General features: G+C 61.7%; 53 protein-coding genes (2 of these 53 only partly in view). 14 read left to right on the forward strand and 39 right to left on the reverse strand.

Annotated features, from left to right (window positions below):
- From J3P79_RS23470 to J3P79_RS23500, 7 genes are all read right to left on the reverse strand, one after another.
- Positions 1-89: the 5' end (the start) of an aldehyde dehydrogenase family protein gene (locus tag J3P79_RS23470; protein ID WP_434605988.1), read on the reverse strand. It extends 1,324 nt beyond the left edge of the window; only the first 89 of its 1,413 coding nucleotides appear in the window; the start codon lies at positions 87-89; its stop codon lies off the left edge, out of view.
- A complete protein-coding gene (locus J3P79_RS23475; RefSeq protein WP_434605989.1) occupies positions 86-1,144 on the reverse strand; it encodes a homoserine dehydrogenase in 1,059 nt (352 codons plus the stop codon). The genes J3P79_RS23470 and J3P79_RS23475 overlap by 4 nt, the downstream gene beginning before the upstream one ends.
- A 217-nt stretch (positions 1,145-1,361) precedes the next feature.
- A complete protein-coding gene (locus J3P79_RS23480) occupies positions 1,362-1,799 on the reverse strand; it encodes an Lrp/AsnC family transcriptional regulator (RefSeq protein ID WP_434605991.1) in 438 nt (145 codons plus the stop codon).
- Positions 1,800-1,810: 11 nt separating this feature from the next.
- Positions 1,811-3,175, reverse strand: a complete 1,365-nt coding sequence (gene thrC / locus J3P79_RS23485; protein ID WP_434605993.1) for a threonine synthase — start codon at positions 3,173-3,175, stop codon at positions 1,811-1,813.
- Between the two features lie 30 nt (positions 3,176-3,205).
- The gene (locus tag J3P79_RS23490; protein WP_434605994.1) at positions 3,206-4,090 is read right to left on the reverse strand and encodes a LysR substrate-binding domain-containing protein; all 885 of its coding nucleotides are present in this window, start codon (positions 4,088-4,090) and stop codon (positions 3,206-3,208) included.
- Positions 4,091-4,148: 58 nt separating this feature from the next.
- Positions 4,149-5,579, reverse strand: a complete 1,431-nt coding sequence (locus J3P79_RS23495; protein WP_434605996.1) for an amino acid permease — start codon at positions 5,577-5,579, stop codon at positions 4,149-4,151.
- Between the two features lie 136 nt (positions 5,580-5,715).
- Positions 5,716-6,969, reverse strand: a complete 1,254-nt coding sequence (locus J3P79_RS23500) for a cystathionine gamma-synthase family protein (protein WP_434605998.1) — start codon at positions 6,967-6,969, stop codon at positions 5,716-5,718.
- Between the two features lie 278 nt (positions 6,970-7,247).
- Here J3P79_RS23500 and J3P79_RS23505 point away from each other — a divergent pair, with 278 nt between their 5' ends.
- Together J3P79_RS23505 and J3P79_RS23510 are read left to right on the forward strand one after the other, a co-directional pair.
- Positions 7,248-12,035, forward strand: a complete 4,788-nt coding sequence (locus J3P79_RS23505) for an RHS repeat-associated core domain-containing protein (protein ID WP_434606000.1) — start codon at positions 7,248-7,250, stop codon at positions 12,033-12,035.
- On the forward strand, positions 12,032-12,451 hold the full coding sequence (locus tag J3P79_RS23510) for a DUF6896 domain-containing protein (protein WP_434606002.1): 420 nt from the start codon (positions 12,032-12,034) through the stop codon (positions 12,449-12,451). The genes J3P79_RS23505 and J3P79_RS23510 overlap by 4 nt, the downstream gene beginning before the upstream one ends.
- A 1,083-nt stretch (positions 12,452-13,534) precedes the next feature.
- Here the strand turns inward: J3P79_RS23510 and J3P79_RS23515 are convergent.
- Positions 13,535-13,894: a DUF6124 family protein gene (locus J3P79_RS23515; RefSeq protein ID WP_434606004.1), complete on the reverse strand. Its 360-nt coding sequence runs from the start codon at positions 13,892-13,894 to the stop codon at positions 13,535-13,537.
- 532 nt (positions 13,895-14,426) lie between these two features.
- Here J3P79_RS23515 and J3P79_RS23520 point away from each other — a divergent pair.
- A complete protein-coding gene (locus J3P79_RS23520) occupies positions 14,427-14,663 on the forward strand; it encodes a hypothetical protein (protein WP_045157348.1) in 237 nt (78 codons plus the stop codon).
- Positions 14,664-14,677: 14 nt separating this feature from the next.
- Here the strand turns inward: J3P79_RS23520 and J3P79_RS23525 are convergent, their stop codons facing one another.
- Positions 14,678-15,136, reverse strand: a complete 459-nt coding sequence (locus J3P79_RS23525) for a GNAT family N-acetyltransferase (protein ID WP_434606006.1) — start codon at positions 15,134-15,136, stop codon at positions 14,678-14,680.
- 156 nt (positions 15,137-15,292) lie between these two features.
- Here J3P79_RS23525 and J3P79_RS23530 point away from each other — a divergent pair, with 156 nt between their 5' ends.
- Genes J3P79_RS23530 through J3P79_RS23555 form a run of 6 tightly spaced genes read left to right on the forward strand, consistent with a single transcriptional unit; the run spans position 15,293 to position 21,037 of the window.
- Entirely contained in the window at positions 15,293-15,916 is a 624-nt protein-coding gene (locus J3P79_RS23530; RefSeq protein ID WP_434606008.1) for a CDP-alcohol phosphatidyltransferase family protein, read from the forward strand.
- 10 nt (positions 15,917-15,926) lie between these two features.
- A complete protein-coding gene (locus J3P79_RS23535) occupies positions 15,927-17,684 on the forward strand; it encodes a bifunctional alpha/beta hydrolase/class I SAM-dependent methyltransferase (protein WP_434606010.1) in 1,758 nt (585 codons plus the stop codon).
- Complete coding sequence (locus tag J3P79_RS23540; RefSeq protein WP_434606012.1) at positions 17,684-19,021, forward strand: phosphatase PAP2/dual specificity phosphatase family protein; 1,338 nt, start codon at positions 17,684-17,686, stop codon at positions 19,019-19,021. The genes J3P79_RS23535 and J3P79_RS23540 overlap by 1 nt, the downstream gene beginning before the upstream one ends.
- A complete protein-coding gene (locus tag J3P79_RS23545; protein WP_434606014.1) occupies positions 19,018-19,473 on the forward strand; it encodes a hypothetical protein in 456 nt (151 codons plus the stop codon). The genes J3P79_RS23540 and J3P79_RS23545 overlap by 4 nt, the downstream gene beginning before the upstream one ends.
- 9 nt (positions 19,474-19,482) lie before the next feature.
- Positions 19,483-20,103 (forward strand): lysophospholipid acyltransferase family protein, encoded by a 621-nt coding sequence (locus J3P79_RS23550; RefSeq protein WP_434606016.1) that lies wholly within the window; start codon positions 19,483-19,485, stop codon positions 20,101-20,103.
- A gap of 1 nt (position 20,104) precedes the next feature.
- The gene (locus J3P79_RS23555; RefSeq protein WP_039594237.1) at positions 20,105-21,037 is read left to right on the forward strand and encodes a phosphatidate cytidylyltransferase; all 933 of its coding nucleotides are present in this window, start codon (positions 20,105-20,107) and stop codon (positions 21,035-21,037) included.
- Positions 21,038-21,174: 137 nt separating this feature from the next.
- On the opposite strand, the gene cyoD is transcribed toward J3P79_RS23555, so the two are convergent.
- The 19 genes from cyoD to J3P79_RS23650 form a co-directional block, all read right to left on the reverse strand.
- Positions 21,175-21,504, reverse strand: coding sequence for a cytochrome o ubiquinol oxidase subunit IV (gene cyoD / locus J3P79_RS23560; protein WP_434606018.1), 330 nt, complete (start codon positions 21,502-21,504; stop codon positions 21,175-21,177).
- Positions 21,504-22,118 (reverse strand): cytochrome o ubiquinol oxidase subunit III, encoded by a 615-nt coding sequence (gene cyoC, locus J3P79_RS23565; protein WP_434606019.1) that lies wholly within the window; start codon positions 22,116-22,118, stop codon positions 21,504-21,506. The genes cyoD and cyoC overlap by 1 nt, the downstream gene beginning before the upstream one ends.
- Positions 22,119-22,120: 2 nt before the next feature.
- Positions 22,121-24,094 carry a cytochrome o ubiquinol oxidase subunit I gene (cyoB, locus tag J3P79_RS23570; RefSeq protein WP_434606021.1) on the reverse strand — a complete coding sequence of 658 codons (1,974 nt, stop codon included), beginning with the start codon at positions 24,092-24,094 and terminating at the stop codon, positions 22,121-22,123.
- A 3-nt stretch (positions 24,095-24,097) separates the two neighbouring features.
- Positions 24,098-25,030 (reverse strand): ubiquinol oxidase subunit II, encoded by a 933-nt coding sequence (gene cyoA, locus J3P79_RS23575; protein WP_434606023.1) that lies wholly within the window; start codon positions 25,028-25,030, stop codon positions 24,098-24,100.
- A 14-nt stretch (positions 25,031-25,044) separates the two neighbouring features.
- Positions 25,045-25,287 carry a YdcH family protein gene (locus J3P79_RS23580; protein WP_434606025.1) on the reverse strand — a complete coding sequence of 81 codons (243 nt, stop codon included), beginning with the start codon at positions 25,285-25,287 and terminating at the stop codon, positions 25,045-25,047.
- Between the two features lie 160 nt (positions 25,288-25,447).
- Positions 25,448-26,335 carry an MBL fold metallo-hydrolase gene (locus J3P79_RS23585; protein WP_434606027.1) on the reverse strand — a complete coding sequence of 296 codons (888 nt, stop codon included), beginning with the start codon at positions 26,333-26,335 and terminating at the stop codon, positions 25,448-25,450.
- Positions 26,336-26,563: 228 nt separating this feature from the next.
- Positions 26,564-27,721 carry a glutathionylspermidine synthase family protein gene (locus J3P79_RS23590; RefSeq protein ID WP_434606029.1) on the reverse strand — a complete coding sequence of 386 codons (1,158 nt, stop codon included), beginning with the start codon at positions 27,719-27,721 and terminating at the stop codon, positions 26,564-26,566.
- 12 nt (positions 27,722-27,733) lie between these two features.
- Positions 27,734-28,435, reverse strand: coding sequence for a DUF1190 domain-containing protein (locus tag J3P79_RS23595; RefSeq protein WP_434606031.1), 702 nt, complete (start codon positions 28,433-28,435; stop codon positions 27,734-27,736).
- Positions 28,436-28,454: 19 nt separating this feature from the next.
- Positions 28,455-28,883, reverse strand: coding sequence for a DUF350 domain-containing protein (locus J3P79_RS23600; protein ID WP_039594246.1), 429 nt, complete (start codon positions 28,881-28,883; stop codon positions 28,455-28,457).
- A 15-nt stretch (positions 28,884-28,898) separates the two neighbouring features.
- Entirely contained in the window at positions 28,899-29,561 is a 663-nt protein-coding gene (locus tag J3P79_RS23605; RefSeq protein ID WP_434606033.1) for a DUF2491 family protein, read from the reverse strand.
- Positions 29,548-30,582 (reverse strand): ion channel, encoded by a 1,035-nt coding sequence (locus J3P79_RS23610; protein WP_434606035.1) that lies wholly within the window; start codon positions 30,580-30,582, stop codon positions 29,548-29,550. The genes J3P79_RS23605 and J3P79_RS23610 overlap by 14 nt, the downstream gene beginning before the upstream one ends.
- Before the next feature lie 273 nt (positions 30,583-30,855).
- Positions 30,856-31,554, reverse strand: coding sequence for a PspA/IM30 family protein (locus tag J3P79_RS23615; RefSeq protein WP_434606036.1), 699 nt, complete (start codon positions 31,552-31,554; stop codon positions 30,856-30,858).
- A 22-nt stretch (positions 31,555-31,576) separates the two neighbouring features.
- Positions 31,577-32,158, reverse strand: a complete 582-nt coding sequence (locus J3P79_RS23620; protein WP_198796680.1) for a YjfI family protein — start codon at positions 32,156-32,158, stop codon at positions 31,577-31,579.
- Positions 32,159-32,377: 219 nt separating this feature from the next.
- Positions 32,378-33,220: a YfaP family protein gene (locus J3P79_RS23625; RefSeq protein WP_434606038.1), complete on the reverse strand. Its 843-nt coding sequence runs from the start codon at positions 33,218-33,220 to the stop codon at positions 32,378-32,380.
- Between the two features lie 3 nt (positions 33,221-33,223).
- Complete coding sequence (locus J3P79_RS23630; RefSeq protein WP_434606041.1) at positions 33,224-34,843, reverse strand: DUF2300 domain-containing protein; 1,620 nt, start codon at positions 34,841-34,843, stop codon at positions 33,224-33,226.
- A gap of 1 nt (position 34,844) precedes the next feature.
- A complete protein-coding gene (locus tag J3P79_RS23635; RefSeq protein WP_434611593.1) occupies positions 34,845-39,413 on the reverse strand; it encodes an alpha-2-macroglobulin family protein in 4,569 nt (1,522 codons plus the stop codon).
- Positions 39,410-40,048, reverse strand: coding sequence for a DUF1175 domain-containing protein (locus J3P79_RS23640; RefSeq protein WP_434611595.1), 639 nt, complete (start codon positions 40,046-40,048; stop codon positions 39,410-39,412). The genes J3P79_RS23635 and J3P79_RS23640 overlap by 4 nt, the downstream gene beginning before the upstream one ends.
- 5 nt (positions 40,049-40,053) lie before the next feature.
- Complete coding sequence (locus J3P79_RS23645; protein ID WP_434606043.1) at positions 40,054-41,763, reverse strand: DUF2138 domain-containing protein; 1,710 nt, start codon at positions 41,761-41,763, stop codon at positions 40,054-40,056.
- A gap of 36 nt (positions 41,764-41,799) precedes the next feature.
- Entirely contained in the window at positions 41,800-42,588 is a 789-nt protein-coding gene (locus J3P79_RS23650) for a YfaP family protein (RefSeq protein ID WP_434606045.1), read from the reverse strand.
- Between the two features lie 269 nt (positions 42,589-42,857).
- On the opposite strand from J3P79_RS23650, the gene J3P79_RS23655 reads away from it, so the two are divergent.
- The 5 genes from J3P79_RS23655 to J3P79_RS23675 all read left to right on the forward strand — a co-directional run bounded on the left by J3P79_RS23655 (position 42,858) and on the right by J3P79_RS23675 (position 49,303).
- Positions 42,858-43,994, forward strand: coding sequence for a Fic family protein (locus J3P79_RS23655; protein WP_434606048.1), 1,137 nt, complete (start codon positions 42,858-42,860; stop codon positions 43,992-43,994).
- Between the two features lie 145 nt (positions 43,995-44,139).
- Positions 44,140-44,382, forward strand: a complete 243-nt coding sequence (locus tag J3P79_RS23660; protein WP_039594256.1) for an exodeoxyribonuclease VII small subunit — start codon at positions 44,140-44,142, stop codon at positions 44,380-44,382.
- On the forward strand, positions 44,379-45,266 hold the full coding sequence (ispA, locus tag J3P79_RS23665; protein ID WP_434606050.1) for a (2E,6E)-farnesyl diphosphate synthase: 888 nt from the start codon (positions 44,379-44,381) through the stop codon (positions 45,264-45,266). Before J3P79_RS23660 ends, ispA begins: the two co-directional genes overlap by 4 nt.
- 112 nt (positions 45,267-45,378) lie before the next feature.
- On the forward strand, positions 45,379-47,277 hold the full coding sequence (dxs, locus tag J3P79_RS23670; RefSeq protein WP_434606052.1) for a 1-deoxy-D-xylulose-5-phosphate synthase: 1,899 nt from the start codon (positions 45,379-45,381) through the stop codon (positions 47,275-47,277).
- A 145-nt stretch (positions 47,278-47,422) separates the two neighbouring features.
- Positions 47,423-49,303, forward strand: a complete 1,881-nt coding sequence (locus tag J3P79_RS23675; RefSeq protein WP_434606053.1) for a TonB-dependent receptor domain-containing protein — start codon at positions 47,423-47,425, stop codon at positions 49,301-49,303.
- Between the two features lie 38 nt (positions 49,304-49,341).
- Here J3P79_RS23675 and J3P79_RS23680 read toward each other — a convergent pair whose 3' ends face one another.
- The 11 genes from J3P79_RS23680 to ribD form a co-directional block, all read right to left on the reverse strand.
- Positions 49,342-50,127 carry a cobalamin-binding protein gene (locus J3P79_RS23680; RefSeq protein ID WP_434606055.1) on the reverse strand — a complete coding sequence of 262 codons (786 nt, stop codon included), beginning with the start codon at positions 50,125-50,127 and terminating at the stop codon, positions 49,342-49,344.
- A complete protein-coding gene (locus J3P79_RS23685; protein WP_434606057.1) occupies positions 50,127-50,546 on the reverse strand; it encodes an MFS transporter in 420 nt (139 codons plus the stop codon). The genes J3P79_RS23680 and J3P79_RS23685 overlap by 1 nt, the downstream gene beginning before the upstream one ends.
- A complete protein-coding gene (gene ribA / locus J3P79_RS23690; RefSeq protein WP_030140454.1) occupies positions 50,543-51,160 on the reverse strand; it encodes a GTP cyclohydrolase II in 618 nt (205 codons plus the stop codon). The genes J3P79_RS23685 and ribA overlap by 4 nt, the downstream gene beginning before the upstream one ends.
- A 109-nt stretch (positions 51,161-51,269) precedes the next feature.
- Complete coding sequence (locus tag J3P79_RS23695; protein WP_434606060.1) at positions 51,270-52,028, reverse strand: substrate-binding periplasmic protein; 759 nt, start codon at positions 52,026-52,028, stop codon at positions 51,270-51,272.
- Between the two features lie 11 nt (positions 52,029-52,039).
- Complete coding sequence (locus J3P79_RS23700; protein ID WP_434606062.1) at positions 52,040-52,543, reverse strand: phosphatidylglycerophosphatase A family protein; 504 nt, start codon at positions 52,541-52,543, stop codon at positions 52,040-52,042.
- Positions 52,540-53,505 carry a thiamine-phosphate kinase gene (gene thiL, locus J3P79_RS23705; RefSeq protein WP_434606064.1) on the reverse strand — a complete coding sequence of 322 codons (966 nt, stop codon included), beginning with the start codon at positions 53,503-53,505 and terminating at the stop codon, positions 52,540-52,542. The genes J3P79_RS23700 and thiL overlap by 4 nt, the downstream gene beginning before the upstream one ends.
- Before the next feature lie 22 nt (positions 53,506-53,527).
- Entirely contained in the window at positions 53,528-54,028 is a 501-nt protein-coding gene (gene nusB, locus J3P79_RS23710) for a transcription antitermination factor NusB (RefSeq protein WP_434606066.1), read from the reverse strand.
- Complete coding sequence (ribH, locus tag J3P79_RS23715; RefSeq protein ID WP_072395576.1) at positions 54,025-54,501, reverse strand: 6,7-dimethyl-8-ribityllumazine synthase; 477 nt, start codon at positions 54,499-54,501, stop codon at positions 54,025-54,027. The genes nusB and ribH overlap by 4 nt, the downstream gene beginning before the upstream one ends.
- Before the next feature lie 91 nt (positions 54,502-54,592).
- A complete protein-coding gene (gene ribBA / locus J3P79_RS23720; protein WP_434606069.1) occupies positions 54,593-55,684 on the reverse strand; it encodes a bifunctional 3,4-dihydroxy-2-butanone-4-phosphate synthase/GTP cyclohydrolase II in 1,092 nt (363 codons plus the stop codon).
- 16 nt (positions 55,685-55,700) lie between these two features.
- Positions 55,701-56,375, reverse strand: coding sequence for a riboflavin synthase (locus J3P79_RS23725; protein ID WP_039594268.1), 675 nt, complete (start codon positions 56,373-56,375; stop codon positions 55,701-55,703).
- A 46-nt stretch (positions 56,376-56,421) separates the two neighbouring features.
- Positions 56,422-57,346, reverse strand: the 3' portion of a protein-coding gene (gene ribD / locus J3P79_RS23730) for a bifunctional diaminohydroxyphosphoribosylaminopyrimidine deaminase/5-amino-6-(5-phosphoribosylamino)uracil reductase RibD (RefSeq protein ID WP_434606071.1). 209 nt of this gene lie beyond the right edge of the window; the window shows 925 of its 1,134 coding nt (coding positions 210-1,134); its start codon lies off the right edge, out of view; its stop codon occupies positions 56,422-56,424.

The following is a 57,346-nucleotide window of genomic DNA, read 5'->3' on the forward strand; positions in this document are numbered from 1 at the left end:
GCGACGGTGCCGACGATGCTGCCATCAAATGGGTTGAGGACTTCGATGTGCGGTTCGACGACCGCCAGGGCCAGGCGCGAGACGTTCACAGGGTGCGCTCCTGTTTGCGGGTTGCCGATTGGTGGATGTGGATGATGTCCGACAGCAGCGCGAAGGCGGTTTCGATGCGGCCTGCGCCGGGGCCGGAAACGGTGACGGCGCCGAGCAGTTCGCTGGTGAAGGAGACGGCGTTGGTGGCACCGCTGATGCTCGCCAGTGGGTGGTCGTTGCTGAGCAGGCGCGGTTCGACGCTGGCGCTGATGGAGCCGTCGACATTGCGGGTGGCGGCGCCGATGAGTTTCCAGCGGGCGTTGTCGCGGCGGGCTTTTTCGATGTCGTCGAGGCTGAGGGCGGAGATGCCTTTGCAGCTGACGTCGCTGACGGTGAGTTTGGCGTCGAGCAGTTCGTTGGCGAGGATGACGACTTTGAGACGGACGTCATGGCCTTCGACATCGGCGGTTGGGTCGGCTTCGGCGTAGCCCAGGGCTTGGGCCTGGCTGACGGCTTCGGCGAATCCGAGGCCGCTTTCCATGGCGGTGAGGACGAAGTTGGAGGTGCCGTTGAGGATGCCTTCGAAACCGGTGATCGAGCTGCCGGCCAGGGCTTGTTTGGCGAGGCGAATGACCGGGGTGCCGCTCATGACCGAGCCTTCGTATTCGAAGGCGACGTTGTTGCGTTGGGCCAGAGCCTTGAGTTCGGCGCCGTGCAGGGCGATGGGGCCTTTGTTGGTGGTGACCACGTGTTTGCCGCGCTCCAGGGCCCAGCGGCAGAAGGAGGTGGCGGGCTCGCCGTCCACCGGGTTGGTGAAGGTGGCTTCGGCGATGATGTCGGCGCCGCAGTCTTTGATCACGGCTTCGTTGAGGGCATCGACGGTGCCGCCGGGGAGTTGGGCCATGGCGCCTTTTGTGGCAGGCAGCCGGGCGAGCGAGGCGGCGTCGAGGCCGTGGCGGTTCATCACCGAACCGAGGAACAGGTCGGTCACGCCGACGATTTTCAGGGTAAAGCCGAGCTCGGTTTTCCATTGCTGGTTGCGTTCGGCAATCAGTTGGGCCAGTGCCCGGTTTACACCGCCGAAGCCGACTAGAGCCAGTTTGTATTCAGTCATTTTTGTTGTGTCCCTTGATCCGGGTGATGAGGTTGTTGGGATCTAGGTTAGGACGGGGGGCTGGGCAGTTAAATATGCCAATTTGCTCTATTTCTTGGGCGTTTTGACCAGGGGGTGGGCGAAGCGGTGGGTAGGGAAAAACCCGACTCATATCTCAGATTTGTGAGGTCCATTTGTGGCGAGGGGATTTCTGCGCCTAGGGTCCAGAGGTGAGGCTTCAGACCACCGACGACAACACAAACGACGTCACGGTGTTCTCCACTCCCGCCAACGCCGAGATCTCTTTCCACACCTTGTGCACCCGCTCCGGGTTAGCCGCGCCGACCCGCAGCATCAAATCAAACTCGCCACTCATCACATCACATTGCAGCACTTCCGGCATCGCCTGCAACGCCTTCAGGACCTCGGCGCCGCGCATGCGGTCGTAGCGATAGACGAAGATCACGGCGTTGATGTTCGACGACGCTTGCGCGCCCTCGCCGGTGCGCACCGTGTAGCCCTGGATCGCGCCGTCGCGTTCGAGGCGTTCGATGCGTTGGCGGACGGCGTTGCGCGAGAGGTTGACCTTGGCCGCCAGCTCGGCATGGGCGGCGCGGGCGTTGAGGCGAAGTTCGGCGATGATGCGTTCGTCGAGAGGGTCGAGAATTCGCTTCATGGGGCCTCCGGTTACAGCGTGCCGAGCAGTTGATGGAGGGCTGCGAGGTCGTCCGGCTGGATGCGATGGATCTGCGCCGGGCCCTGCTCGAACATCGGACGTGGTTGCACCGCCACGGGGATCCCCAACTCACCGAGCAACACCGCCGATTTAATCGGCGAGATCTCGCCCAACGTCACCATCGGCGCCACCAGACTGCGGCGGTACAAGCGCGCCGCGAGCACGCCGGTGGCGGTGTGCGGGTCGATGACATAACCGGTGTCGCGATACAGCGAAGTGATCTCCTCCAGCGTCTGCTCATCACTGACCGCGTATGAATCGATGATCATCCGCGCCTTTAGCCAGAACTCGTTGCCAATGGTCATTTCGCCATCGGTTTCGAAGGTGTGCATCAGCGCGCTCACGGCTTCATCGTCGTGCCCATAGAGCTCCCAGAGAAGCCGTTCCAGGTTGGAAAAGATCGACAAATCCATGGCCGGCGACAGGGTCTTGCTGGCGCGCAGCCGCGAGTAGTGATTCTTCAAAAAGAATTGGTGCAGCGCATCGTTCTGGTTGGTGGCGACGATCATTTGCGTGATCGGCAAACCCATCTTCTGGGCGATGTAGCCGGCATAGACTTCGGCAAAACTCGCCGCCGGCACGCTGAAACCGATGGGCCGTTGCCCACCGCCCAACTGCAGCACCGCGTGAAAATAAAACACCAACTGCGCCATGACGCTGACCCAGTTGCTGGAGTTGAAACTGATCGCCTCATGCTCTCGGAACAGTTGCGTGACGAGGGTCTGGCATTCATCGAAACTGCCCTCCACGGCGACTTGATGCACCCGCGGGTGCGCCGTCGCTTGCAGGTCTTGAAGCTGGTCTTGCGGTACGCCGGCCTCGGGGTAGATCACCACCACGTCAGTCTCGTCGCAGTGCTTGAACGCCTCGATGGCGGCCAGGCCGGTGTGACCGTTAGTGACGCCGATCACCACGGCGCGACGCCCGCGTTTGCGCAGGAAGTACTGCACCAGGCGCGCCTGCAATTGCGCGGCAAAATCCTTCGAAGAACGAGTCGGGCCATGGAACAATTCCAGGATCCATTCGTTGCGATCCACCTGATGCAGTGGCGCCAGGGAGCGATGGCTGAACTGGCTGCCGGCTTCCTTGAGCAAGCGCTTGAGGTCGGCCTCGGGGATCGCTTCACCCACGAACTGACGCATCACTCGGTAGGCCAATTCGTCGTAGGACAATGTCGACCAGTTGGCGATGTCCTGGGGTTCGAACAGCGGCAGTTCGACGGGGACAAACAGCCCACCATCTTCGGCGATGGCCGACAGCACGACTTTTTCGAAATCGACCTGCACGGCGGAATTTCGGGTACTCACGTAGCGCATGGTCAACTCCGCAAACTCAGATAAAACAGCTCATTTGTAGCGATGCGCCTGCTCCACCAGCCAGGTGGAAAACCGCGCCGCGTCCGGGTGTTGCTCGGCCCCGGAACTGCGCACCAGGTAGAACGATTCGCTGGCTTCGATGCGCTGGGCGAAGGGTTCGACGAGGCTTCCGTCTTTCAGCAATTCGCTGACCATCGATGACCGCGCCAGGGCGATGCCCTGCCCCAGCTCGGCCATGCGCAAGGTGCAGACCAGTGTGTCGAATTGCATGCCGGTCGAGGAATCCACCGAGTCGGCACCGACCATTTTCAGCCAGTAACCCCAGCCTTCTTCATAACCCAACACATGCAGCAGCGGGTGCTTGGCTACGTCCGCTGGTTCCTTCAGCGTTGTCACCAAGGCGGGCGCGCACACCGGAAACAAGGTGTCCCAGGTCAGCCGTTGCGACACCAGGCCGGGCCATTGACCGTGGCCCCAGCGGATTTCCATGTCGTCTTCGCCATCGAGTTCCTTGACCCAGATGTTGCTGATGTAGCGGATGTCGACGTGCGGGTGCGCCTGGCGAAAATCCACCAGCTTCGGCGCCAGCCAGTGCACGAAGAACGCCAGGCTGCCGCGCACCTTGATCGGCCGGCGCTTGTGCTGGCCGAAGATTTCGTTGGTGCCCACCGCCAGTCGCGTGATCGCGTCCTGCACCACCGGCAGGTAGGCCTGGCCCTCTTCGGTCAGGCCCAGGCCACGGGGCAAGCGCTTGAACAGCGCCACCCCCAGGTGACTTTCCAACTGGCGGATCTGCTGGCTGACCGCGCCCTGGGTCAAAAACAATTCATCGGCGGCGTGGGTGAAGTTCAGGCAACGGGCCGACACTTCGAATGCCCGCAACCAGTTCAACGGGGGCAACGTTTTTTGCTTCATGGTCTTACCTCGCTGACCCCCACGCACCGGGCCCGTTTGCCCGCCCCGTCGACGCGGTTTAGAACGCGTCGGACGGTTGTGCCACGAGGGCGACCGACAAGCGTCGCTCGCGGCTTTTGCGGGTAATGTAATACACGAAGTAACACCAGGCGATGAACGGCAAGCCGAAGTACAGCGCCACTCGTTGCTCCGGATCAAACGCGATGCCGACGCACGCCAGGCTGCAGCACACCAGCGCCCCCAGCGGCACCCACGGATAACCGCGCACGCGGAACTTGAGGTCGCGAATGTCGCCGCCGTTGGCGACGTAGTGGCGGCGGAAGCCGATCTGGCTCGCCGCGATGCTCATCCACACCACCACCACGGCGAGGCCGGAAATCGATACCAGCGCCAGGTAGATGGTGTCGGCGGCAAACACGCTGCTGAGCAACGACGCGGCACCGCCGGCCATGCTGACGATGATCGCGTTGAGCGGCGTGCCCATGCGGGTCAGGGCTGAGAATTGCTTGGGCAAATGGCCTTGGTCACTGAGCGTCCAAAGCATCCGCGAAGCGGCGTACAGCCCGGAGTTGGCCGCCGACAACAGGGCGGTGATGATCACGAAGTTCATGATGTCGGCGGAGTACGGAATGCCGATGTAAGTGAAGACCGTGACGAACGGACTCTCCACCAGACCGGCCTGCTCGCGGGGCAACAGCGTCGCGAGGACAAAAATGGTCCCGACAAAGAACACCGCCAGGCGCAGCACCGTGGTGCGGATAGCGCGGGGTACGTTGCGTTGCGGATCCTTGGTTTCCCCGGCGGCGATGCCGATCAGCTCAGTGCCGGAAAACGCGAAGGACACCGCCAGCAATGTCATCGCAATCGGCATGAAGCCTGTAGGAAAAAGCCCTTCGCGGGTGAAGTTGCTTAACCCGATGCTGTGGGCCTGGTCGATGTTCAGCAAACCGAGAATCGCGCCGCCGCCGATCAACAGGAACACCACCACGGTCAGCACTTTGATCAACGACAGCCAGAACTCGGTTTCAGCGAACAAACGCACCGACACCACGTTGGTGAGGAACACCACGCCGGCGAACAGCGCACTCCAGATCCACACCGGCGTGTCGGGAAACCATCGGGTCATTAGGATGCCGGCGGCGGTGAACTCGGAACCGATCGCTACCGTCCACGTCAGCCAGTACAGCCAGGCCACGGTGTAGCCGGTGCCGGGGCCGAGGAAACGGGTGGCGTAGGTGCTGAACGAACCGGTTTCCGGCATCTGCACCGCCAGTTCGCCGAGGCACATCATCACCATGTACACCATGAGTGCGCCGATGATGTACGCGATCACCGCGCCCATGGGGCCGGCCTGGTTGACGGTGTAGCCGGAAGTCAGGAACAGCCCGGTGCCGATCACGCCACCCAAGGCGAGCATGACGATATGGCGCGTCTGCATTTCCTGCTTGAAGCCGGCCCGCGTACTGCGTTGTTGTTCTGTTATGGACATGGGTTGTTCTCATGAAATGTCAGGGCGCGCATCGACGTCTACGCGAGTCAGACAAGCGCCGCTGAGCTTTTATTATTATTCCTATTCATGAACGCCCCGCTGACAGCCTTGTCGCGGGGTTATCAACTTGCTGACTTCAGCTTGCGGTCTCGGTGAGCACTTCATTGAGTTGCGGGTTGAGGGTTTTCCTGGCGAAGGCGAAGGCCTGTTTCAGGTCATCCAACAAGTCGTCGGTGTCTTCGATGCCAACGGACACGCGCACCAGTCCTTCGGAAATCCCCAGGGCCTGGCGTTCTTCCAAGGTGTTTTCGACGTGGCTGGTGGTGCGGGCCGGGCCGTAGATGGTTTCGACCGCGCCGAGATTGCCCGCGCAATGGGCAAAGCGCAGGCGCGGCAACAGCACCTTGACCGTGTCCATCCCACCCTTGAGCACAAAACTGACGATGGCGCCGAAGCCGGACATTTGCGCACAGGCCACGGCGTGGTTCGGATGGCTCGGCAAGCCGGGATAGTTGACCGATTCCACCAGCGGTTCCGTGCACAGGAACTCTGCCAGGGCACGGGCGCTCGCCTGTTGCTGGCGCATGCGCAGGGCGAGCGTCTTCATGCCACGGATGATCATGTAGGCCGAAAACGGGTCGAGCGTGGCGCCGTTGATTTCGCGGTAATGACGCACCTTCGCCATCAGGGCTTCGCTGCCGCACACCAGGCCGCCGAGCACATCGCCGTGGCCGCTGAGGAATTTGGTCGCGCTGTGGATCACCACGTCGACGCCCAGTGCCAACGGGTTCTGGTTCAGCGGCGTGGCGAAGGTGTTGTCCGCCACCACCAGCGCGCCAACGCGTTTAGCTGCGGCGACCAGGCGTGGGATGTCGAGGATTTTCAGGGTCGGGTTGGTCGGCGTTTCCAGGTACAGGACCTGGCAGCCCTTGGCGATTTCCCGCTCGATTTCTTCATGGTCGAAGGTTTCGCACAAGGTCACGGCGACGCCGGTGCGTGGCAGGAACTCTTCAAAGATTTTGTTGGTGCCGCCGTAGCTGTCCTTGGTCGACACCACGCGATCGCCATTGGCGAGGAAGGTGTAGAGCACGCTGCTGATCGCCGCCATGCCGCTGCTGAAGGCCACGGCGGATTCGGCCATTTCCAGTTCGCGGATTTTCGCTTCGACGGTCTCGACGGTCGGGTTGCTCATGCGGCTGTAGATAAATCCGGGGGCCTTGCCCAACGCAACGTCGTACCAGACGTCGATGTCGTCATAACCGTACGCGGCGCTGACGACGATGGGGGTCTGGGTGGCGTTGTAGGGATGCCTGACTTGCTCCCCGCCCCACACCGCCCGGGTGCCCGCTCCTGCGTTGATAAGCCCTGCGCTGTCAGGTTTTTTGTTCATTGTGACTACTCGCACTGAGGGGATGGACGTTGAGCCATCCGCCGGAATCTGAGGGCCAATATAGGGAAAAGCCGCGCCCCCGAGAAACGATGTTATCGGTGCCAAAGGGGTGGTTTTTTTAATGGCTGGACGCCTTGGTAACTTGCCACGTGTGAGCTTCTTGCCTGCGCAGGGTCAATTACAGATTTGCCCTACAGACACTGCCTCCTTCCCTGACTTATTTCTCCGGCCATCCCCGGCAAAGTCTCGCGCCCACTACACCGCTGCGAGACGCCTACATGTCCATCAACGACAAAATCCTTGCGCAGGGCAACGTCATTGGTTCGTTGGTGATGGCGCTCATGGACTCGGACCAGCCGGATGTCGAGGCGGTGTTGCAGGACTTTCGCCACTGCCTGAACGATTACGACAGTTGGGCGGAACGTTTCTGGACGGGGCGGGCGTTGGACATCGAGCAGATGTTCAAGGTGGGCAACGAGGTGTCGCTCGCACCAGCGAAAAATGGCGGCAGGCAGGTCAGCGCCGTAGTGGCGGCATGCCCCGTCCAAGGCCCGCTGACGCTGGTGCACATGTTTCAGTCCTCACGCTTCGTGCCGATTGGCGATACGCCGGTGATGCTGGAGCCGATCGTCGGGGGCGAGCCGGGAAAAGAAATATTTGGCGAGCCAGTCCGTCACGTCATCGGCCCCAGCGGCATCCTGGAGATCCCCGAATGCGATCGCGGCCAGCGTTACCGCATCACCTTTTTCCCTGATGTCACGACCGATCATGTGAAGGCGCTGTACGCCTCCTACCACCTTGTGATCGGCGAACTCGAAGGTTGGCTGAAAGCCGAGTGGAACGAGTTTCAACCGCTGTGGGAAGCGTTCTCCGAAAGCGGATTCGTGAAGCGTTTTAACGTGTTGCAAGAAGCCGAGCAGCGCGGATTTGAAAGAGTCGTCTATGGGCTCTGGGACAACGTCAAACAGATTTTCAATCTGTTGGCGGACCTGCAGGCCAACAGTGAAAAGTTGCTGGAGTACCTCACCGAGGTCGAACTCGAGCAATTGGTGGGCGCTTCATCGCAGGCGATCGCCAAGGTCATGATGATCTTGAGCGACGAGCCCTTACTCTTTGTCTACACGGCGGCCTTCACCAGTTGGCTGCAGATGTTGCCGCCGCAGTATGTCGCCGAAGTCATGGGCGAAATGCGCGCCTCGGTGCTGATCAATTTCATTCTGACGGTTGCCACCGGCGGTCTGGGCATAGGTCTGCGCTTGAGCGGCAAGGCGCTGCGCTTGATTCGCTCGGAACGAGCGCGAGAGTGGTTGCAGGCGTCGAGCCAACGCCTGGGGCAACTGGGTAGCGACAGCCTCGACAAACATGCCGACGCACTGAAACCGCTAGTAGTCAGCGGTCGGGGACCGTCCGTGGGCCCCGCTCCCGTCACACCGTTGCACATCACCACAGGGGATTCCCCACCACTGTCGGTCAGCAACCCGGCCGCCATCGTGCGGGAAAAATCCCAGCCCTCTACTCGGCTGAGCAAACAAGAACACCACGACGACGCCTCCACCCAATCGACAAACCCCAATGGCGACCCCGCGGACAATGCCGCCCAGACCCGCACCAACGGCTGCCCGGTGTCGATGGTCACCGGCGAAGAACTGCTGAGCCTGGAAGACGGCACCCTCGACGGACGCCTGCCGTTTACCTTCACCCGCCTCTATCGCAGCAGCGCCGCCGAGTTGGACATCGGCCTCGGTCGCGGTTGGAGCCATGCCCTGGCCCATCGCCTGGTGATCGAAGGCGAGCAGGTCATCTGGCTCGACCAGGAAAACCGTCGCACCACTTTCCCCCGGCCCAGCCTGCAACGCCCGGCGATCCACAACAGCCTGGCCCGCGCGGCGATCTACCTGAGCGACGAGCCGGACGAACTGATCATCGCCCAGCCCGGCGAAGAGGCGCCTTTCCTACACTTTCGCGACGGTTGTCTGATCGGCCTGAGCGATCGGTACGACAACCGCCTGACCGTCCAGCGCAACATCTACGGTGACATCAGCCGCCTGCACAACGGCGCCGGACGGTGCCTGCGCTTGCGCTACGAACACCGCCACCTGGTCGCCATCGACTACCAGAGTTTTCACCCGGCACCGACCCGCGACGAAAGCTGGCGCACTGAACAAACTCTGGTTTCCTACCGCTACGACGGCCGTTTCCGACTCATCGAAGCGACCAACGCCGCAGGCGAAAGCGAGCGCTACGACTACGACGACCAGCACGTCATCCTCCAGCGGCAACTGGCCGGCGGGGCGAGTTTTTACTGGGAGTGGCAAGGCCTCGGTCCGGCGGCCCGCTGCGTGCGGCACTGGGCGTCGTTCGCGCAGATGGACAGCCGCTACACCTGGGGCGAGGACGGCAGCGTCACCGTCCATAACCTCGATGGCAGCGAGGAAGTCTACGTCCACGACGACCGCGCGCGACTGGTGCGCCAGGTCGATCCCGCCGGCGGTGAACACCTCAAGGCTTATGACGAACAGGGCCGGCTGATCGCCGAGCAAGACCCGCTCGGCGCCGTCACTGAATACCGCTACGACGAAGTCGGACGGCTGGTGGCGCTGATTCCGCCTGAAGACGAGCCCACGTCCTACGAGTACCGCAACGGCTTCCTGCACGCTCGGCAACGCGGCAAAGCCGTGTGGACCTACCGCCGCAATGACCAGGGCGACGTCATCGAGGCCATCGACCCGGACGGCCAAAGCACCTGGTATCACTACGACGGCCAAGGGCAACTGAAAACCATCAGCTACCCGGACGCCAGCGCCCATTATTTTGTGCGCAACCCCCTGGGCCAGTTGACGGAAGAAACCCTGCCCGACGGTAGCCAGCGGTGTTTTTCCTACGACGCCCTCGGGCGTTTGCTGACCCGCCAGGACGAACACGGCGCCATTACCCGTTACCAATGGGACGCCGTGGGCCGCTTGCTGCAAACCACCTTGCCCGGTGGCGCCACCCGCGCCTGGCGCTACAACGCCTACGGCAAGGTCATCGCCGAGCAGGACGAACTGGGGCGCACCACCCGCTACGAATACGCCGACGACCTGCACCTGATCAGCCGCCGCCTCAACCCCGACGGCAGCGAAGTCAAATATCGCTACGACTCGGCGCGGCTGTTGCTGACCGACATCGAGAACGAATCCGGCGAACACTATCGGCTGGACTACACGCCCAACGGACTGATCCGACAGGAAACCGGCTTCGACGGCCAGCGCACCGGCTACGCCTACGACCTCAACGGCCACCTGCTGGAAAAAACCGAGTTTGGCGCCGATGGCAGCCAACTGATCACCGCCTACCAACGCGACAGCGCCGGCCGCCTGCTGCGCAAGACCTTGCCGGACGGCGAGGCTGTCGATTACCGCTACGACGCCCTCGGACGTTTGGTCAGCGTCGACGACGGCCATTGGCCGCTGGCCTACGAATACGACAACCAAGATCGTTTAATCGCCGAACACCAAGGCTGGGCGACCCTGCGTTATCGCTACGACAGCGTTGGCCGGCTGATCCACTGCCGACTGCCCGACCGCAGCACCCTCGACTACCGCCACGCCCACGGCGGCGCGCTGATCGCCATCGACCTCAACGGCACCTGCCTGACCGAACACCGCTTCAAGGGCGACCGCGAAACCCAACGCCAGCAGGGGCTGCTGCTCAGCGACTACCGCTACGACGAACAGGGTCGCCTCAAGGCCCAAACCGTCTGGCAGACCCAGCAACATCAGTTGTTATGGCGCGATTATTCCTACAGCGCCAACGGCAACCTCGCCGCGCTTTCCGACAATCGAAACCGCCGCAGCTACCAGTACGACACGCAAGATCGACTGCTCCGCATCGACTATGCCCACAGCCAAGGCCCCGAACGCTTCGCCCACGACCCGGCCGGCAACCTGCTGCTGCAAGACCGCCCCGGCCCGACCACCCTCAAGGGCAACCGCCTGCTCATGGAGGGTGACCGCCACTACGACTACGACGCCTACGGCAACCTCATCCGCGAACGCCGCGGCAAGGCCCAATGCCTCGTCACGCACTACCGCTACGACAGCCAACACCGCCTCATCGGCGTCACCAGCCCGGACGGCAGCGAAACGTCCTACCGCTACGACGCCTTCGGCCGACGCATCGAAAAGACCGTGGCCGGCCACACCACGGAATTTATCTGGCAAGGCGATCAAGTCATCGCCGAAAGCAGCGATCGCCACTACCAAAGCTACATCTACGAACCCGGCACCTTCCGCCCATTGGCCCTACTCGAAGGCGAAGGCCCGGACAACGCCACGCCGTTCCACTACCACAATGACCACCTCGGCACGCCCCAAGAACTGACCAGCCACCAAGGCGAAATCGTCTGGTCCGCGCGCTACAACGGTTACGGCAAACTCACCGAACTGCGCCACGGCGACGGCAAGCGCCTGGAACAACCGCTGCGTTTCCAAGGCCAATACCACGACCGGGAAAGCGGCCTGCACTACAACCGGCACCGGTACTACAATCCGGAGACGGGGCGGTATTTGACGCTCGATCCGAGCAAGCTCAAGGGCGGGCTCAACGGGTACCGGTACACCCTGAACCCGACGGGGTGGGTTGATCCGTTGGGGTTGGACGACTGCCCTGGGGGGGACGGGTGTAAGAGGCCGGCGGTTGGTGAGCAGGATCCGACGGCTAAGGTTGGGGTGGATGAGGGGGAGACTTCGCCTCCTGTTATTCGAAATGTTGACCCAACATTGCTGAACCGAACACATGCAATATCAGGCAAGACGTCGAGAAAAATAGTAGAGACTCTCTCTAACAATATGCGCAAGAGTGGTTACGATGACAGTTTCCCTGTTGAGGTCGCCGAGCATAACGGCAATCTATATATTTTGGATGGTCATCATCGAGCCGCCGCTGCAAGACAAACAGGAACCAAGGTCACCTTGATGCTTATCAAAGACATTGCTGGCCACAAAACCACATCAAATAGCATTGATGACGTTATCGACTCGGCAAGAAGTGTTGGTTTTGATCGACTGGAGCAGCGTAGAAGATGAAAGATAAAGAAAACCTAGGGGAGCTAGCTCTTGACTTCCTCTCAAGCGTCGATGAAGCCACTTCTTTGCTCGAAGAGAAGTTTGGCTCACGGTCTATTTTACGGCTATGGCGCAGCGGAAAAATAAAACGCTGCGGGATTGTAAAGGAAAAAATAACCTACGAACTTCACGGTGCAGGGTGTGCTGTGAATCTACCGCATGTACTCGTAAATTTCGATTACGGCCCAGGCGGCAGAATAGATGGTTTTGATGTATGGCGCCTTTATCTTTATGCCACCGAGCTGCCAAAAAAATACCCTAGGTATCAAAGCCAAGAAGTTCTGGAGCTGGATTTTCGGGAATATGTCGCATCAGGTCGATTTGAACCAATGCCCGAGGACCGAAGCGGCCTCTATTGCTTATCGAAAAACAATTGAAGGATCACACAACGATAGCTGGAGAAGTTCATTCCAAAAGACTTTGCCAAGCAAGGCACTTCTCCACCCAATAATATGCAGGTGATACCGAGCATCTGAACGCGTGGCCGCGCTATCAATATCGAACCCTCAGCGATGCAAAAACCAATTCTGAGAAAAGTTTAAAAGACAGGCTTTAAATAAATGGGCGAAAGCCTCCTAGAGGAATTGCCAGCCCGCCGCGATCGTAGGAGGAGCGTAGCTAGGTTGCATCGATATCGAAGATGTGCCCACCAACGACCTACCGACACTCGGTACCAAAAATCGATTAATCAAAGCGCCCCACATGACCATATATATAAAAGAAAAACCAGACACCTGCCAGCCAATGTTTACCAGAACAAAACCAAGCTTTTACATAGTCTCCACAAACAAATTAACCGTAATGTACTGGCTCACGTTCGAGCTCTATTTTTTTTACTGGGTATACAAAAATTGGAAAACATACCAAGCCGCGACCAACACAATAATTTTCCCTCTGACTCGCACTTTCTTGGGAATATTTTTCATGCACTCCTTATTCAGAAAAATTGATCAGCAGCTAAAAAGGCACGAAAAACCATACAAATGGAGCCCGCGACTACTCGCAAGCGGACTGATATTTTCGTGGACCTTAACGGTTTATTCCTTCCTGGCCCCCTATGGCGCCGGCGCACAATATTTATTTCCGCTAATAACTGCCATCTTAAATTTTTATTGCTTATTAAAGGCACAAGCAGCAATAAACTATCTAGAGCATGATCCAGAGGGACTGCAAAACTCCAACATAACCATACCCAATTGCGTATGGATTGCGTCATTAGGGTTCGGACTATTGCTCCTGGTAATTATAAAATACTATTTTTTTTGGTGGTATTTCCCACGCATCCTTTTTATGAGCAGATGGGCGTTCCTACAACTTAGCTTCTAAAGCTGATATCGGCTGCTTTTATCGTTACTGCCAGCCAGCGCCACTTTACATTCCTTAATGGGCATGAGACGGACGAAAAAAAGGCCTTGCCAAGCAAGACCTTTTTTCATTTGAAGGGTAGGTACGTCCCCACCCTACCTCACCTCAACAATATCCAACGCCCGATTCGCCAACAGTTCACTCACCTCAATCACCTGCAAAATCCCCAACGCAACATGCCGCCTTGACCCATCCAGGTCAAACGCCAAATCGCTGATCATTGCATTAGCCGAAGCCAAGTTCTCACTCAGATTCGCAAGCAAACACTCAGAATTAACGTCGGGATCAATCCGAAAAATGGAGTCAGTCTTGTCAGACGTTGCGCCCTTAGGCTTGGGCTTCAGGTAGTAATCCAACGCCCGCGTCGCTGCGTCGTCGATTTTCTTGTTGCGAGCGGACTGGGCGCGGGAGACGTGCTCGTCTGCGTCCGGAGGATTCGGAGTAACTTTTGCCATTATCTTGCTTCCTGTTTTGGAGCTATCACCCACTCGCTGCTAAACGAGGGAGGCAGCTGTACGCAGGTTAGCAGACCGGGGAAACAAGAAACCGGCGCGTCCGGGGACGCCCTGCGCACAGCCACCATCAAGTACAGGATGAAGAATTCCTGACTGGATGACGCCTTGCACAACCTGTTTCACCACGAGCTGCTAAACCCGATCACTGATGAGCAGTGACGGGATTCAAGCTACCGGCGTGGGCCCAGGCGCACAAGCCGGCGGATTCTGGCGTAGTTGTAGGCAAAGGCGCAAGGCGGTGTCGGCAAGCTGTCACCTCTGTGGATTATCGAGATAGGGTCTGTCAGGTCAGTCGGGTCACTCTCGACTGACACACCGCCATCGCGAGCAAGCTCGCTCCCACAAGGGATCACCTAAAGGCCGAAGCCGTGCTTCGAGCCGGCCATTACGCCGATAACCAAAAAAACGGAACCCAATCCCAACGCTCCCTCTCAACTTTAGAGAAACCAACCCCGAGACGGAGCCCGCCGCCATGAACCACCCGACCCTCACCTTCGCCCAACTCCACCCCGGCGATCGCTTCACCCTGCCCGCCGATCACCGTCTGTTTACCAAGCTCACCGACAGCACTGCCCGTGAGCACAGCGTGCATTCGATCAATCTGAAGGAGGAAGGCTACGGTTACGCCGAAGACCCTATAAAAAATCTGCCCGGGGAAGCACCGGTCGAGTACGTCCCGGTGGGCGGTCCATTGCGCGCAGGGGGTTAAGCTTCATACCGTGACTATAAACGCCGCGACATGAGCCACTGCTCCCTGCCCCACGCCTCGAAGCGCTCCAGCACTTCCCAGTCAAGCTTGGCGTAGTAATCCCGTTCACTGTGGGTGTGCAGGTACAACGTCGCGAAGCCAGATTCCTTGGCATGGTTGCAGATACCTTCGATCAATTGCGCGGCGAGGCCTCGGCGTCGGGCGCCCGGGTGGACGAATACGCAGGCGAGCCAGGGGCCGAGGTCGGGGCGGTCGGGCAGGTCGTCATGCGCCAGCGAGGCGCCGCCCAGCAATTGGTCGTGTTCCAGGGCGACCAGGCACTTCCAGCGGCCATCGCGCTGCCCGGCCGAGAACTCCTCCTGCCAGTGGCCGAGTGATTGGTGGGCGAATTCGTAGGTGAATTCCCGATAAAGCCATTCGGCCATCAGGTTGCATTTATCCATGTGATTGAGGAGCCAATCCACTCGCAGCATTTTTACCGTCCTTCTGTAGTCCTTTTTCACCGCGTATACGGCGCAGATGCCTACCCACGCGCATTCCCAGCAAATACCCACCAGCAAAGCCTCAACCTATCGTAATCTCGCATCTGCACAAGCCCTGCCCCGAATCCGGCCGAGATCCCAGTCCATATGCCTTCCATCTATCAGCTCAAGCCCGCCTTCCAGAATCTGCTTCGCCCCACCGTACAGCGCCTTTACAACAACGGCGTCACCGCCAACCAGGTGACCTTGCTCGCGGGCGTCGTTTCCGTGCTGGTGGGGGCGGTGATCGCGTGGTTCGCCAGTCATCCGTGGGTGTTCATCCTGGTGCCGGTGTGGATGTTCCTGCGCATGGCGTTGAATGCGGTAGATGGCATGCTGGCGCGGGAGTTCGGCCAGCAATCGAATCTGGGCGCCTACCTCAACGAGCTATGCGATATCATCGCCGACGCTGCCTTGATCCTTCCTTTTGCCCTGTTTCCCGATACCAGCCTGTTGCTCGTGTTGTTGGTCACGCTGTTGGCGTTGTTCAGCGAATACGCCGGTGTGCTGGGGGCGATGGTCGGGGCTTCGCGGCGCTATGACGGGCCGATGGGCAAGAGTGATCGCGCCTTTGTCTTGGGCGTGCTGGCGACCGGTATTGCCCTGGGTTGGCTCGGGGCGCTGTGGGTTGATGGTGTGATGGCGGTGGTTGCCGCCCTGCTGGTTTATACCTTGGTCAATCGGGTCCGCCATGGCCTGAGCCAAGTGACGGAAAACGCTCCCTCAGCATAAGGAAATTGCAATGCGCGAAGCCCAGGAACTGACGTTCACCACCCATGACGGCGTGGAGTTGTTCTACCGGCACTGGCCGGCTGTCGAGGCCACGGCGGGTGAACCCCGTCAGGCCGTGTTGTTGTTTCACCGAGGCCATGAGCACTCCGGGCGCATCGCGCACTTGGTGGATGAGCTGGATTTGCCCGGGTTCGAGTTTTTCGCCTGGGACGCACGCGGCCATGGCCAGTCGCCTGGCGAGCGGGGCGACAGCCCGAGTTTCGCCACCAGCGCCCGTGACGTGCAGACCTTCTGCGATCACATCGGCGCGGCACACCAGATCGACGAACAGAACATCGCCGTAATCGCACAAAGCGTCGGCGCGGTGATCGCCTCCACTTGGGTCCACGACTACGCGCCGCGCATTAGCTCGCTGGTGCTGGCGTCGCCGGCCTTCAAGGTCAAGCTCTACGTGCCGTTTGCCCGTCCGGGCCTGGCGCTGATGCGCAAGTTCCGTGGCAACTTCTTCGTCAACAGTTACGTCAAGGCCAAGTTCCTCAGCCATGACCCGGAGCGCGTCGCGTCCTACGACAGCGATCCACTGATCACCAAGGCGATTTCGGTGAATGTGCTGCTGGGCCTGTACGAAGCCGCCGACCGGGTTGTAGCCGATGCCCAGGCGATCCAGGTGCCGACGCAGTTGCTGATTTCCGGTTCCGACTTCGTGGTGCATCGCAAACCCCAAGAGCAGTTCTTCGAGCGGCTGGGCAGCCTGCACAAGGAGAAGCACATCCTGCCGGGCTTCTTCCACGACACCCTCGGCGAGAAAAACCGTGCGCCAGCCATCGCCAGCGCGCGCCGCTTCATCCTGCAGAATTTCGCCCGTCCGCTGGAGCGCCCTTCCCTGCTGGACGCCGATCGCCTCGGCGTGACCTGCGCCGAAGCCGAAACCCTGGCGACGCCGCTGCCGCACAACTCGTTGCGCGATCTCTACTGGCGCATGACCCGCGCCAGCATGCGTTTCGGCAGCAAACTGTCGGCCGGGGTGAAGCTGGGCTTCGACACCGGCTTCGACTCCGGCAGCACCCTGGATTACGTCTACCGCAATCGCCCCACCGGCACCTCGGCCCTGGGCAAGATGATCGACCAGAACTACTTGAACTCCATCGGCTGGCGCGGCATTCGCCAGCGCAAGGTGCACGTCGAAGAGTTGCTGCGCCTGGCGATGGCCGAGTTGCGCGCTCAGGACCGCGAGGTACGCATCGTCGACATCGCCGCCGGTCATGGCCGCTACATTCTGGAAGCGCTGCAAGGCGTCAGCCCGTTGCCGGAGTCGATCCTGTTGCGCGACTACAGCGACATCAACGTGCGCGACGGCAGTGCGCTGATCCTTGAGAAAGGCCTCGGCGACATCGCACGATTCGTCAAAGGTGATGCGTTCGACCGTCAGGACCTGGCGGCGCTCGAACCGAAACCAACCCTCGCCGTGGTCTCCGGCCTGTATGAATTGTTTGCCGACAACCAGATGGTCGGTGGCTCCCTCGCCGGCCTGGCCGAAGCGGTGGAGCCCGGCGGCTTCCTGGTCTACACCGGCCAGCCATGGCACCCGCAACTGGAACTGATCGCCCGCGCCCTGACCAGCCACCGCGCCGGCCAGGCCTGGGTGATGCGTCGGCGCACCCAGGCGGAAATGGACCAATTGGTCGAGGCGGCAGGTTTCCGCAAGATCACCCTGCGGGTCGATGAGTGGGGCATTTTCAGCGTTTCGCTGGCACAGCGGGTTCAGTAATGAGCGCCGTCATCGCTCCGGCCCGCGAACCCGCGTTGCTGAAACCGGCGTTGCTGTGGCTGCTGTTGCTGGCGCCGCTGTTTTTCACCACGTACGGCTTCGCCACCTGGGTCACGGCCCAGCGTGACGACGTCGGCAGCCTGGTGTTCGACTGGGAAAGCCACATGCCGTTCATGGCCTGGACCATCGTGCCGTACTGGTCGATCGACTTGTTGTACGGCCTGTCCCTGCTGCTGCCCAACAGCCGCGACGAACTCAAGCGCCATGCCTTGCGCCTGCTCACGGCCCAGGCGATCGCGGTCAGTTGTTTCCTGCTCTGGCCGCTGACGTTCACTTTCCCCCGACCGGAGATGGATGGGGTGTTCGGTTGGATGTTCGATGTGCTGGCCGGCTTCGACAAGCCGTTCAACCAGGCGCCGTCGCTGCACATCGCGCTGCTGGTGGTGCTCTGGGTTTGTTATGAGCGCCACCTGCAAGGCGTCTGGCGTTGGTTGATGCACGGCTGGTTCGCGTTGATTGGCGTGTCGGTGCTGACTACGTATCAACATCATTTTGTCGACGTGCCGACTGGCGCGCTGGCCGGGTGGTTGTGTGTCTGGTTGTGGCCGCTGGACCGGCCGAGTCCGCTGTTCAGTGCGCGACTGACGGCAGATCCGGCCCGTCGGCGCTTGGCCTTGCGTTATGGCTTGGGCGCCGCGGCGATGTTTATCCCGGCGTTTGCCTTCGGTGGCGCGTGGCTCTGGCTGATCTGGCCAGCAGTGGCGGTGCTGATGGTGGCGCTGAATTATCTTCTGTTCGGCGCGAGCGGGTTCCAGAAACGCGAAGACGGTCGGCTGAGCCCGGCGGTGCGCTGGATCCTGGCGCCTTATCTGGCGGCGGCATGGATCAATTCCCGCCTGTGGACGCACAAGCACCCGCAGCCGGATCAGATCATGGATGATGTCTGGCTCGGGCGGATTCCTACATCGGCTGCACTGAAGGACAGTCCGGTCAGGGCGGTACTCGACCTGTGCGCCGAGTTGTCCATGGACAGCACGGCAATCGCCTATCGCACCGTGCCGGTACTCGACCTGACCGCACCGACCGCCGAGCAATGCCTGGAAGCCGCGCAGAAAATCGAGCAACTGCGCCAGCACGGACCGGTGCTGGTCTGCTGCGCCTTGGGTTATTCGCGCAGCGCCACCGCTGTGGCGGCATGGTTGCTAAGCACTGGCCGTGCTGACAGCGTCGACGCAGCCATTGCGCAGATCCAGCGTGTGCGCCCACGTGTCGTGCTGCATCCGGCTCATCGCCAGGCATTGGAGCAAATATCCGCAGGGTACGGGCAATGGTCATGAGCAGTGACATCGAGCTCCACACCGTGGCGAGCTTGTTGCGCCGTGGTCATTCGCTGGACCAGCTCTCTACCGGCCTGACCCTGCTGGCGGCGTTGATCGGCCTGGGCCAATGGCTCGTGGGCAGCATCGATCCGTGGCTGCTTATGCTGAGCTTCGGCGTATTCGTCCTCGGCATGCAGGAGAAATACCTGGCGTTTCGCGTGGCCTTTGATGCCGATCTGTTTCATATCGTCGCGGATGCCGGCAAGCCGCTGACCGAACGCACCCAGGCCCTGGACGCGGCCCTCGCCAATCTCGGCCTGCAACCAGCCGAGCGTGGCGGGCGGTCATGGCCCGAGCGCAGTCACGGCTCCATGCGCCTGCTTCGCCGCCAAGCCTTGCTGGTGACTGCGCAAGCGCTGTTGACGGTGGGCTTCATCCTGGCCAGTCCCTGGCTAGCCTATTCAGGATAAGGAATCCTCATGTTCGAACCCGTGGTCGCCAACCTCATCACCTCCGCCGCGCGCATGGTCACCGGCGCTCGCAGCCTGTGGCTCGGCTGCGCGCCGACGCCGGTGCAGCGGATCTACTTCGCCAATCACAGCAGCCACGGTGACTTCGTGTTGCTCTGGGCCTCGCTGCCGCCGGCGCTGCGCAAGCTCACCCGCCCGGTCGCCGGGGCCGATTATTGGCAAACCAGCCCGATGCGTCGCTACATCATCAACCGGGTGTTCAACGGCGTGCTGGTGGATCGCGAGCGCAAGGATCCTTCCTACAATCCATTGCAGCCAATGCTCGACGCGCTGGAAAACGGCGACTCGCTGATCATCTTCCCCGAGGGCACCCGCAACCCGGACGAAGGCCTGCTGCCGTTCAAGAGCGGGATCTACCACTTGATGAAAAGCCATCCCGAGGTGGAGGTGATCCCGGTGTGGATCGCCAACCTCAACCGCGTCATGCCCAAGGGCCGCGTATTGCCCTTGCCGCTGCTGTGCACCACCAGTTTCGGCGCGCCGCTGTGCATCGAAGAAGGCGAAAACAAAGAGCAATTTCTAGAACGCAGCCGCGCCGCGTTGCTGGCACTGGCCCCGGAGCACGTCTGACATGGATCGATATACCTTGATGTTGTTTGGCGGGATCGGCGCGATTCTGCTGCTGGCTTCGTTGATCGGTTTCATTCTTAAACTGCGGACCAAAGGCGCGCCGAACTCGGTCATCGAGAACCTCAACGCGCGGATCAACGCCTGGTGGATCATGGTGCTGGTGATCGGCATCGCGTTCTGGCTCGGCAACGCGGCGGTGATCCTGCTGTTCTATGCCGTGTCGTTCTACGCCTTGCGCGAATTCCTGACCCTGACGCCGACCCGGCGCAGTGACTACCCTGCCCTCGTGGCGGCGTTCTACCTGGCGTTGCCGCTGCAATACCTGTTGATCTACTACGACTGGTACGGCCTGTTCTCGATCTTCATTCCGGTGTACGTGTTCCTGCTGCTGCCGATCCTGGCGTCGCTGGGCGGCGACAGCACGCACTTCCTGGAGCGTGCTTCGAAAGTGCAATGGGGCTTGATGATCGCGGTGTTCTGCATCTCCTTCGTGCCCGCCCTGCTAACGCTGGACATCGCTGGTTTTGAAGGCCGCAACCTGTTGCTGATCGCCTACCTGGTGATCGTGGTGCAACTCTCGGATGTGCTGCAGTACGTCTGCGGCAAGCTGTTCGGCAAGCACAAGATCGCGCCGAACCTGTCACCTTCGAAGACTGTGGAAGGTTTTGTCGGCGGCATTTTCCTGGCCTCGCTGATCGGCGGCGCGCTGTGGTGGATCACGCCGTTCAATCCGTGGCAGTCGTTCCTCATCGCCTTGCTGATCAACCTGTTGGGGTTTGCTGGTGGCATCGTCATGTCGGCCATCAAGCGCGACCGCGGCGTCAAGGATTGGGGCCACATGATCGAAGGCCACGGCGGCATGCTCGACCGCCTGGACTCGGTGTGCTTCGCCGCGCCAATCTTCTTTCACCTGGTTCGGTATTGGTGGACTTGAAGTAACTGACATACCGCTTACCTGTGGCGAGGGAGCTTGCTCCCGCTGGGGTGCGCAGCAGCCCCAAGATTCTAGGGCCGCTCCGCGCCCCAGCGGGAGCAAGCTCCCTCGCCACAAGAGCGGTCTGCGGTGCATATTCAATGCGCCAACATATTGTGGTGCACGCTGTACATGATCCACAGCGACAGCCCCACCAGCAGCGCAATCACCACCGCCGAGAACGCCAGCGCCGTCACGTTCCAGCGCTGCTGCGGCGAGAAGTCCAGGTGCAGGAAGTAGACCAGGTGCACGACGATCTGGATTACCGCGAAGATCGCCACGATTGCCGCCGTCATTGGCTTGGGCAGTGTGGGATACATCACCAGGGCGAAGGGAATGACGGTGAGGATGACCGACAGAACGAACCCGGTGAGGTAGGATTTTGCGCTGCCGTGGCCGGCATCGACGCCGCTCTGATGACTGCTCATTACATCACTCCAAACAGATAGACCACGGTAAACACGCAGATCCACACCACGTCGAGGAAGTGCCAGAACAGGCTCAGGCAGCCCATGCGGGTGGCGTTGACGGTGGTCAGGCCTTTGCGTTGGACCTGGAACATCACGACCGCCATCCACAGCAGGCCGGTGGCGACGTGCAGGCCGTGAGTGCCCACCAACGTGAAGAACCCCGTGAGAAAGGCGCTGCGGTTCGGGCCGTAGCCTTCGGCGATGAGCTTCTGGAACTCATGGATTTCCATGCCGATAAACGCCAGGCCGAGGACGAACGTCAGGCCGAGCCAAGCCAGCACCTTCTGCTTCTGGCCGGCACTCAGCGCGAGCATGGCGAAACCGTAGGTAATGCTGCTGAACAACAGGATGAAGGTTTCCGTGAGTACGTAGGGCAGCTCGAAAATGTCGGCGGCGCCAGGGCCTCCGGCAACGCTTTGCCCGAGCACCGCATAGGTCGCGAACAGCGTTGCGAACAAAATGCAGTCGGTCATCAAGTAGATCCAGAACCCGAACAGGGTCATGGAGCTGGCGTCCGAGTGCCCGTGTTCGGATTCCGGCGCGGTGGCGTTTGGCTGGACGAGATTGGACATGATCAAGCCTCCGCCAACATCTTGATGCGTTGATTTTCGATGCGCGCCACCTCTTCGGCGGGGACGTAGTAATCGATGTCGTCATCGGCGCTGCGCCAGATCACGCCGCCGATGGTCGCGACCAGCCCGACGATCGCCAGCCACCAGATATGCCACACCAGGGCAAAGCACATGATCAGGCTGAACAGGCTGATGACCATCCCCATCGCGGTGTTGCGCGGCATGTGGATGGCTTGGAAGTCAGCTTCGACGGCGGTCTCCTGGCCACGCTCCTTCATGCCCCAATAGGCGTCGATGCCCTCCACCACCGGTTGTTGCGCAAAGTTGTAGAACGGCGGCGGTGAGGCAGTTGACCACTCCAGCGTGCGGCCATCCCAAGGGTCGCCCGTCAGGTCGCGGTTCTGGTGACGCTGGCGGATGCTGAAGTAGATCTGCAGGATCTGGCAGACCACACCGCAGAGAATGATGCCCACGCCCAGCAACTCCGCCAGCAGCCACGGCTCCCATTCGGGAACGTTGAAATGGTTCAAACGCCGGGTCATGCCCATGAAGCCAAGAAAGTACGACGGCATGAAGGCGAAGTAGAAGCCGATGATCCAGCACCAGAACGCCGCCCGGCCCAAGCGGTCGTGAAGCTTGAAGCCGAAGGCCTTGGGGAACCAGTAGGTCAGGCCGCACAGGTAGCCGAACACGGCGCCGCCGATGATCACGTTATGGAAGTGGGCGATCAGGAACAGGCTGTTGTGCAATAGGAAATCCGCCCCGGGGACCGCCAGCAGGACGCCGGTCATGCCCCCGATGCTGAACGTGACGATAAAGCCCACCGTCCACAGCATTGGCGTTTCAAAGCGCACCCGCCCGCGGTACATGGTGAACAGCCAAGTGAATATCTTCACCCCGGTGGGCACGGCGATGATCATGGTCATGATGCCGAAGAACGCGTTGACGTTCGCCCCCGAGCCCATGGTGAAGAAGTGGTGCACCCAGACGATGAACGACAGGATGGTAATGACGATCGTCGCCCACACCAGCGAGTGATAGCCGAACAGGCGCTTGCGGCTGAAGGTCGACGCCACCTCGGAGAAGATGCCGAACGCCGGCAGGATCAGGATGTACACCTCCGGGTGGCCCCACGCCCAGATGAGGTTGACGTACATCATCGGGTTGCCGCCGAGTTCGTTAGTAAAGAAGTGCATGTCCAGGTAACGGTCGAGGCTGAGCATGAACAGCGTCGCGGTAAGGATCGGGAACGACGCCAGGATCAGCACCGCCGTGCACAGCACCGTCCAGGTGAACACCGGCATGCGGAAAAGCGTCATGCCGGGTGTACGCATTTTCAGGATCGTGACGAAGAAATTCACCCCGGTGAGCAGCGTCCCGACCCCGGATATCTGCAATGACCAGATGTAATAGTCCACCCCGACCCCGGGGCTATAGGAAAGCCCCGATAACGGCGGATAAGCGACCCAACCGGTACGGGCGAACTCACCGACCGCCAGGGAAATGTTCACCAACATCGCCCCGGCGACGAACAGCCAGAAACTCAATGCATTGAGGAACGGAAACGCCACGTCCCGGGCACCAATCTGCAAGGGCACGACGATGTTCATCAGCCCCACCACCAATGGCATCGCCATGAAGAAGATCATGATGACGCCATGGGCGGTGAAGATCTGATCGTAGTGTTCCGGTGGCAGGTAGCCGGGCGAACCGTCGGACGCCATCGCCTGTTGCGTGCGCATCATGATCGCGTCGGAAAAGCCGCGCAGCAGCATCACCAGGCCGACGGCGATGTACATCACGCCGATGCGCTTGTGGTCCACCGAGGTAAACCATTCTTTCCACAGATACGTCCATTTGCGGTAGTAGGTGATGGCGCCCATGCCAGCCAGGGCGATCAGCCCCACCACCGCAAGGGTCCACATGATGATCGGCTCATCCGTCGGGATCGCCTCTAGCGTCAGTTTTCCAAACATGCCTTACTCCTGCGCTTTCCGATGAGCCCCGACGGGTGATTCGATGCTGCTCTGCATGTGCTCCATGCGATGCTCGACTTCACGGGAACGGTTCATGCCTTCGTATTTATCGATGATGCTCTGGAACAAGTCCGGCTGGACCGAGGCGTAATGCTCCACCGGGTGCTTGACCGTGGGCCGGGCGAGTCGGGCGTAGCTGTCCTTATCCAACCGCCCTTGTCCTGCGCGCACGTTGGCAACCCACTTGTCGAAGCCCGCCACATCGGTGGCCAGGGTTTGGAAATGCATGTCGGAGAACCCCGGGCCGTTGTAGTTGGCGGCGATGCCCCGGTATTCCCCGGCCTCGTTGGCGATCAGGTGCAGTTGGGTCTGCATGCCGGCCATGGCATAGATCTGCCCGCCCAGCGCCGGAATGAAAAACGAGGTCATCGCACCATCGGACGTCACGCGAAAGTTCACTGGAGTGTCCAGCGGCATCGCCAACTCATTGACCGAGGCGATGCCCAGTTCCGGGTAGATGAAGACCCATTTCCAATCCGCCGCAATGACCTGCACCACCAGCGGCTTCACGTCGGAATCCAGCGGCCGGTAAGGGTCCAGCGCATGGGTCGACTTCCAAGTGACCACGCCGAGAATGATGATGATCACCAGCGGCACGCCCCAGACCACCGCTTCGATCTTGCGCGAATGCGCCCACTCCGGCGTGTACTTCGCCTTTGTATTGGAGGCGCGGTACTTCACGGAAAAGACGAACGCCATGACGATGACCGGCACGACTACCAGCAACATCAACAGCGTCGAGAGAATGATCAAGTTGCGTTGATCGACGCCGACCTGTCCCTTGGGATTGAACAACACCATGTCGCAACCGCCGAGCAACAGCATCCCGCCGACCAGCAACAACCTTGATAAGTAACAAGGCAGTCGAGTTCGCATGTCTTGTGCTTCGCTTATGGGTTGCTTGCCAGTTGCCGAGTGATCTTGTCTTTGATCGACAGGCGCTGCTCCTTGAGTTTGCGCAGGTCGTCATCCTCGACATTGCCCGCTGAAATGGATTCGGCGGCCAACACTTGGTTATCCAGATCCATGTACTCATCGAGCAGGCGATCAAGTTCCGGATCCTGCTGGCGACGTTGTTGGACCGTTTCTTTACTGCAATTCAAATCCTGATAAAGATCATGAGAAGCAGGCATGGCCTTCTCCTTTACAGTGTGGTTGGGGTACACGATTTTTAGAATTAGCCCCCTCGGCTAAGTTGAGAGAAACATCTGGAAACGGTGACGAACGGCATCGCGAACAAAAAAAAGCCCACGAGACGTGGGCAAAGGGAAAACGGTTATGTAGCAGGCCGAATCAGGAGGATTGCTTACCTGCGGCCGAAGGCATCGCCGAGGAATCAACCCGGACCGTGCGTGACTGAAGCATTGCCTTTTCCCACTCCGTGGCATCGTGGCTGCAGAAGATTTCGACGTGCCCGTTTTGAACCCGCGCCAGTTCCCGCAGGCGATCTTGATTGCGCATCCGCGCCGAACGGTAGGTGTCCATCATGTATTGATAGAACTTCAGCCCCGGCGGACAGTGGCGCTCGGTTTGATGGACTTCATCGTGGAAGAAATACGCGTCGCCGGCATGCAGCAGCCAACCGTCGGACGTGCGCACGGCAATGCCGGCATGCCCAGCCGTATGGCCTTGGAGCGGCACCAGGAAAATGTCCTCTTCTTCGGCCCCGATCAGCGCCCGCACCGAATCGAAACCGAACCAGGTGTCGCCGTCCGGCGCATAAAACTCCCAATTGTCGACGCCCTGCCACTGGCGTGCCTGGAACCGCCGGCGGCTGATCCAACTGTCGGCGGAGCGCGCCGCCGCCATTTCGTCGCGCATCACGTGAACCCGGGCCTGGGGAAAATCCTGGAGCCCACCGGCGTGATCGAAATCCAGATGGGTCAGGAGAATATGCCGAACGTCATTGGCATCGAAGCCTAGCCGCCGCACTTGTTCCAATGCAGTAAGGCGATGTTCGAACTTGATGTTATTGAACGCCCGGAAAAATCGACTCAACCGCTCGGGGGTCTGCACATCGCGCTGACCAAAACCGGTGTCCACCAGGACCAGGCCGTTGCTGTCGGTTTCAATCAACAGGCAATGACACACCAGGCACGCCGTCAGTCCCCGACTGTAGCCATCGAACAACTTCCCGCCCACCGGGCACATGCAACCGCAGTTCAGGTGGTGGATATGCATGTGGGCCTCCTGTCACGAATGGCGCGTCGATTTCCAGACTCTAAGAAATCGACAGGAACGCGACAGGCGCAATTCCGCGAAGGCGACAGGCGGTGGCTATGCCCGGGAAAAGATACCCTGTGGGAGCGAGCTTGCTCGCGATGGCGGCCGGTCAGTCACATGGATATCGACTGGTCCACCGCTATCGCGAGCAAGCTCGCTCCCACAAGGGGTTCGGTGTTAGAGGGATCAATCGAGGATCAAGTGCGGCAGGAACCGGCTCGAATCCTTGGTGATCAGGCTATTGTCTTCCCGCACCCCGATACCGGCGGCCTGGTCGCCAATGACCCAGGAACCGATCAGGGTGTAACTGTCGCCAAAGCGAGGCAGTGGCGCGAACTCCTGCAGGATGAACGGCGCATCGGTATAGGGGCCGTCCTCTTTGACGATCAAACCATCAGCGGTCTGCAGCTCTATATTGGCGCCTTCCCGGGAAAAGAACGGCTTGCGCACCCAGCCCTTGGGCACCGCTTTGCTGGTGTCGGTGTCGAGGTGAGCGGCGAGCAGGTTCGGGTGGCCTTTGTTGAATTCCCACAACAGCGGCAGAATGCCTTTGTTGGAGATGATCGACTTCCACGCCGGTTCGAAAAACTGCGTATCGCATTGGGCTATCGCAGCGCCAAACGGCTCGTGGAAGATGAATTCCCAGGCATGCAGCTTGAACAGGTGCGGAATCCAGCGCTCTTCCAGATCGACAAAACGCCCGTCACTGTTGAGGCCGATGTCTTCGACATCGATGTGCCGCGATTCGATGCCGACCTTTTCCGCGATCAGCCGCAAGTAATCCGTGGTGCCCTTGTCTTCCACCGAGCCTTTCATCGAGGCGAAGTAGAACGGTTCCTTGAGCTGCAACTGGGCAAAGGCCTGGTGCAGCTTGGTGTCGATGCTGTTGAACTGATCGGCATGGGCCGGCAGCACACCACGCTCGATGCATTGCTCCAGCCAGCCCCACTGGAACGCCGCCGCCTCATAGAGGCTGGTCGGCGTGTCGTAGTTGAGCTCCAACAGTTTGGCGGGACCGCTGCCGTTGTAGGAGAAATCCATGCGCCCATACAGGTGCGGGTGGCCTTCCAGCCATGACGTGCGAACCAGGTCGAAGAACGGCGCCGGAATACTCAGGCGCTCCAGCAATTCTTCGCTCTGGACCACGCGGGCCACGAGGTCCATGCACATCTCATGGATCTCGGTGGTCGGGTCTTCCAGGTCATCCTCGATTTGCTTGAGGGTGAATTGGTAGTACGCGCTTTCGTCCCAATAGGGCTCGTCGTCGATGGTGTGGAACAGAAAGCCGAGCTGCTCGGCGGTCTGCTTCCAGTCAGGACGCTCTGCGCACTGGATCTTCTTCATGACGCTGGTTCCTCAACCGCCGGAGCTGCTCGAACCGCCCCATCCGCTGCGGGCGCTGGACTTGCTGCCGAAGCCACCGCGAGACGTGGAGGACGCGACGGACATTGGCTTGCTGGTCTTGATGGACTCGGTGTAGCTGCCGTACCGCGCCTGGTTGGACTTGTTGAAGGTCGAGCCCCTCGATACCCGCTGGCTGAGCGTCGAGGAGCCGAAGTTGCCCCGATCGTCGCGGTAGCGGTAGACCGGCTCGGAGTAATAGCTGTTGCGGTTGCCGCTCAGCATGTTGCCGATCAGCATGCCGGTCAGCAGGTTGCCGAAGCCTGAACCACCGACGTTCGCTTCCGACGCCGGCAATTGGGCCCGGGCGGCATCGACCTGGGACTGCGTGACTTCGCCATCGGCGCTGAGCTCGAAACCACCCAGCTTGGGGATGAACTGGCCGCTCGAGTCCTGCTGGCACCAGTCCGGGACAAAGTCGGCATCGCAATCCGCCTGGCTGGCGTACGTCGGCGCGATGCGACGGTGCTCGGCCATGGCGGTCATGTAGGCGTCGGCGCAAATGTCCACCGGAAGCTTTTCATCGACACATTGCTGGACGGACTGGAAGTTGTACTTTTTCTGCAACTTGTAGGTTTTTTCCGTTGGCCCGCAGCCAGATATCGCCAGGGCGACCGACGCAGCCAGCGAAAGCTGGACGTACTTGCTTCGTTTCATCGGGATCTCCGTGGCGCGATCAGTTCGTGGAAGGCGTCATGCACGCGGCGTTCAACATGCCGACGCTGATGGCCACGGCAGCGATATAGATACCTGCGGCGATTTCACCGTTCTTGATGCGCGCCGAAGCCCCCTTGAGGACCAGGCTGGTCATCAGGAACGCCAGCAACTGAACGACCGCGGCGATCACCGCCCAGACGATGAAGTCCAGCATGTTGATCGAGTAGGCAATCACATTGCTGGCCGGAATGGCGAAACCGATGACGGCGCCGCCCAGGGCGATGGCCGCCGCCACGTTGCCCGAACGAATCAGTTCGAATTCCCGGTGCGGTGTGACGCGGGTGTAGATGAACTGGAACAGCGCGAACAACACGGCGGCGCCGAGGATGTACATGACAAAGCCAAGCACGGCGGCTTTGTTCAGGGAAATGGAGAGCGCTTCAAGCATGGACTTCTTCCTTATTCAAAGAGTGTTCAGGTCTGTGGTGTACAGGGAAATACCCAGCGAAGTGCTCAGGCTGACGCTGCCCTCGGCGTCTTCTTCGACGGAGAACAGCAGGAACTCCCGGCGATCCGTCAGGCCGGTGTCGCGGGCGTACAGCATCGAACGGTGTTCGACGTTGTAGGACTCGTCCGGATTGCTCACGCGCTCGCTCAACGCCACCAGTTCTGTCTGGCCCGCCTCGGTGCCCCATTCGCGGGTGTACTCGACGCCGTCGTGGGTGTAGGTCGGCAGGCCGATCAGGCTTTCGGGGCCGGCGAGGCGACGCAACTCCGCTTCACTGTTGATCGTGACGTAGCTGAGGTAGTTGAACAGGATCACCGACTCGACCTGCCCGGCAACATCACCGCTGGTGTGCACTTGCAGCCAGTAGTCTTCGTCGTTCATGTAGCAGCGCGACAGCCAGTTCGACTGCCCGAGGTCGACGATGCCCAGGCTCCAGATCTGCTGGTTGCCCGGGATGACCACGCTGCTGTTGCCGTCGAGCAGCAACTTGAGCGTGGTGTCGAACATGACTTGCTTGCCGGAGGCCAGGCCCAGCGGCCCGGTGACAGGCACGTTGTTGCTGGCTGTCCTGTTCGCATTCGGGGCCTCGAGCCCCATCAACTGCTTAAACCACCCCATGGGAAATTTCCTTGAGACGCGCCGAGGCGATGTAGAAGAGTTCGCCGCCCACCACCCGGGTGGCGCCGGGCGGGTTGATCGACGGCTGGCGCGCGCCCTGGGCGCGGTAGCCGATCAGCGTGGCGTTGTGCTGTTCTTTCATCCGGGTGTAGAGGTCGCCGAAAGTCGCTTCAAACGCCTCGGGCAATTTCATCAGGTACTGGGTGGCACCTTCGCCGACACAGAGCAACTCATTGATGACCACTGACGAGCCCGGATCCTGGGAGGCACGCACCAGCATCTCGATCGCCATGCTGGAGGTGCATTCCAGGCTCGGCGCATAGGCGCTGGCGAGGGCGGCCACTTCGCTGTCATTGAAATGGGCGACTACATGCCCGACAGGCCCCAGTCGATTGACCGCCAGCACGGTGGCCAGGGTCAGGTCGTCGGAGTGAGTGCGCACGAGCACCCGTTCGGCGCCAGGCACGCCGGCACGCTGCAGCAGCGCGACGGAGGACAGGCTGTCGCCCTTGATGTACGTGGCCTTGCCGGGCATGGGGTTTTCTTCGAGATCGCAATCGCAGATGACGATCAGGTTGTCATTGGACGTTTCGTCCTGTAGCAGCAATTCGATGACTCGCTCGCTGGAGGCGCCCTCCCAGCCGATGAGCACCGTGTGGCCGACCTTGCCGGTGAAATCGCCTTTGCCCTTCATGCCTTTTCTCCATACATCGATGACGCTGCTGGTGGTTTTACCGATGACCGTCGTCAACAGGGCAATGCCCCCGAGCATGATCCAGGTCGCCACGAAGATTCGCCCGGCGGATGTCTGTGGCAACAGATCGCCATAGCCGACGGTGAGCGTGGTGGTGAGATAGAAGTAGATAAACGTGGCGGCGGTGATGAGGTGCTGCTCGCCCAGCAGCACCAGGCCGATCCAGGCGATGGACAGGTGCACCCCCAACGCAATGGCCAGTCCTGCCCAACCGAAGCGATGGAAGAAGGACGACGCGTATGTGCGCAACAGAAGGAAAATCGACATTTCGTCCCTGACTCCGTGGGGCTTGGTTCCTGGCGGGATAATCGCTCTGGCATTTGAGTGCCCGAGCGTAGTGGCCGGACAGCATTAAACCTGTTGCGGGGCTTGGATAAAAGTACCTGCCTCACAATTAAATCCATGGCGTGCCGAACACTATTGTGGCGAGGGAGCTTGCTCCCGCTGGGCTGCGCAGCAGGCCCCGTTTTTGGAGCCGCTTCGCGCCTCAGCGGGAGCAAGCTCCCTCGCCACGGGTTCACTCAGGACAACGTGTACCGATCACTCAGCCGATTTTTTCTTCAAGCGTTCCAGGATCGCATTGGCGCTGCCTTCGTTCGGCGTGATGCCGGCATCGCGCAGCTTGCGCTCCAGGTCGGAGCCGGTCGAAGCGTCGGCCAGCTCGTCCTGGGCCTGGAGTTCAGCGGCACGTTGCTGCTGCTTGGCTTGCAGGCGGTTGAGGGTACCAACGGCGGTTTCCAGCTTGCCATTGGCGCCGCCGCTGGCGATCGAGGCGCTGACCTGCGCCTTCTGCACGCTTTCCCGGGCCTTGGCCATGTCCACCTGTTGGCGCAGGCTCTTGATGCGGCTTTCGGCCTTGGTGATGTCCTTGCGCATGTTGTCCGCGTAACCGCCGAATTCGGTCGCGTGCTTCTGCTCGGCGTCCAATTCGTTGGTCAGAGTCGAAATGGCTTCGGCCACTTCCAGCGCCAGGTCTTCGCGGTTGGCCTGGATCGCGGCCAGGGCCTTGGCTTCCAGGTCCTTGATCTTGGCGTTGTATTCAGCGACGCGATCGGTCGCCAGCTTGTGCTTGGCCATGATGGTGACCAGCTCGCGCTTGGCATTGGCCAGCGCTGTGTCGGCGTCGCGGATTTCCTGGTCGAGGATGCGCAGGGCCTGTTGGTCGACGATCGATTCGCCGACTTCGTTGGCACCGCCACGCAGTGCGGTGAACAACTTGCTCCAGATGGACTGAGTCATTGGATGGTTCCTATTCGGCGAATTAGATGAAGAAGCGTTCGAAGGCTTCGCTGGCGCGCTGGACGTTGTCGACGAGGGTTTTGACCTCGGTGACGACGTTGGTCAGGCTGGAACCTGCGCTCAGGGAGCCGAACATGTTGTAGACGACCTGTCCGTTGGGCATGGACTCGATGCCGATGGACGACAGCGGGAACATTTCCCGACTGCGCAATACGGCATCGTTGAATGCCGCGACATCGTTGATCGACTCGACGTCCACCAGCACGGTATCAACGATGATCTGGTCGCCGACCACGGCGATGTAGATTGGCAAGCCACCGAAGTCATTCATTTCCAGCTTGATGCTGGACTCGGCCCCTTGGACGAGGGAGAGGGTGATGTCGTTCGCGACCACTTCGTCCAGCGCCTGAAGGGCGCTGTAGAGGCGATCGATGTTCCAGTTGTTACCTGCGCTCATGTAATCCTCCGACATGAATGGGCCAGCCAGAATCGGTTGGCGTAGCTGTTTCTCCATTTGCTTGAGCAGGCTTCGGTTTTCAGGAAGCACCCAAGTCTCGTGTTTCACATACCCGGCGGCACTCAGGCCCGCGCGCATCTGCTTCATGTAGAAGCTCGACGGCTTTTTCGCGGCGGGTTTGGCGCGCTCTCCCGTGCGGCTCGCTGAATCGGTCTCAGACCCGTCACGCGGATCTGATGGAGAGCTGGTTGGCATGGCACTGACCCCACTGTGAAAAACTCACGCGTGAGAAACACTACAGGCAACTTCTCGACCTCACAATAGCTCACGCGTGAGATCTTTTTGTTACAAATGCTGATCCCCTGTTTACGGATAGCTGAAACTCTTGACCAACGTCAGCTCGCCCACCGCCCGCATCGGCACCACGAAGGTTTCCATCTTCTCGCTGGGCGTGCCCTCTTCGGTGATGACCGTGACTTTCGCCGTGGTCAGGGCTTGTTGCGCCTGCGCCACTGATCCGCCCTCTTCGCCGTCTTCTTCACTGCCGTACCCGCCGCCGTAGTAGTTGACATACACCAGGTACTGCCCTTTGATCGGTGCCGGCATGGCAACGATTTCCGGGCCGTAGCCGGTGGTGACGTCGACATCGAGGGCAGCGCCGTTGGCGACGGCGCGGTCGCCGTACCAGATGTGCGCGCCATCGGGGGTGACCAGATGCAGATCCAGGTCGGTGCCGTCGCTGTCCCAGGTCAGCAACACCCGTAACTTGGCCGGGGTGGCGCCGCCGCTGGTGTTGAGAAATTGCGTGCGGTGGCGTTGCTGGCCGTCGGCGCTGCGTACTTCAACGCTGTTGCTGCCATTGGGAAACGAGAATGGCCGGTCGAAGCGCCCTTCCTCGTCGAGCTTCAATGGCAAGCTCACGCCGTTGACGATGAGCTGGCCCGGCTCATTGCTTTTCGGCGTGCCTTTGATCTGGCCGGTGATGCGGGCGGTATTGGCCTGCCCCTGGGGCGTGTTGACCGAGGAGGCCGGGTAGTTGACGGTCTGGCTGAAGCGTTCGCCCTCGCCCCCCGGCGCGCCGCTGCGCCAGCCGCCGACAGGAGTCTCCAGCTTGAGAGTATCGAGCTTGATGGGGTCGGCGGCCACGGCGGATGGCAACGCGGTCAGGGCGCAAAGCAACAGCAAGACCTGTGGATAACGGAGTGTCATGGTCTATTCCAGCAAGAGGTGACGGGCGAGCCCTTCGATATAGTTTTCGTCCTGGCCATTGGGGTGAGCTTCAAAGGCCAGGTGCAGGTATTCATGGGTCAGGTCGAGGCGGTCTTGCAGCGACAGCACGCCGCGCACGTAGATGCGTTGGCGCTCGCGGTCGACATACGGCCGGCCGAAGGCGACGCGGCACACCGCGAACGCACTGATTTCGTTGTAGCCCACTTCGCTTTCCAGGCGTTGGCGCCAGCCACGTCGCTGCTTCAACAGCCAATCCTGGGCGGCGGGCAATGCTTCGCAGGACGCCACGGGATTGTCCCAACGACTGAGACTTGCGCGCGGGTACGCATGCAGCAGGATCGCGTCGTAGCGTTGGCCGCTCTTGGCTTGCTCCACGGCATGGGCCCAGGACAATTTGTCCGGGCCGGGTTGATCGGAGTGGTAGGTGACATCGGTGCCAGCCAGGACCAGGTCGCTGGTCCACGCCGCGATGGCACGGTTTTCAGGCGCCGCCGGACGTGGCGCGACGCGCTGGCGATGGCTGCTGTCGTCGATGCTCAGGCAATCACCATTGCGCTGGGCGTTCTGCAGCAGGTAGGTGCGAATTGCCACCGCCAATGCCTTGGCCGCTTCGGCGGGTTCGGCCTTGGCTTCGCGTTGCAGGACCCGGGCGACGTATTCCTCCCGGTCCAACCGCGCCACCAGCTTGCCGGGCAACAGGAACAGTTCGCCGTCGCTGTGGATGTCCAGTTGGTTGCCGTTGGTGAATTCGACGCGGTAGTCCCCGCGCAGTTGCCCCGGCGTGGCTGGGTGCTCGCCGGACATCACCCGCTGCAACGGATAGCGGGCAAACAGGTCGACCTCCACGCAACGTCCGATTTCCGCCGGCCAGCGGGACGGCAACGCCGTGGCCAGGCCATCGCCATATTTCTTCAGGACCTGCTGACTGGTGCCTCGCCCTCCGGCCCACACCGGCGTGCCGTCAGCCAGCCAACCGGCAAAACCTCCCTGGCGCGACGAAGGCCCCTGATCACCCAGCCAGCTCCAGGTCTTGACCCGCAGGCGACTGCCCAACTGGCCGACCAACCGGCCATCCGCCGCGCCAAGCACCACGTCGAGCAAAACCCGTCGGGCCTGCTCCTGGGCCGGCAGCGTCGCCAGCGCCTTGAGCAGGTCGGCCACCGGCACCTGGGTTTGCGGCTGCAAGGTCGGCAGGTCCGACAACCATTTCGGCGCCTGGCGCGCCTGCCAGTAATCCCGCCAGTTCGAGGCCGACAGCCCGAGCCGCTGCGGTTCGAAATACAAACCACAGGACTTCACCAATGCCTGGTCGCGGCCAATGCTCTGCCCGGCGTTGCAGCAATAGACTTCTTCTTTCGACTCGCCGCGACATTCATAGACCGGTTCACGAGCGTGTGTGTCCACCAGCCAGGCGTAGACAAACAGCTTCCACAGGCTGCCCAACGGAGCCTGCAAGGAATCGGGCAACGGCTGGCGATCCAGCACCTGCGTCTGGCTCACGCGCAACAATTGACCATCGAAAGCCAGGCGCAACGGCTCCTCCTGCGCTGTCGCCAGCGCAGGAATCAAGCACAACAACCACCAGCCCCAAGGCCTGCGCATGTCAGTTGACCGTCACTTGACCCAGCGCCGGTTTCTGTTCGCGCGCCTGGTTCTGTGGCGCGTAGACCTGAGTGAAACGCACCGGCGGCAAGGTGAACTGACCCTTCTGGGAGAAGCGCACCAAGTGCCGCAGGCGCAGCTCGCCACTGAGGGCGTCCACGGGCACTGCGTAAGCCATCTGGCCCGGCTCGAAGCGCGCCTTTTCCAGGGACGTCGGCTCGCTGTCGGCCTTGCCCATCAACTGGATGCCCCACGTGGTGCGCTCCACATCGGCGCCCGGCGGCAGCGGTACTTCGAGCATGCCGTAGCGCAGCGGCGTCGCAGCCTTGCTGTTGATGATCACCTCATCCAGATAGAGAGCGTCGCTGGACAACGGCTTGTTGCCCACGGCTTCGAGCTTGAAGGTGAAAGCCTCGTCGCCCGGTACCAGGCGCGACAGGCGACGGGTAATGGACACGGCCATCGGCGCCGCGGGTGCTTGCTGGCTCTGGAAGCTCAGTGCCGCTTGCAACGGACGCTCCTGGGCGCCGGTCAGGGTCAGCTGCGTTGGAAGCTGCGCGCCCTGCCATTGCCAATAGGTTTCACCGGTCGCACCTTGCTTGGCGGCCCAGCCTTCGCCTGGCGCCAGGGCCACGGCCGGCGCGGCCTGTTCGATGCTGCGTTGCAGCCAGGTCAGGGCCAGGGCGCGCTCCAAGGTGGACTGTTGCGGCAGCACGCGCTCCAACAGAGCCGTGGCGCGGACCTGATCGAAGCTCTGCAGCGACAGCAGCAATGCCTCGACGAACGGCTGCGAGCTCAGTTCCAGTTGCTGTTGCGCGGCGTCGGCCTGACGGCTGAAAGCTGCGGGCAACGGCACCTTCGCCTGCTTGGCGAGGGACGCGGTCAGCACTCGCGCGCTGGCCAGGCCAAGGGCCGAGTCCGGCGCGTACATGACCAGGCTGTCTTCACCGCTGTCCAGCACGCTTTCGGTGCTGTCTTCACTGGCTTTCGCCAGATCATCCATCAGCCCGCTGAGCAAGGTATTCACCGGCAACTGCATCTGCTTGGCGAACGACAGGATCAATGCCCGCTGCAGCAGTGGTGTATCGCCCGCCTGCTTGGCATAGACCTCCAGCACCCGCTGCCAATGTTCCGGCGGCAGGTTCAGGTCCAGGGCCTTGCTGGCGTGCCAGTCGGCGTAATAGGCGTAGGCGGTGAGGAACGCGTCCGGCTCACCGTCCTGGCCCCACCAGGTGAAACTCGCCGAAGGCCCGGCCATTTGCACCAGGCGCAAGCGGCTGTTTTGCATGATCAAGCGCAAGCGGTCGCGGATCTGCGGGTTCGACGCCAGGGTCGGATACGCGATGCTCAACGGCAGCAGGCGGCTGGCGGTCTGCTCGACGCCGCCATAGGGATAACTCAGCAGCTCATCCAGGGCCGAACGGAACAGCGCTTGCGGGCTGTCATCCAGGCGCAGGCGGATATCGCTGGCGTCCGCCGGCAGGTTCAGCGGCGTATCGCCGCTGGCCACGTCGAGGCGCTGGCTCTGGGTGACTTGCCAGCCGTTGCCGCTGGCATTGAGGTGCATGGCCAGGCTGTCCTGGGTTTCACCGTTCAATTGCAATTGGACGCTCAAGTCGCCGCTGCTCAGTTCCAGCGCCGGCAACGCCACGTAGTTGATGCCGTTTTTCAGCTCCGCCACCACACGCTGTTCAGCGCCGGCGTAGCGGATCAGCAACTCGGCTTTCAACGGTTTCTCGGACTGGCTGAAAGCGAACAGGCCCAGTTGCGGCTTGTCGCCAACGCGGAAGCGGGTCGGGCCGCTCCACTTCAGGTACAGCGGCTTTTCCGAGGCGATGAACTGCTTCTTCTGGCCCACTTGGCCGTCGTCCGCGATCGCTTTTGCGGTGATGCGCCAGCGGGTCAGCGAGTCCGGCATCTTGAAGGTAAAGCGCGCCTTGCCGTTGGCGTCGGTCACCAGCTCCGGCTGCCAGGCGGCAGTGTCGACGTCTTCACGACGCGGCCGCTCCAGCACCTTGACCCCGCGCTCGCTGCGGTTGGCCTTGCCCGGCGCGCCAGGGCTGCCTGGCAACGCCACGTCGTAGCTGATGAAAGACAGGCTGGCGCTGGTGCGCACGTTGTTGCGGCGCGGGTGGTAGAAGAACTGGTCGATGGTCGGCGCGACTTCCGGTTGCAGGGCGTAGACCATTTCATCGACGACGCTGACCGTCAGGTGCGCCGGTATCGCCTTGCCGGCGAACTGGGTGCCCAGGTCGACGGTCACCGTGTCGCCGGGACGATAGGTCGCTTTGTCGGTGGTGATCGCTACGTCGATCTGCGGCGCAACGACCTTGATGCCCGCGTTCTGGAAGCTGTATTGGCCGCCCTTGGTGTACAGCACGGAGAAGGTCAGGTTCGGTGCGAAGTTATCTTTCACGGCAATGCGTGCGCGGTACTGCGTATCGCTGAGCTTTTCCATCTTCAGCCAGTCAGCGCCTTTGGAGAGCATCGCGGTGGCCTCGACCTTGTCCCGCTCCAGGGACAACAGTGCATCGTTGACCGGTTCCGGGAAGGTGATCAATGCCAAGGCTTCGTCACCGGTCTTGTATTCGGTTTTATCGAGGACGATTTCGACCGTTCCCGGAACAGCCTTGATGCCTTCGCCCGTCACGGCGTGGCTGGCCGCGCCGATGACCCGGCCATGATCGTCCTTGAGCGTCAGGTTATACGTGCCGGGGCGGTCGAAGGTCAGGCTGAAGCCCTTGTCCTTGGCGGCGAGCTTGCCTTCGCCAGTGGTCTGGTCTTCCAGGCGCACCCAGGCATAGCTGCCCGGCGTCACGGCTTTGCTTTGTTCGTTGCCGCCTTCGTTGGCGTAGCTGAACGCGACTTTCTCACCGGCTGCGCTGAAACGCCGAGGTGCGCCCAGGCGGAAATTGGCCGCGCCGCGGTCGATGAGGATTTCCTTGGTGGTCTTGACCCGGTACGCCGCACCATCGCTGGCGAATACGGTGAGGGTGTAGCGGCTCGGCTTGTCGGCGGCCGGCAGATCGAGCGTGGCGTTGCCCTTGTCATCGGTGGTCACTTCGCTGCTGGTCAGCTCCACCGGGAATTGCCCGAGGTATTGCAGCTCGTTATCCACCATGGACAATTGCTGGGCACGCAGGCTCAGGCTCACCGTGGCATTCACCACTGGCTTGCCGTCCGGGTAGAGCAGCACCAGGTTGCCCTTGACCGGCTCGCCGGTGCGGTAATCCTGCTTGGCCAGGTTCAGGGCGATCTCGAAGTGCGGCTTGATGTATTCGGCCACGCGGAAGGCGCTGCTGTAGAGCTGGTCCTTGTAGCCAAGGCGCAGCTCATAGCCACCGGCCACGGCGTTTTCCGGCAGCTGGAAACGACCTTGGGTGCCGGCCTTGGAGTCGAGCTTCAGGGCCAGGGTTTGCAGCGCGGTGCCGGTTGCGTCCAGCACGCTGACGTTGACGTCGGCGGCGGTCGGTTGCACCGAGTCGCGGGCGTTCTTGAATTCTCGACCGACGATTTTCAACGAGACCCAATCCCCCGGCCGATATAGCGGGCGGTCGGTGAAGGCATAGAGCTTGGTGTCGTAGATTTCGCTGTCGTAATAGAAGTTCTCGGAGACGAATACCCCGCCCTCCTCGTCTTCACCGATGACGAAAGAACGCTCCGGGCTGACGTGCTTGAGGCGCAGCAGGCCGTCTTCATCGGTGGCCCCGCTGCTCATCACGCCCAGGCCGTCGGTCCACAGCACGTTGACCTTGGGCACCGAACGCCCTTCATGCTTGCGCGCGGCCCAGACCAGCAATTCGTCACCGGTAATCTTGCTCACGGCCACGGTGTTGGAGACGAACACCATGGTGGTCGCGCGGTATTTGCCGATCAGCGCTTCCACCAGGTACAGACCCGGCTTCAACTGGCCCAGCGGCACATAGACGTTGCCCGGCGCGACGCTGACAAACTGACTGGACGAACCGGCCAGGTTAACCCCGGCCGGCGGCTGGATCGGCTTGGCCTGCCACAGCGGATAGCGGAACTGGCTGACCACCGGCAAGCCCGGGATCAAGGCGAACTGCGCGGGTGCGTCGTACGGTGTCGGCGCGACCAGTGCGTTGCCGATCTTCAGTTCCGGCACTTCTTCGGTGACCTGCTGGCGCGACTCGTAGGAAAACGCCCGCTGCATCACCCGACGGGACTTGCGGTACCAGTTGTCCCACAGGTACGCGAGGGTGTTCGACAGGCCTTCGCCCTTGAACTGGCCGTCGCTGACCACGCGGTGCAGGTTCTTCTGGCGCTTGAGGAATTCCAGCGGTTTTTCGATGCGATAGACGCGGATATCGGCACCGCCGTAGGGCTCCATCCGGAACCGGCGATAATCTCGACCCGGCGCTTCAAGGCGGACCATGGCCTGCTCGTCGCTGGCGAAGCTGCTGTCGGCCAACAGGAAAAAGCTTTCACCGGACACCGGCGTGTAGCCGCTGGGCTCCACGGTGTCTTCGGCATTCACCAGGGGCGCCAGCAACAGAGCGAACAGCAGGGGCAGTTTCGAACACAAGCGCAGCATGCGGGCACCGGTCATTGGGTGAGAAAGTTGAGTCGATAGACGCCGATGAAGTTGGGGTTGGCTGCGTCGGGTATCCATCGGGTGTCCTTCCAGTTCATGAGTTGTTGCAGGCTTGCGGAGCGCATGCCGTTGTCGGTTGGGGTGGTGGTGCCGGTGTGATAGGCGATGTAGCGGCCCATCCAGATCATCAGGTGCTGGTCATCGCCCTGGTCGAAGAACATCAGGTCGCCGGGGCGGGCCTGGGTGACATCCCGGCCCACCAGGCGGCTGTTGAACTGGATCAGCTTGATCGCGTTGACATAGGGGCCGACCTTGCCGCCGCCCTGCTGCCATTGCTGGGCGAGACGCCGTTGCCCATCGCTGAGCGGCAGCTCCGGCGGCAGGTAGCGGTTGGACAGGCCATTGCTGCGCAGCCATTTTTCGTCATGGACCTTCAGCGCTTCGTTGGCCGCGAAACGCACCAGCCCGGCACAGTCCTGCTGGTACCAGCGGGGGCTCGGGCCTTTGGTCAGTTGTTCCTGGGCGATGCGCACGAACCAGGCACGAAAGACCTGGGATTGCTGTGCATCCAGCGCCGGCGCCTCGACGGCAAGCGCCGGCCCGCCGAGCAGCAGCGCCACCAGCACCCCATACGCGCAGTTGCGGATCAGTCCTGTCACAGCGCTTTCCATTCCAGCGGCAACCACTGCCAGTGGCCGTCCGGCTCGCTGCCTTCCGGCAACGTCAGGGCGTATTTGCCATAGCCGCCGAGAGTGCGCAGCTTAGGGATCAGGTAGGTTTGCGCGGCGTTGTAGAAGACCGGCTCCATGTCCTGGGGCAGGCTGTCGAGGGTTTCGCGCTGCATCAATTGCGCCATGGAATCCGGGCCGAAGTAGACCGGCATCAGCAGGTCCTTGGGCACCACGTCGGCCATGGGCGGGAAACGTTTGTCGAGGGTGCCGAGGGCCTTGTCCACCAACTTGTCGTCGAGGGAGAACAGCAAGGTCGAACCGTGGCGCGCCAGGCTGACACGCATGAACGCCTTGCCAGTGATCGCGTCGGGTTGCTCGGCTTCCTTGGCCGAATACGGACCGAAGTTGGAGCTGACCTGGCGTTGCCACTGGTGCGTCGAACCTTCTTGCTTCTCCACTACCGGGAAGGCGTGTTCGGCAACGTTGTTTTCATAGGCGCCGACCATCGAACCGAACAGGTTGCCCAGGTCGGCGTCGAGCTTGCCGTCGTCTTCGTTCAGGCTCGCTACCAACAGCGGCGTATACAGCCGCGATTCAGCGTACCAGCACAGGCCCGCCGCGCCCGCCACATGATCGACCATGGCCTGGGCGGCTTTTTCCTCGGCGCCCAGTTTGACCAGCAACGGTTTCTGCTGTTCAGCGGCCAGGGGCAACGCGACGCAGGCGCTGGCGCCCATGGGCATGGCTTGCCAGATGGGCTTGAAGTCGAAGTCAGGCTGGTTTTCCACTTCGTCCATGGCCAGGAAGCTGTGCCAGCCCTTGTCGTCCATGTCGAAGCGCAAGCCGGCGAAATTCGGGATGAACCGCTGGTACCCCATGGCAAGCACGCTGGCGTTGACCGATATGCGTTGCTTGACCTCTGGCGCCCTGGCCGTCAGGCCGAACGCTTCGGGAAACAGTTTTTCCCCGGCCAGCAGTGCTTCCAGGGCTTGGGTCGAAACCATGCCACGTTCGTCGGTAGGACCATGGCCTTGGTCGTAGAGCTTGGTCGGGTTGGACAGCACGACCAGCTTGTCGCCATGGGAGGCGAAGACCAGGGATCTGCTGGCGTTATAGCTGAGCTGGTAGAGCGCAACTTCATCGCCGCTCACCTTCAAGTCACCCAGCTTGCTCAACTGGGTGTCATCCAGTGCGACTTTGGCCAACGGCTCCAGCACCTTCGCCAATCCGCCGCGATCCATCACCAGCAAAAAATCCTTGAGACGACCGTCCGCCCCGCGCCACAACGCCACGTCCGCCGGCTGGTCGAAAAGCTGCTCGATCAGGCTGTCCTGCAGCTTGAGGTCATGCTCGTAGATGATCCGGCGCAGGCTGCCGATCAGACCCAGGCGGTCGGCGTGGGCTTCGTAATAGAAGACGAAGTCTTCGGTGAGCGTGGCCTTGAGGAACGGCACCGCCAACAGATCCTTCGGCAACTGGCTCAGGGAATGGGCCTCGATCAAGCCGTCGGGACGGCTCACGCCGAGTTTTTCCAACGCCAGCGCCATGGGCGGCGCCTTGGGCTTGGTCATGAACCAGCCCAACCCGCCGGCCGCGCCGGCCACCAGGCACAGCCCGAGCAGAATCACCGGCCAGCGGCGTGCAGGTTTGGCGACAGGTGTCGGCGTGGTCGGGGAAGCAGTGTTGTCGCTCATATTCACAAGGGCCTATTCATCCGTGGAGCGGAGTACTTAATAGTTGAACGTCTTGACCAGCAGCAGATCGCCAATGGCGCGCAGGGGCACGACAAAGGTCTCGCGTTTTTCATTGACGGTGTTTTCGTTGAGCACCAGGTTGATCTGCGAGGTGATCACCTCGTTCTGGTTGCTGGTTTCATCGAAGTTGTAGCCGCCGCTGCCGTAGTTGCCCCAATAGTTCACGTAGACCAGGTAGGTGCCATGCATCGGCGCGGTCATGGTGAACATCTCGGGGCCGGGACCATCGACGCCGTCCGGGTCGAGGCCACCGCCGTTACTCAGGGCAGGCTGGCCGAAAAAGGCATGTTGGCCGTCGGGTGTGACGATATGCAGGTCGAGTTCGGCCTTGGGGTCGTCCCAGCCCAGCACCACGCGGATCTGAGCCGGGGTGCGCAGGTTGTTGGCTTCGTAGAATTGCACGCGCTTGAGGGATTGGCCTTCGGAGCTGCGCACCTCGACGCTGTTGGACCCGGCGCCAAATGCATACGGCCGGGCGAAACGCCCCTCGTCATCGGTGTAGAGATTCAGCGGGTTGCCGTTGACCGCCAGGCTGTGGGGCTGGCGCGCCGTGCCCATGGCCTTGAGCCGGCCTTCGATCATGGTGCGGTTGCGCTGGATGCCGCGATCGATGGGCGGCGTCGGGTAGGCGACCTGAGGGTTTTCCGTGCGATCGAGCAAGCCGTGGTAACGCCAGCCGCCGACCGGCTCCGACATTTCAGCGGAAGGCCCGGCCCACGCCTGCGGCGCGCCGAGCAGCACGATCAGTAAAGAAAGAAAACGCACGTATGCCTCCTGCCATGCACGACGCAACCCGACACCCTTCCCGGGGCGCTGTTTGTCATTATTCGGGTTTCGTCTGAAGGCCCCGTTACAAGGGGCCGAAGATGGCGCGAAGAGTAGCCATTTGACGGATTTTTCACAATCGTGGAACGCGCGATTCTGTGTGGGAAATCACGGACTGAGGGGGGCGTGAGCCGAATAGAGGAATTATTCGGCTCACAAAATGAGCCGAATAACGCTATTATTCGGCTCATTCATCTCTGGACTGGCTTATGGCAACTCATTGGATCTGGCAACGGCCCGACTGGCCCGACTTCCACTGGCAAGCTGAAGCATTGGCACCGCTGCTGCGAGAATGTGTGCAGGCCCAAGGTCAATTGCTCGGAATGACGGGCGCGGTCACGGCTTCGCTCAGCGCCCAGAACGAACTGAATGCCTTGCTGCAAAACATCGTGACCTCCTCGGCCATCGAAGGAGAACAACTGAATGTCGGCTCGGTGCGCTCGTCCCTGGCCCGCCGACTGGGTCTGGAGCCCGTCGACGATAATCCCGCCAGCCCACGCAGCGAGGGCTTGGCGAACCTGTTGCTGGACGCAACCCGGCATTTCAACCAGCCGCTGACCGTCGAGCGCCTGCTGGATTGGCACGAGTGGCTGTTTCCTGATCAAACCAGCGGTCTGGTTCATCGGCAGGTCCGCGTCGGCACGCTACGCGGCGATGAACCGATGCAAGTGGTCTCGGGCAGGCTGGACCGACCTACCGTTCACTTCGAGGCCCCTCCGCGCCAGGGTCTTGAAGAGCAGTTGCAGCGGGTTGTCGACTGGTTCGAGGCGAGCCGTCATCAGGTCGACCTCGACCCGTTGCTGCGAGCCGGCCTCACTCATTTCTGGTTTGTCACCCTGCACCCATTCGACGATGGCAATGGTCGCCTGACCCGCACCCTGACCGACCTGGCATTGGCTCAGGGCGAGGCCCAGGCGATCCGCTTCTACGCCATGTCCGTAAGCATCCTGGATGACCGCGCCGGTTATTACCGAATTCTTGAACACAGCCAGAAGGCCACGCTGGATATCACCGCCTGGCTGACTTGGTTTCTGCAAACGCTGTTGCGCAGCCTGCACACAGCGATGGCGCAAATCGAAAGCGTGCTGGGCAAGACACGGTTCTGGCAGGCCCATCGCGCCTCAGCGCTCACCCCTGAACAGACCAAAGTGCTTAACCGGCTACTCGATGGAGGTGAAAAAGGGTTCGAACAGGGGATCAGTGCCGCTCAATACCAGGCCGTGGCCAAGGTCTCAAAGGCGACGGCGACGCGACACCTGGCGGAACTGCTGGAAAAAGGTTGTCTTCAGAGGATGCCCGGCGGGGGACGCAGTACCCGTTACCAGATCAGCTATCCCGCTGACTGAGATCATTTGTGGCGAGGAGATTTATCCCCTCGCCACAGGTTTATCATCCCTGCCGATACGGGTGCAGCCTGGCGCCCTTGATTTGCCCGAAAACCCCATGTCTGCTAGTGTCGCGCCGGTTTAACAGTCAACCGGAATAGCCGCCATGGCCCGCAAAAAAGCTGCAATGGATTTCGAACAATCTCTGGCCGACCTGCAAACGCTGGTTGAGCGCCTGGAGAACGGCGAATTGTCGCTGGAAGACTCGCTGACCGCTTTCGAGCAAGGTATCGGCTTGACTCGCGATTGCCAGGCAGCGCTGGCCCAGGCCGAACAGAAGGTGCAGTTGTTGCTCGAACGCGACGGCGAGCTGACCGAAGAGCCTTTCGATGCGGAACAGCCTGAATGATCGGCGCGTATCAGGCCAGCAGCCAGGCCCGGGTCAATGCTGCCCTGGAGACTTTGTTCAGCGCCCCGAGCCCGGAACTGGCGCGCCTGTACGAAGCCATGCGCTACAGCGTGATGAACGGCGGCAAACGCGTGCGCCCGCTGCTGGCCTATGCCGCGTGCGAAGCCTTGGGCGGCGAGGCCGAACAGGCCAACGGCGCAGCCTGCGCGGTCGAGCTGATCCATGCTTACTCTTTGGTGCATGACGATCTGCCGGCCATGGATGACGACGACCTGCGTCGCGGCCAGCCAACGACCCACAAGAAATTCGACGAAGCCTGCGCCATCCTGGCCGGCGACGGCTTGCAGAGCCTGGCCTTCAGCGCCCTGCTGGACCCGACCCTGAGCGATTGCCCGGCGCAGGTTCGCCTGGACATGGTCAACGCCCTGGCATTGGCGGCAGGCCCCGCCGGAATGGTCGGCGGCCAGGCCATCGACCTCGGCTCGGTGGGGTTGAAGCTTGATCAGGATGCACTGGAATACATGCACCGGCACAAGACGGGCGCCTTGATCGAAGCCAGCGTCCGGCTCGGCGCCCTCGCCAGCGGCCGGGCCACGCCCGCACAACTCCAAGCCTTGCAGACCTACGCCCGGGCCATCGGCCTGGCATTCCAGGTGCAGGACGACATCCTCGACGTCGAAAGCGATACCCAGACCCTGGGCAAGCGCCAGGGCGCCGACATCGCCCGCGACAAGCCGACCTATCCGGCCCTGCTGGGTCTTGACGCCGCCAAGGCCTACGCCTTGGAATTGCGCGACCAGGCGCTGGACGCGCTGCGACCGTTTGACGCGGCAGCCGAGCCGTTGCGCGACCTGGCGCGGTACATCGTCGAACGACGCAGCTGATACACGGTCAACCCATTTAAGTGCGTATCGGCCAACTTCCGGCCGACGCGTGGGCAGCTTGCGATGCATAAGGTAAACTGCCGCCTCTTTTATACCTATAACGATTCGCCTGATGCCCACGACGTTCCAAGAGATTCCCCGCACACGCCCGGCCACGCCCCTGCTGGACCGCGCCAACACGCCGGACGGCCTGCGTCGCCTGGGTGAAGCCGAGCTGGAGACCCTGGCCGATGAGTTGCGCCTGGAACTGCTCTACACGGTCGGCCAGACCGGTGGGCATTTCGGCGCGGGCCTGGGCGTCATCGAGCTGACCATCGCGCTGCATTATGTGTTCGACACCCCGGACGACCGGCTGGTGTGGGACGTCGGCCACCAGGCGTATCCGCATAAAATCCTCACCGGTCGTCGCGACCGCATGGGCACGTTGCGCCAGAAGGACGGCATCGCTGCCTTCCCGCGTCGTTCCGAGAGCGAATACGACACCTTTGGCGTCGGCCACTCCAGCACCTCCATCAGCGCCGCGCTGGGCATGGCGATTGCCGCCCGCCTGCAAGACAGCGAGCGCAAGGCGATTGCCGTGATCGGCGACGGCGCACTGACCGCTGGCATGGCCTTCGAGGCGCTCAATCACGCGCCGGAAGTCGATGCCAACATGCTGGTGATCCTCAACGACAACGACATGTCGATCTCGCGCAACGTCGGCGGGCTGTCCAACTACCTGGCGAAGATCCTCTCCAGTCGCACCTACGCCAGCATGCGCGAAGGCAGCAAGAAGGTCCTGTCACGCCTGCCCGGCGCCTGGGAAATCGCCCGCCGTACCGAAGAATATGCCAAGGGCATGCTGGTCCCCGGCACGCTGTTCGAAGAACTGGGTTGGAACTACATCGGCCCTATCGACGGCCATGACCTGCCCACGCTGATCGCCACCCTGCGCAACATGCGCGACCTCAAGGGCCCGCAGTTCCTGCATGTGGTCACGAAGAAGGGCAAAGGCTTCGCCCCGGCGGAAGTCGACCCGATCGGCTACCACGCCATCACCAAGCTCGAACCCCTGGACGCCCCGGCCGCCGCGCCGAAAAAGGCCGGCGGACCGAAGTATTCCGGCGTGTTCGGCCAATGGCTGTGCGATATGGCCGCCGCCGACCCGCGCCTCGTGGGCATCACCCCGGCGATGAAGGAAGGCTCGGACCTGGTGGCGTTCAGTGAACGCTATCCGCAGCGCTATTTCGACGTGGCGATTGCCGAACAACATGCCGTGACCCTTGCGGCCGGCATGGCCTGCGAAGGCGCCAAGCCCGTGGTGGCGATCTATTCGACGTTCCTGCAGCGCGCCTATGACCAGCTTGTCCATGACGTGGCGGTGCAGAACCTCGATGTGCTGTTCGCCATCGACCGTGCCGGGCTGGTGGGCGAAGATGGCCCGACCCACGCTGGCAGCTTCGATTTGTCCTACCTGCGTTGCATTCCCGGCATGCTGGTGATGACGCCAAGCGATGAAAACGAGCTGCGCAAGATGCTCACCACCGGCCACCTGTTCGATGGCCCGGCGGCGGTGCGCTATCCGCGCGGCACCGGCCCGAACGCGACGATCGAGGCTGGACTCGAACCCATCGAGATCGGCAAGGGCGTGGTCCGCCGACAAGGCAAGCAAACCGCCTTGCTGGTGTTCGGCGTGCAACTGGCCGAAGCGCTGAAAGTCGCCGAGAAGCTTGATGCCACCGTGGTCGACATGCGCTTCGTCAAACCCCTGGACGAAGCCCTGGTGCGCGAGATCGCCAGCAGCCACGAACTGCTGGTGACCGTCGAAGAAAACGCCATCATGGGCGGCGCCGGCGCTGCGGTCAGCGAATTCCTGGCGCGGGAGAACATCCTCAAGTCAGTGCTGCACCTTGGGCTGCCGGATATCTACGTCGAACACGCCAAGCCTGCGCAAATGCTGGCTGAATGCGGGCTGGACGAAGTGGGGATAGAAGCGGCGGTGCGTCAGCGGTTGCATCTGTTGGGCCTGTAAGTTCAGCCCACACAAGCCCCTGTGGGAGCGAGCTTGCTCGCGATAGCGGAAGATCAGTCAGTTAACCCATTGGCTGACATACCGCTATCGCGAGCAAGCTCGCTCCCACATTGGTTTTGTGTGAATCAAGCATGATTGGAACCCCATGAAACTCCGCCTCGTCCTCACTCTATCCCTACTCCCCACCCCCGACCTGTTGGCCGACACCTTCGAACGCGACCAGGCCCTGAAGCTGCCCGACATCCTGATCAGCGCCAACCGCCAGGTCGAGGCTCGCAACGACAGCAGCGCCGCCAATACAATCTTCACCCGCGACGACATCGACCGCCTGCAACCGGCCAGTGTCACCGACCTGCTCAGCCGCGTGCCGGGCGTGCAAGTGGCACCGCTGGGAGGGCGTGGCAGCCTGCCGGGGATCTACATCCGCGGCACCAAATCGGCCCAGAGCCTGGTGCTGGTGGACGGCCAGCGCATCGGCAACGCCACCTCCGGCGACAGCAACCTGCAACGCCTGAACATCAACCAGATCGAACGCGTGGAGGTGCTGCGCGGTTCGCGCTCGGTGATCTACGGCGCCGATGCGGTGGGCGGTGTGATCCAGATTTTTACCCGACGCGGCAATGATCAGGGTCTGCAACCGCGCCTGCACCTGGGCGTTGGCAGCCACCAGGCCTGGGAGCGCAGCGTGGGCTTGTCCGGAGGCGACGAGCACACCCGTTTCAACCTGGGCGCCAGCCTGGACGAAACCGAGGGCACCAACCGGACCCATGAGTCCTACGCCAGCGACCGAGACGACGACGCCAACCGCAACCAGTCCTTCAGCCTGAGCTTGAGCCACGCCGCCAGCGACGATCTGGAAGTCGGCCTAAACCTGCTGGATAACCGCGGCAAAAGTGAATACGACAACCCGTTCGGCCGCTTCGACCCCAACACCTTCGAATCCTTGTCCCAGCAACCCTATAGCGAATTCGCCGTCAGCAGCTTCAGCAGTTATGTGGATGGTCGGGTCAACGACGCCTGGAGGTCCCGCCTCGAACTGAGCCACAGCGAGAACCGCGAGAAGACCTTCGACAAGCTCAGTGAAGCTCGCGAAGTCTTCAACACTTACCGTGATTCGGTGACCTGGCAGAACGATGTGACGCTCGACGAGCGCAACAGCCTGATCCTGGGCGGCGACTGGTATCAGGATCGGGTCAACAGCAGCACCCCCTTCGACGAAGACAGCCGCTGGAACCGAGCGGCGTTTGTCCAGCATCGTTTCCAGGCCGATACCTTTTCGACAGAGCTGGGCCTGCGCCGCGACCAGAACCAGCAGTTCGGTGGCCAGAACAGTTGGAGCGGCACCCTGACCCTGCCGGTCAACCCGGACAACGATGTGTTGCTGACCTACAGCGAAAGCTTCCGCGCGCCCACGTTCAACGACCTGTACTACCCGGACTACAGCAACCCGGGCCTGAAACCCGAAACGGCCAAGAGCTACGAACTGCAATGGCGCAGCCAACTGAGCGACAGCGCCCGCCTGGAGGCGTCCCTCTACCGCACGGACCTGGAAGACGCGATCATTTTCGGCAGCAATTCCCGCCCGCAGAACGTCGCGTCGGCGCGGATCGACGGTTTTGAAGCGGCCCTGCGGCAGCAATTGTTCGGCTGGCAGGGCAACCTGGGCCTGGCCATCATCGACCCACGCGACCGCGACAGCGGCCACACCCTGGCCCGCCGCGCCCGCCGCACGTTGAGCCTGGACCTGGACCGACAATTCGATCGCCTGGGCCTCGGTGCCACCTGGCAAGCGGTGAGCAGCAGCTATGACGATGAGAACAACCGCAATGCGTTGGGCGGCTATGCCTTGCTCGGATTGCGTGGCAGCTGGGCGCTAAGCCGGGAAGTGAAGCTGGAGATGAAGGTGGATAACCTGCTGGACAAGGGCTATAGCCGGGCGCTGTATAGCCATGACGGTGGCCAGTATGGGTATCGGGAAGAGGGTCGGGCCTGGTTGTTTGGGGTGACTTGGACGCCTTCCCTCTGATCCGGGACTGTAGTGCTCGCGAAGGAAGCACCGCGGTTTTACCTGTCCGGTGCAATCAACCCACACAACCGGGCCGTCGCCTCGATCATCTGCCCGCTCGGCCGCTCCAGCCCTTTGTCATCGACCAGCAAAAGTCGCCCCTGCGCCACCGGCCAGGCTTTCCAGGCGTCGAGCTGTGCCTGATCCGTGGCCAGGATCATCTGCGGTTGACGCTGTAACACCGATTCCACGCTCACCTGCGGCGCCGGAACGCCCAGGTCAGCAAACACGTTGCGCGCGCCGCATACCGCCAAGGCGTCACTGATGATCTGCCTGCCGCCGACGGTATACAGCGGCCGATCCCAGACCTGATAGAACACCGGCACTGGCGTCTCCCTTCGATAGCGTTGGCGCAGTGCCTCAAGGCGCAGGCGCAACTGCGCCGCGCGTTGCACGCCCCGCTCCGGGCGGCCGAGTTGGGTGCCGATGTCTTGAATTTGCGTGATGAGCTGATCGAGGCCGCGAGGTTCGGCGACGTAGATCGGGATGCCGAGCCCCTTGAGCTGCTCACGCTGGGCCGGTCCAACACTGCCGGGCCAGAGCAGGAGCAGATCGGGTTTCAGGCTCAGCAGGCGCTCGATATCCAGTTGGCCGTAACGGCCAACGGAAGGCAGGTCTTTGAGGACAGGCGGACGCTCACCGCCATCCAACACGCCCACCAGCAAGTCAGCGGAGTCCAGCTCGACGACGATTTCAGAGAGCGAGGGCGCCAGGCTGACGACGCGGGAAGCGGCCACCGTCGAGGCGCTGGCGGCCAGCAGCAGGACCGCCAGCCAAAGACGCATCAACCGAGCTGACGCGGAATGCGATACAGATAGAACAGCACAGCGGTGGACAGTGCCAACAGCATCAGCGGCACCGCCTCGAGGCCGACGAACACCGCCAACGTACCAATCCAGGCCGGCAGGCCGGCTACCAGGAAGGCTGCGCGGCGTCGCGCCGCCAAGGTAATCCAGGCCTCCGGCTCTTCAGGTGTATCGAGGGATTTTTGCGTGGCAATCAGGGCGTTTTTATAGCCGCCGAAAAACCGCAGGCTGACAAACATCGACGCCACGCCGGCGATAAACAACGGCATCGCCAGCATCGGCAGGATTGCCTCGCCCTGGCCAAACACCGCGTTGATCACGAACAGCGGCAGCAAGGCCAGCGCCAGGTACTGCCACCAACTGACGGCCAGCCGCCGCCGGACTTGGCCGCGCGTCACGCCCGGTCGACCTCGCCCTGATGCTCGTTGCCCATCATGTGGTCGAGTTTGCTGGCCTTGGTTGCCAGGTAGAGCTTGTTGTGGGGATTGTGACCGGTATGAAGCGGCACGCGCTCCGCCACCACGATGCCCATGTCAGTCAGCGCCTTGACCTTGCGCGGGTTGTTGGTCATCAGCCGCAAGGACTTGATACCCAGGTGCTCCAGCATCGGCAGGCAGATGCTGTAGTCGCGCAAGTCGGCGGCGAATCCGAGACGTTCGTTGGCTTCCACGGTGTCGGCACCGCCGTCTTGCAATTCGTAGGCGCGGATCTTGTTCAACAGCCCAATGCCACGCCCTTCCTGGCGCAGGTAAAGCAGCACGCCGCGACCTTCCCGGGCAATGGCTTGCAACGCGGCTTCAAGTTGCGAGCCGCAATCGCAGCGCTGGCTGAACAAGGCATCGCCCGTCAGGCATTCGGAGTGCAGGCGACCGAGTACCGGAGCGCCATCGGCGAAATCACCCAGGCTCAGCACGACGTGCTCGCGGCCGGTGGCTTCATCGAGAAAACCATGCATGGTGAATTGCGCAAAGGGCGTTGGCAGCTTGGAAGCGGCAACAAAAACGACAGGCACCGGTGTGCTCCTGATCTAGTACTGGAGATTCGCAGAGGCGGGCATTGTAACAGCACGATCCGACGGGCGCTCAGGCTGAATTACTGCCTATTAGCATCGAAAAGTTTGATCACGGCTTCGGTGGCTTGCCGCTCTCGTCAAAGGGATAGGGTTGTTTCCACCGCTCGAAGATCGGCTTCAACTGGCCGCTCTTCACCAGCACTTCCATGCGTCGGTCGAACAACGCACGCAACGCACGTCCGTTCTCGTTGTTGGCAAAACCCAGGAACAACGGCAGATTGATCAGCGGCGAGAGCTTGTATTGCTGGGGATCGCTGGCCTTGGCGAGCACATCCTGGATCTCCATCAACGCATCGATATAAAAATCGGCACGATCATGATCGAGCATCGGCAGGATACCTACGGACCGATGAATCTCATTGAAACGCCGTATGTTGGGCAGGTAGTGGTTGTACTCGTACCCGCGCATCCACACGAGCCGATAGTTACCGACTGTCGCCAGCGTCGGCGAGGGCTTGGAGGCGAGCCCCAAGGCATAGATGTGATCGACGTCGTAGTGCCAATGAGGATAAAGCACGCCTTCGGATTCATCGCGATAGGCGCCCACCTGGGCGTCGACTTCACCACGCTGCACCAACCCGATCGAACGGGTATAGGGCACGCTACGCGTTTCCAGCTTGACGCCCTCGGGCTCGAACACTTCACGCAGTATGTCCCACGCCATGCCTTGCCCGTCGGCCTGGGTGTAATCGGCCCATTCTTCACTGGCGGCGCGAATCTTGCCGGGCAGCGGCGCGGACTCGGCCATACGAACGCCGAACAACGCTCCGATACACAGCAATAGCAATAATGCGCGGCTTACGCCCATGCCTGGTTCCCTCAGGTGAAACACCACACCAACCCTTGCATTGCAAGCCAGGCAAAAACGCCGGCCAGCACGTCGTCGAGCATGATGCCGACACCCCCGTGTACCTTCCGGTCGATCCAGCGGATCGGCCATGGCTTGAGGATATCGAAGAAGCGGAACACCAGGAAACCCGCCAACAACCAGTGCCAACCTTCAGGCACCAGCCACAAGGTGATCCACATGCCGACCATTTCGTCCCAGACGATACCTTCATGGTCATGGACCCGCAGGTCATCCGCCACTTTGCCGCACAGCCAGAAGCCAAACAGCATGGTGATGCCCAGCATCAGCCAGTAGCCCCAATCCGGTAACATCTGCCACAACGGTATGAAGGGTAGCGCAACCAGCGAGCCCCAGGTGCCCGGGGCCTTGGGCAAGGTGCCCGAACCGAAGCCAAACGCCAGGAAATGCCAGGGATTGCGCCAGACCGAGGGCGGAACGAATTCCGCCGGAACCTGGTTGGGATGATCTGTCACGGTGTCTCCCGAAAATGTTGATAGCCCCGTATCTGCGGGGTGATGTCGCGCCCAAGGCTGTCGACCAGCATGACGCCCTGCCCCGCCGTGACACTGCCGACAACATGGATCGGCCAGCCTTCGGCCAGAAGTGCCGACAATCGGACCGACGGCAGGGTAAACAGCAATATGTAGTCGTCCCCGCCGCTCAGGGCGGCGTGTTGCGCGTCCGACTGGCCAAGCAAAGCCAGCAGAGCGTTGGACAGCGGCAGCCGGTCACGTTCAACCGTCAACGCGACGCCGGACGCCAGCGCAATATGCCCACAATCCGCCAGCAGCCCATCGGAAATGTCCATCGCCGCGCTGGCCTTGCCCCGCAATGCCAGGCCAAGGTCGATTTGCGGTCGCGGTGACCAGTAATGCGCCAACAACGGCTCGGCCACCGCAGGATCGGCGCTGCGCTGGCCGAGCACCAGCGGTAATGCACCAGCGGCATTACCCAGCTCACCGCCGACACAGAGCAGATCGCCGGGCTGCGCGCCGCTGCGGGTCAAGGCCTGGCCGGACGGCACGTGGCCGAACACGGTCAGGGTCAGGCTCAGCGGCCCCCGGGTGGTATCGCCCCCCACCAACGCCACGCCGCACGCCCGGGCCGTCTCGCTCAACCCGTGGGCATAGGCTTGTAGCCAATCGGCGGTAACCGTCGGCAGGGTCAGGGCAAGGGTAAAGGCGAAAGGGCTGGCGCCCATGGCGGCCAGGTCACTGACCGCAACGGCCAGCGAACGCTGGCCGAGCAGGAACGGATCGCAGGGTTCCGGGAAATGCACACCGGCGACCAGCGTGTCGGTGGACACCGCCAGCTGTTCCCCGGGGGGAACGGCCAGCAAGGCGCAGTCGTCACCGATCCCGAGCGCAACGCCCTCGCCGCCCTGCGCGCAAGGCGCGGCGGCGAAGTAGTTACGGATCAGCTCAAACTCGCCCATAGTCAGTCGTTACAAGCGCCAATCAGCGCTTGAACGCCTTCACTTCAGCTTCACGCAGGCGCGGGGCGAGCTTGTCGAGCACGCCGTTGACGAACTTGTGGCCGTCGGTGGAACCGAAGACTTTCGCCAGCTCGATCCCTTCGTTGATCACCACGCGGTACGGTACGTCGACGCGCTGCATCAGCTCCCAGGTGGACAGGCGCAACACCGCCAGCTCGACCGGATCCAGCTCATCGATGGTCAGATCCAGGCAAGGTGCCAGGGCTTTGTCGATTTCGGTCTTGTGGGCCGGGACGCCGTGCAGGATTTCGCGGAAGTACGCGCCATCGACATCACTGAAATCGTTATCGACCCGAAACTGCGCTTCGATCTCGTTCAGCGATTGCTTGGCCATGTGCCATTGGTACAGGGCCTGGGTCGCCAACTGACGCGCTTCGCGGCGCTTGACGCTCTTCGAAGGCTTGCCGGCATCCGCGGGCTTTGGATCGCGCGGGTTGAAACGATCGCTTTCGTCGCTAATCACTTGGCCTCCAACTGCGCCAGCAGGCTGACCATTTCCAGGGCGGACAGGGCAGCTTCGGCGCCTTTGTTACCGGCCTTGGTGCCGGAACGTTCAATGGCTTGCTCGATGGAATCAACGGTCAGTACGCCGAAGGCAACCGGCACGCCGAATTCCATGGACACCTGGGCCAGGCCCTTGGTGCATTCGCCAGCTACGTATTCGAAGTGCGGAGTACCGCCACGAATGACCGCACCCAAGGCGATGATCGCTGCAAATTCGCCCTTTTGAGCGACTTTCTGCGCAACCAGCGGAATTTCGAAGGCGCCAGGCGCGCGGATGATGGTGATGTCGCTTTCGCTCACGCCATGGCGAACGAGGGCATCGACCGCGCCGTCGACCAGGCTCTCAACCACGAAGCTGTTGAAACGGCCAACTACCAGCGCGTAGCGGCCCTTGGGGGCGATGAAGGTACCTTCGATGGTCTTCAGGGTCATTCGTCAGATCTCTTAAAGAGCCGGAGCACGTTCTATACGCGCTCCTCAGTGATATTAGCCACGAAAAACAGGGCCGGGAAATCCCGGGCCATTATTCGGAGGGCACGTATTCTACAACTTCCAGATCGAAACCGGATATCGCATTAAATTTCATCGGCGCGCTCATCAGGCGCATCTTGCGTACACCCAGGTCGCGCAGGATCTGCGAACCGGCACCGACAATGCTGTAGGTGGTCGGTTTTTTCACCGGCTGTTGCTCGGCGGTTTCGCGGATATGCGCCAGCAATACATCGCCATCGAGCGGGTGTCCGAGCAGCAGCACCACGCCGCTGCCGGCCTCGGCCACGGTGGCCATGGCGGCGCGCAGGCTCCAGCGGCCCGGTTGCTTGACCATCAGCAGGTCGCGCAGCGGATCCATGTTATGCACGCGAACCAGGGTCGGTTCTTCAGCGCAGACAGTGCCCAGGGTCAGCGCCATGTGCACGTCGCCTTCCACCGAATCACGGTAGGTCACCAGGTTGAACTGGCCCAGCTCGCTGTCCAGCGGCTGCTCGGCAATCCGCTGAACGGTACGCTCATGGATCATCCGGTAGTGGATCAGGTCGGCGATGGTGCCAATCTTGATGTTGTGCTCAAGGGCAAAAGCTTCCAGTTCAGCGCGACGGGACATGGTGCCGTCGTCGTTCATCACTTCGCAGATGACACCGGCGGGCTCGAATCCGGCCATGCGCGCCAGGTCGCACGCCGCTTCGGTGTGGCCGGCGCGGGCCAGGGTGCCGCCGGCCTGGGCCATCAGCGGGAAGATGTGGCCGGGGCTGACGATATCTTCGGCCTTGGCGTCGGCCGCCGCAGCGGCTTGCACGGTGCGCGCGCGGTCAGCGGCGGAGATACCGGTGGTCACGCCCTCGGCGGCCTCGATCGACACGGTGAACTTGGTGCCGAAGCCCGAGCCGTTGCGCGGTGCCATCAGCGGCAGCTTCAACAGCTCGCAGCGCTCGCGGGTCATCGGCATGCAGATCAGGCCGCGGGCATGCTTGGCCATGAAATTGATGTGTTCGGCCTTGCAGCATTCGGCGGCCATGATCAGGTCGCCTTCGTTCTCGCGGTCTTCGTCATCCATGAGGATGACCATCTTGCCTTGGCGGATGTCTTCAACCAGTTCTTCGATGTTATTGAGCGCCACGCGGCACCCCCTTGGGTCAGGATTTGAGGTAGCCATTGGCGGCCAGAAAACTTTCAGTGATGTTACCCGGCTTTTGTGGGGAGCCAGGCTCTGCGGCCTTATCACCCAATAACAGGCGCTCCAGGTAACGGGCCAACAGGTCGACTTCCAGGTTGACCCGGCGACCTGGCCGGTACGAAGCCATGATGGTTTCGCTCAGCGTGTGCGGAATGATCGTCAGCATGAACTCGGCGCCATCCACCGCGTTGACTGTCAGGCTGGTACCGTCGACGGTGATCGAGCCTTTATGGGCGATGTACTTGGCCAGTTCTTTCGGGGCGCGAATGCGAAACTCGACGGCCCGGGCATTATCGGTACGCGAGACCACTTCACCGACACCGTCGACGTGGCCGCTGACCAGGTGCCCGCCCAGGCGCGTGGTGGGCGTGAGGGCTTTTTCCAGATTGACCGGGCTGCCACTCTTGAGGTCGTTCATCGCGGTGCAGTCGAGGGTTTCGCGGCTGACATCCGCCAGGAAACCATTGCCTGGCAGCTCGACGGCGGTCAGGCAGACGCCATTCACGGCGATGCTGTCGCCCAACTTGACGTCGCTCAGGTCGAGCTTGCCGGTTTCGACATGGACCCGCACATCCCCACCCTTGGGGGTGAGTGCGCGAATGCTGCCGATGGATTCGATGATGCCGGTAAACATGGAGTCCTCCTCGAGAACGGGCCGCCGCTTGAGCGAAAGCCGGAAATTATACGCTCGCCAGCGCAACGGGGATGGCAATGACTCGCCAGTCATCGCCCACGGCACGAATGTCGGTGATTTTCAGCTGCGGCGCGTCTTTCATCTGCGCCAACGGCCAGTCGAGCAAAGGCCGTGCTGTGGAACCCAGGAACCTGCCGGCGATGAAAATCTGGAACTCATCCACCAGGCCTTGCCGGGCAAAGGCTCCCGCCAGGCGCGGGCCGGCTTCCACCAGCACGTCATTCACGCCTCGGGCCGCCAATTCAACCAACAGGCGCCGCAGATCGACCTGACCGTCTTCCCCCGCCACGATCATGCATTCGGGACCGTTGGCGTACTGTTCTTCCACCGCCATGCAAGTAGCGACGAGCGCCGGGCCGGCCTTGAAGAACGGCGCGTCCAGCGGCACCCGCAAGCGGCCGTCCACCAAGACCCGCAACGGCGGACGGCTCATGACCAACGCGGTCTGCTCGGCATCGAGCCCCAACTCATCGGCGCGCACGGTCAGCCGGGCGTTATCCGCCAGCACCGTATCGGCGCCGGTCAGCACAACGCTGGCCTGGGCGCGCAGGCGCTGCACTGCCGAGCGTGCGGCGGGGCCGGTGATCCATTGGCTCTCGCCGCTTTCCATGGCGGTGCGGCCATCGAGGCTCATGGCGAGCTTGACCCGTACGAACGGCAGGCCGTGCTCCATGCGCTTGAGAAAACCTTCGTTGAGCTTTCGCGCTTCGCCTTCCAGCACACCGCTTTCGGTGGCGATGCCGGCCTGGGCCAGCCGCTGCAGGCCGCGCCCGGCCACTTCGGGATTGGGATCTTGCATCGCGGCCACCACCCGCGCCACGCCGGCATTGACCAACGCATCGGCGCACGGCGGCGTACGCCCATGGTGGCTGCACGGTTCGAGGGTCACGTAGGCCGTGGCGCCTCGGGCA

The organism is Pseudomonas sp. R1-7 (assembly GCF_051132105.1).
Taxonomy (GTDB): Bacteria; Pseudomonadota; Gammaproteobacteria; order Pseudomonadales; family Pseudomonadaceae; genus Aquipseudomonas.

Bases quoted from the DNA above. Each gene is read 5' to 3' on its own strand.
- J3P79_RS23590 (WP_434606029.1), bottom strand. From the start codon at position 27,721: ATGAAGAAGATCCAGTGCGCAGAGCGTCCTGACTGGAAGCAGACCGCC.
- J3P79_RS23680 (WP_434606055.1), bottom strand. From the start codon at position 50,127: ATGCGTCTTTGGCTGGCGGTCCTGCTGCTGGCCGCCAGCGCCTCGACG.
- J3P79_RS23540 (WP_434606012.1), top strand. From the start codon at position 17,684: ATGAGCGCCGTCATCGCTCCGGCCCGCGAACCCGCGTTGCTGAAACCG.
- cyoB (WP_434606021.1), bottom strand. From the start codon at position 24,094: ATGTTTGGAAAACTGACGCTAGAGGCGATCCCGACGGATGAGCCGATC.
- J3P79_RS23580 (WP_434606025.1), bottom strand. From the start codon at position 25,287: ATGCCTGCTTCTCATGATCTTTATCAGGATTTGAATTGCAGTAAAGAA.
- J3P79_RS23475 (WP_434605989.1), bottom strand. From the start codon at position 1,144: ATGACTGAATACAAACTGGCTCTAGTCGGCTTCGGCGGTGTAAACCGG.
- J3P79_RS23630 (WP_434606041.1), bottom strand. From the start codon at position 34,843: ATGCGCAGGCCTTGGGGCTGGTGGTTGTTGTGCTTGATTCCTGCGCTG.
- J3P79_RS23480 (WP_434605991.1), bottom strand. From the start codon at position 1,799: ATGAAGCGAATTCTCGACCCTCTCGACGAACGCATCATCGCCGAACTT.
- J3P79_RS23490 (WP_434605994.1), bottom strand. From the start codon at position 4,090: ATGAAGCAAAAAACGTTGCCCCCGTTGAACTGGTTGCGGGCATTCGAA.
- J3P79_RS23655 (WP_434606048.1), top strand. From the start codon at position 42,858: ATGGCAACTCATTGGATCTGGCAACGGCCCGACTGGCCCGACTTCCAC.
- J3P79_RS23635 (WP_434611593.1), bottom strand. From the start codon at position 39,413: ATGACCGGTGCCCGCATGCTGCGCTTGTGTTCGAAACTGCCCCTGCTG.
- J3P79_RS23645 (WP_434606043.1), bottom strand. From the start codon at position 41,763: ATGAGCGACAACACTGCTTCCCCGACCACGCCGACACCTGTCGCCAAA.
- J3P79_RS23695 (WP_434606060.1), bottom strand. From the start codon at position 52,028: ATGGGCGTAAGCCGCGCATTATTGCTATTGCTGTGTATCGGAGCGTTG.
- J3P79_RS23725 (WP_039594268.1), bottom strand. From the start codon at position 56,375: ATGTTTACCGGCATCATCGAATCCATCGGCAGCATTCGCGCACTCACC.
- J3P79_RS23500 (WP_434605998.1), bottom strand. From the start codon at position 6,969: ATGAACAAAAAACCTGACAGCGCAGGGCTTATCAACGCAGGAGCGGGC.
- J3P79_RS23595 (WP_434606031.1), bottom strand. From the start codon at position 28,435: ATGAAACGAAGCAAGTACGTCCAGCTTTCGCTGGCTGCGTCGGTCGCC.
- J3P79_RS23550 (WP_434606016.1), top strand. From the start codon at position 19,483: ATGTTCGAACCCGTGGTCGCCAACCTCATCACCTCCGCCGCGCGCATG.
- J3P79_RS23530 (WP_434606008.1), top strand. From the start codon at position 15,293: ATGCCTTCCATCTATCAGCTCAAGCCCGCCTTCCAGAATCTGCTTCGC.
- J3P79_RS23505 (WP_434606000.1), top strand. From the start codon at position 7,248: ATGTCCATCAACGACAAAATCCTTGCGCAGGGCAACGTCATTGGTTCG.
- cyoC (WP_434606019.1), bottom strand. From the start codon at position 22,118: ATGTCCAATCTCGTCCAGCCAAACGCCACCGCGCCGGAATCCGAACAC.
- J3P79_RS23585 (WP_434606027.1), bottom strand. From the start codon at position 26,335: ATGCATATCCACCACCTGAACTGCGGTTGCATGTGCCCGGTGGGCGGG.
- J3P79_RS23520 (WP_045157348.1), top strand. From the start codon at position 14,427: ATGAACCACCCGACCCTCACCTTCGCCCAACTCCACCCCGGCGATCGC.
- J3P79_RS23545 (WP_434606014.1), top strand. From the start codon at position 19,018: ATGAGCAGTGACATCGAGCTCCACACCGTGGCGAGCTTGTTGCGCCGT.
- J3P79_RS23660 (WP_039594256.1), top strand. From the start codon at position 44,140: ATGGCCCGCAAAAAAGCTGCAATGGATTTCGAACAATCTCTGGCCGAC.
- ispA (WP_434606050.1), top strand. From the start codon at position 44,379: ATGATCGGCGCGTATCAGGCCAGCAGCCAGGCCCGGGTCAATGCTGCC.
- J3P79_RS23605 (WP_434606033.1), bottom strand. From the start codon at position 29,561: ATGGGGTGGTTTAAGCAGTTGATGGGGCTCGAGGCCCCGAATGCGAAC.
- thrC (WP_434605993.1), bottom strand. From the start codon at position 3,175: ATGCGCTACGTGAGTACCCGAAATTCCGCCGTGCAGGTCGATTTCGAA.
- J3P79_RS23610 (WP_434606035.1), bottom strand. From the start codon at position 30,582: ATGTCGATTTTCCTTCTGTTGCGCACATACGCGTCGTCCTTCTTCCAT.
- J3P79_RS23615 (WP_434606036.1), bottom strand. From the start codon at position 31,554: ATGACTCAGTCCATCTGGAGCAAGTTGTTCACCGCACTGCGTGGCGGT.
- J3P79_RS23620 (WP_198796680.1), bottom strand. From the start codon at position 32,158: ATGAAGCAGATGCGCGCGGGCCTGAGTGCCGCCGGGTATGTGAAACAC.
- ribH (WP_072395576.1), bottom strand. From the start codon at position 54,501: ATGACCCTGAAGACCATCGAAGGTACCTTCATCGCCCCCAAGGGCCGC.
- J3P79_RS23510 (WP_434606002.1), top strand. From the start codon at position 12,032: ATGAAAGATAAAGAAAACCTAGGGGAGCTAGCTCTTGACTTCCTCTCA.
- cyoD (WP_434606018.1), bottom strand. From the start codon at position 21,504: ATGAGCAGTCATCAGAGCGGCGTCGATGCCGGCCACGGCAGCGCAAAA.
- J3P79_RS23495 (WP_434605996.1), bottom strand. From the start codon at position 5,579: ATGTCCATAACAGAACAACAACGCAGTACGCGGGCCGGCTTCAAGCAG.
- J3P79_RS23675 (WP_434606053.1), top strand. From the start codon at position 47,423: ATGAAACTCCGCCTCGTCCTCACTCTATCCCTACTCCCCACCCCCGAC.
- J3P79_RS23525 (WP_434606006.1), bottom strand. From the start codon at position 15,136: ATGCTGCGAGTGGATTGGCTCCTCAATCACATGGATAAATGCAACCTG.
- thiL (WP_434606064.1), bottom strand. From the start codon at position 53,505: ATGGGCGAGTTTGAGCTGATCCGTAACTACTTCGCCGCCGCGCCTTGC.
- cyoA (WP_434606023.1), bottom strand. From the start codon at position 25,030: ATGCGAACTCGACTGCCTTGTTACTTATCAAGGTTGTTGCTGGTCGGC.
- J3P79_RS23600 (WP_039594246.1), bottom strand. From the start codon at position 28,883: ATGCTTGAAGCGCTCTCCATTTCCCTGAACAAAGCCGCCGTGCTTGGC.
- J3P79_RS23555 (WP_039594237.1), top strand. From the start codon at position 20,105: ATGGATCGATATACCTTGATGTTGTTTGGCGGGATCGGCGCGATTCTG.
- J3P79_RS23535 (WP_434606010.1), top strand. From the start codon at position 15,927: ATGCGCGAAGCCCAGGAACTGACGTTCACCACCCATGACGGCGTGGAG.
- J3P79_RS23625 (WP_434606038.1), bottom strand. From the start codon at position 33,220: ATGACACTCCGTTATCCACAGGTCTTGCTGTTGCTTTGCGCCCTGACC.
- J3P79_RS23515 (WP_434606004.1), bottom strand. From the start codon at position 13,894: ATGGCAAAAGTTACTCCGAATCCTCCGGACGCAGACGAGCACGTCTCC.
- dxs (WP_434606052.1), top strand. From the start codon at position 45,379: ATGCCCACGACGTTCCAAGAGATTCCCCGCACACGCCCGGCCACGCCC.